Origin of the sequence: uncultured Algibacter sp. (genome assembly GCF_963976535.1) — a bacterium.
In the GTDB taxonomy this organism is placed as follows: Bacteria; Bacteroidota; Bacteroidia; order Flavobacteriales; family Flavobacteriaceae; genus Algibacter_B.
Window position 1 is genome coordinate 57,672 of sequence record NZ_CAXBLF010000006.1, and the last position, 43,407, is coordinate 101,078.

Below are 43,407 nucleotides of genomic sequence, written 5' to 3' on the forward strand. Positions count from 1 at the left end.
TCTGGCATAGATTCTAGACCCAATTGGTCGCCTAACGGCAAACAAATTACTTTTGTTAGAGATAGTGGATTAGATACACAAATAGTTTTACTAGATTTAGTTTCTAAAAAAGAAACCATATTAGTTGATACAGAAGCTCTAGATTTAGACCCAATTTTTTCTTCGTCTGGTAACTTTGTTTATTACTCATCTGCAAAAAATGGATCATTAGACCTTTGGAAAATAAATCTTTCTTCTTTAGAATCTAGTATCATTACTAAAGAAAAAAGTCTTGAAAGGCTGCCTATTCCAACAGTCCAAGAAAATAAAATCATATACTTAAAAAAAACAGGCTTCTCTTATGATTCCATAGAATTATTAGATATTGAAACAAATACATCCTCCTCTTTAGTTGAAGAAAACTTTATGTCGCAAGCTGCTTTTACACTTTCTACCGATAATAAAACTTTAGCTTATACGTGGCCCAATGGCAGTGATTATGAACTTCGTCTATTAAATATATTAATACCCAAAAGCAGAGTACTCCTTACTAAAAGCAAGGGTCTTCCTTTAGCTCCTAAGTTTAGTTATGATGGTAAGTGGGTTTATTATGCTGAAAACAATAAGAATGAAACTTCAGAAATAAAAAGAATAATGGTGACTGGTGGTTTACCTGAAACCTTAAAAGTAAAAAAATGGCTTTGGGGAACAGCGACTGGTAAACTAAAAATTATTAGTAAAGTAGATGGAAAAATGGAGGCTGTTAGATTAAACATTACTCATAAAAACGGCCACCCAATTATACCAAACAGTGGACTTATACACTCTGAAGGACAAAATGGAATTATATTTTTCTATTCAAAAGGAGAAATAGAAATAGAAGCTCCTATTGGTGAGTTAACTATAATGGCTACCCATGGTTTTGCTACAGAAAAGCATATTCAAAATGTTGAGATAAAAAAAGGACATATTAAAACTGAAATAAATTTGAATAAAATATGGGATGCTAATAAAAATGGTTGGTATTCTGGGGACAATCATTTTCATCTTAATTATGGCGGTACCAACCAATTAGACCCCGAAGATATTCTCGTAGACCTAAAAGCAGAAGACCTTGATATAGGCTATTCCTTAGTAGCAAATTTAGGAAATCGATTTCTGGAGCAAGACCTAATAAATTGGAAGCATGATGGAGTACCTGCCTTAAGATTTGGCCAAGAGGTGCGTTCACATTTTTTTGGTCATTTAAATTTAATTGGAATTAAAGAATTGTTTTGGCCATGGATATGGGGACCTAATTATGATATTTATGAAGATGATGATAGACTAAATGCGGAACCCCTCCGTTTTGCACGTAAACAAGGAGGGGTATCTGGGTATGTTCACCCAGTTTCCATAAAAGAACCATTTAAAGAAGGTGGTGCTAAATACATTCCAATTTCATTAATAGCAGATGCTGTTTTAAAAGAAGTAGACATTTTAGAATTAGGATGTCTATGGACAGATGAAATTGGGACTACTGCTGTATGGCACGAATTTCTAAATCTCGGTATTCCAATTGCATTATCAGCAGGTAGTGACATAATGAGCGACCTTTATAGAACAATGGCAATAGGGTCAACAAGGGTTTATGTAAAACCTAAAGGGTTATTAACAGAGCAAAGTTTCTTAGATGCCCTTAAGAATGGCAAGAGCTTTATTAGTAATGGCCCACAGATTATTTTTTCTGTAGATGGTAAAGAAGTAGGTGATATTGTAAAATCAACAAAAAAGAAGAGCAATTGGTCACTAAAAGTATATACACCTATACCCTATGAAAAAGTAGAAATATTTGTAAATGGAAAAGTGGTGTGGTCGAAAAAAGGTAAAGATGGACATGTTGAAACCTATAAAGGATCTTTTGATGTTCCAGATGGAGGTTGGGTAACAGCAAGAGTTTCTGGTGGTAAGACAGATTGGCCTATGATGGACAGCTATCCTTTTGCTGAAAGTTCGCCTATTTGGTTTAATAAAATTGGCAGTACATCAGCCAGTAGCAAAATTGAAGCAGCAAACAAATTACTTAAAGCATTTGAAGTATCTGAAGGACTTATGAAAACTAGTTATTCCAATAAAGAAATCCCTAACCTTACAGCCCATTTTTCTAAAGCAAGGAAAGAATTAATAAGACTAACCAAAGAATAATAAAATTACCCTAAATCCTGATGCTTAGAATACGTTTTCCATTTTTCAATACACTGTTGCATATCGTCCGGAATTTCGGTATCAAACTGCATAAATTTGCCTGTTGTTGGATGCTCGAAACCCAATGTTTTAGCATGTAAAGCTTGCCTTGGCAATACTTTAAAACAATTATCTACAAACTGCTTATATTTAGTAAAGGTTGTCCCTTTTAATATCTTTTCACCGCCGTAACGTGCGTCATTAAACAGCGTATGCCCAATGTGTTTCATGTGTACGCGTATTTGATGCGTGCGCCCAGTTTCTAGCTTACAAGACACTAAAGTAACATAGCCCAAACGCTCTAAAACCATGTAATGGGTAACGGCGGGTTTACCTTTTTCGGCATCATCGTCAAGAAATACGGTGTTTTGTAGTCGGTTTTTAGGGTGGCGCCCAATATTGCCTTCTACTGTGCCTTCATCTTCGTTCATATTCCCCCAAACAATAGCTACGTATTCGCGTTCGCTAGTTTTATTGGCGAATTGTGCAGACAAATGCGCCATGGCAATTTCGGTTTTAGCGACCACTAAAAGTCCGCTAGTATCTTTATCAATTCTATGCACCAGTCCTGGGCGTTCACTAGAGTTATTTGGTAGATTATCAAACCTATGAATTAATGCGTTTATTAAGGTTCCTGAATAATTTCCATGACCTGGATGTACAACCATTCCTGGTGGTTTATTGACCACCAAAAGATCGTCGTCTTCATAAATCACATCAATATCTATATCCTCGCCTACCAATAAGTTTTCAAAAGGCGGATGAGAAAATAGCACACGAATGCTATCAAAAGGTTTTACTTTATAATTTGATTTTACGGCAACATCATTTACAAAAATGCTTCCCTCTTTTGCTGCAGCTTGAATTTTGTTTCGTGTAGCGTTTTCAACAAAATTCATTAAATATTTATCAATACGTAAAGCTGCCTGTCCTTTATCAACTATAAATGCATGGTGTTCATAAAGATCGTTTTCGTCTGGTAATTGTGGTGTGTAGTTGTCCATTATTTAGGGTCTCTTACCATTACCTAGTACTAAATCTATCACAGAAGTTCTAGCTAATTTATCGCCTGCTTTAAGCGCTTTTCTTTTATGCGTTAACTTTAAAACCATGCCTTTTCCAATATTATCAACATAAGTTATTTTACCAACTTTAAACCCTAAGGCTTCTAGCATTGGCTTTACTTGTCTAAAAGTTTGGTCTATTAAACCTTCGGGTATATTCATTTTTCTATAACCTGAAGGGTTAAGCGTGATGTATATTTTTCTATTCTCCTTAACTTTAGAACCCGCTAAAGGTTCTTGCTCTATTACTGAAAACTTTGGATAATCTGGATTATAATTTGCAGAATCCTGAATTTTCATAACCAAATTATTGTCTTTTAATTCTAATTCTGCAACACTTATAGATTTACCTTTAAGTTCTGGAACGGTTTCAAAATCGCCATGATTAGTTGTTACGTTCAACCATTTTAACATGATAAAACACAGCACAACTAAAGCAAAAACTGCCAATACAAGTTGTTTCAAAAAGGTTTTACTGGTTAGAAATTTTATGATACTCATGGATCTATTTTTCATTTAGGCAAATATATAAAAACAGAACTGTTTTTTCTTTTGCAATATATATGATATTTTAGCCTATACCAATTTATATACAAAATGACTTTTCAAAGGCAAAGTTATTTTATTTTATAAAAACGCTGTGATTATATTTCATAGCATCGCTACGGAATTTATGAACAAGGCATTTATAAATTAAAAGAACGAGACGACAAATGTTATTTTGTATATAAATTGGTATGTACTAATAATAGATACGATTTATTGTTAGTTTTTGGTTGTAAGTTCACAGAATTAGTTTTTATGTTTAAATGTCACTTCGAGTATCCCTATTTTATTTCGGGATGTATCGAGAAGTTGGGCGTTACCCAAGGGTCGGGCTTTCGGCAGTCGCTCTCTGCGAGGAGCTTCAACAAATGCCTCAATCCCTAACGCGGTGCAGAACTATATTTAAACGTTATTGAACTAAGGCACAGGCTTATAGCTTTTAAAAGAAGATTCCCTCCTTCGAGGGAATGAAAAAAAAATAATTAATGAAAAAAAATATTGCTATCATTATGGGTGGGTATTCTAGCGAATACAAAATCTCATTAACAAGCGGGAATGTTGTTTTTGAAACACTTGACACTTCAAAATACATGCCTTACCGAATTCATATTTTTAAAGATAAGTGGGTTTATGTAGATGACGAAGACATGGAATTCCCGATTGATAAAAATGATTTCTCAATAAATGTAGACAGCTACAAAGTTACTTTTGATTGTGTTTTTAACGCTATTCATGGTTCTCCCGGAGAAGATGGGTTTATGCAAGGGTATTTCGAGTTATTGAATATCCCACACACCAGTTGTGATATGTATCAGGCGAGTTTAACGTTTAATAAACGAGACTGTTTAAGTGTATTAAAACCTCATGGCATAAAAACCGCAGAATCGTTTTACTTAAACCTAGGCGACACCATTAATGAAGATGCTATTATTGCTAAAGTAAGTTTACCTTGTTTTGTAAAAGCAAACAAAGCCGGAAGTAGTTTTGGCATAAGTAAAGTGCATAAAAAAGAAGATTTACAAAATGCTATTGATGTAGCTTTTAAAGAAGATGATGAAATTATTATTGAATCGTTTTTAGATGGCACTGAAGTATCTGTTGGTGTGATTACCTATAAAGGTGAAACCAAAGTGTTACCAATTACCGAAATTATTTCTGAAAATGATTTTTTTGATTATGAAGCTAAGTATTTAGGAAAATCTCAAGAAATAACACCTGCAAGATTAAACAAAACCCAAGAGGAAAAAGTAAATAGAGAAGCTAAAAAAGTATACGAAATTTTAAAAATGAAAGGCTTTAGTAGAAGTGAATTTATTTTTAAAGATGGTGAACCACATTTGTTAGAAATGAATGCTGTTCCTGGATTAACCAGAGAGAGCATTTTACCTCAACAGGCCGCTGCTGCTAATATTTCGTTAGCTGAATTGTTTGATAATGCTATTGAAGAGGCGTTGAAAAGCCTCCCTTAATCCCTCCGAAGGAGGGAAACTGTTGCGAGAATTAATTATAGAATTGTATATTTATATGTTAACTAAAAATAAAAATTCCCTTTCCTTTGGAAAGGGTTAGGGATAGGAATGAAACGAGCTTTATTTCCAGGGTCTTTTGATCCACTAACATTAGGACATTACGATATTATAAAGCGTGGCGTTACTTTATTTGATGAAATTATTGTTGCCATAGGCGTAAATGCCGATAAACAATATATGTTCTCTCTTGAAGAACGGAAAAAATTTATTGAAGATGCTTTTGCCGATGAACCTAAAGTAAAAGTGGTTATATACAAAGGCCTTACTGTTAACTTTTGTAAAGAAATTGGCGTAGAATTTATTTTGCGTGGACTAAGAAATCCTGCTGATTTTGAATTTGAAAAAGCTATTGCCCATACCAACAGAGACCTTGCACCTATTGAAACTGTGTTTCTTTTAACCTCGGCAGGCACGTCTTACATAGCGTCTTCTATTGTGCGTGATGTAATTAGAAATAATGGCGATTATACCAAGTTGGTTCCGGATAATGTGAGGGTAAAGTAGTTTTCAGTCACAGTTTGCAGTTTTTACACTTCAAAGTGAATGTTCTTAAATACACTAAAAACTTTAAGAATTTATAACTATCTCTTCTGGTTTAACGTATTGCTCATTTACAAATTTGTTATATCAATTTAGTTTGTTACTTGACTTTGTAAAAAAAATCAGCTAACTTAAGTCGTTATTAAAACGGATTCATATACACAAACACGGTTAGTCAGAATGAGAAATCAACAGAACAATGATAAAATTCTTTAGAAAAATTAGACAAAAGTTACTGACTGAAAATAAGTTTAGTAAATACTTACTTTATGCAGTCGGAGAAATTGTACTTGTAGTCATTGGAATTTTAATTGCACTACAGGTAAATACTTGGAATGAAAATACAAAAAGAAATACCGAGGAAATTGAATACCTCAAACGACTGAACAAGGACATAAAGGTTTCGATATAAAAGACAAAGTTTTATACTGACTTTATGATAAATACAGCAAATCTTTCAACTTCGGTAATTAAAAACTTGATAAATTGTAACATACCCGAAACTGACCAAAGGAAGTTTGTGAATGGAATCTATCATTTAGGCAAATTAGCACCTCCAGTATTAATAAAAGGTACAATAAATGAACTTCAATCAACAGGGAAATTACTATCGATAAGGAATATCGAAATAAGAGAACAACTAACCATTATGCTAGGAGTGTACGAAGAATTTAATGCCATTTACAGACAAGCAATCGATTTTGTATCACCTCATGTTAATTATATTGACGAAAAGGTAGGTTTCAAAATTGATTCACCAACCCGAGGTAATAGTGAATTATTTTGGGAAGATGCTTCCTTTAATCTTGATAGTCTTTGTAAGGACAACAAATTTATCGCAGCAGTTTCAGCAATTAGAAATTACACATATGACGTAGCAAACTGGAACGAGTTGACTTTGAAAGAATTCAAAATATTTCAAAAAGCAGTCCAGAATGAATTAAATATAAAGGAATAAAATCAATGGAAATAAATAACGAAAGGCTAACAACATTAAGGGTAAGTGTTTTACCCGCAGTAAGAGATAATAAAAAAGATATAGTTAGTGGATCAATAGAGCTAGTTTAACCACAACATACCATAGCCAAAACGATGGAATACATTCAGCTAAAAATCAAACCCATGAAAGCATCAATTCTTGTTTTACTCCTTATTTTTACTCCCTCAATAATAATATCCCAAGAAGCTTAGTTATCAACGCCAGAAAGTATTAATCAATTCAGAGAACAAGTTGAGTCTTTAAAACCTGGCACTTCCAAATTTGACTTAAATGTTTTAAATAAAACCATTCAATTAACTGGACGTGATTTAGAAATACGAATTTACAAACCGCAAAGCACGGTTTTAAAACCCACATTAATATATGTACATGGAGCTTGTTGGGTTGCAGGAAGTCTTGATAGTCATGATGAAATCTGTAGATATTTGTCAAAAAAAAGTGATGTTAACGTCATAGCAATAAATTATAGATTAGCTCCAGAACATAAATATCCAACTGCTCATAATGATGTTTATGATGCAATTGAATGGATTTGGAATCATGCAAGTGAACTCGGATTAAATAAAAAACAATTTGCAATTGCCGGCGAAAGTACAGGAGCTTACTTTACTGCGGCAACAACACTAAAATCAAGAGACACTAAAGATGGTCCAAAATTTTCTTTCCAACTACTTGTATATGCTGCTCTTGATGGAGGAGGTTCATCATGGACTGAATGTAAAGATTTGTATTTTAATAATAAGAAAGATATTAGAAGTCAATATGGCTCACCTCTTTGGTCTAAAAATCTTTCTAGACTGCCGACAACATTCAACATTTTAGGAGAATTTGAGATTTCCCGAGCTGAAGAAGAGCTATTTATGAGAAAATTGAAAGAAAATGGAATAACAACTAAAAGTTTCATTTACGAAGGTGTAACTCATGACGTAGTAAATTGGTTGTCCGTAAAAACTGAAACTCCTGCACACTTGAAAGCGATAGAATTTATAAAAGACGGGTTTAACATGGAATAAACTATGCCTAACACCGTAAAAATTAATTGCTAGTGCAAGCCTTTTTACGAAAATACTTATAGATTTTCTATTCGGTTTGTATTTACTAATTTAGTTGCTGAAACACGATACTAATCTAAAAACAAAAAATATGAAAACAGTTGGAATTATTGGAGGTTCAGGCTTCATTGGAAGTTATACCACAAAAAAATTTTTAGAAGAAGGATTTAAGGTTAGAGTGTCTGCTACCGATATTTCCAAAACTGAAAAATACAATCATTTGAAAGAATTACCGAATGCACGAAATCTTGAAATTCTTCCTTTAAAAGTTGAAAATAAAAATCAATTAAAAGAGTTTGTTTATGGTTGTGATATAGTCGTTCATGGAGGGACACCCTTTCAGTTAGATGTACAAGACCCAAAGACTGAATTGTTTGACCCAACTATTAAAGGAACTAAAAATTTTCTAGAAGTAATTAATAATACAACAAATATAGAGAAGGTAGTTTTCGTTGCTTCTGTTGGAGCATACAATACAAATTTCCCAATGCCTGCAGGCGGAAAATCCCCTGACGATACATTTGATGAAAATGACACTCCATTTACGAGCGAAGAAAGTCACCCCTATGCTCAAGCCAAATTTATTGCTAACCAAACTGTAGAAAAATTTATAGTGGAACACCCAAATGCGAATTTTGAAATCACAAGTGTTTCACCTACAGGGGTTATGGGAAAGTCCTTGTCCAATAGAGAGGATTCAACTTCTTCAGGATTACAATTCTTGTTCAAGAATAAAATAGCTCCCAATCCTTTTATTCAAATGTTGTATGACAATGACATTGAATTTGCATTAGTTGATGTTAAAGACGTGGCGTCTGGAATTTATAGTGCCTCAACTAAAAAAGGGCTACACGGTAAAAACTATTTATTAAGCAGCGAAAGTTGGAAAGTTTCAGATATTTCCGCGATGTTAAATAATGAAAAACCTTCTCGAAATGCTCGCATTATTTACAAAAACGAAGCTGCAAAGCAAGATTTAGGAATCGACTTTAATCCAGCAATTATTCCTTTAACTGAATTCAGTAAATCATAAAAAAACAAAGGCTAATAACTAAGCATATGGCTATATTTAAAGGCTTGGGTGTATTTGTGAAGTTCACCAAATCTTTTGGACTTGGTAATTATAAATTTAAAATAATTACAAAACAAAAAGCTTTGGCTGCGAGTACAGACGGAAACGAAAAGTTTCCTTGCCTGCCCTACTTGTCATAGCCTTACCGTTAAACGAACCTCTCCAAAAACAAACCAACTTTAAGTTTAAAAACCTAAGCTAGCAAATAAATGCGTTAGGGATTGAACGGTTCGACTGCGCTCACCGCAGGCTAATTGTTTGAGCTCGCCGACGAAGGAGGAAGCGAGTAGTGAAAGCCCGACCCTTGTGGTAACGCCCAAAATGTTGAATTAAAACTTATATTCTGAAAGCCCTTTGGTGAATGCCTCTGGGTTTTCGGCTAAGTGATAACGTGGATCGTCGATATCTTCAACAATAACTTCTCTGAATTTAGGACTTGATTTATATAGAAGTATTTTACAATCTTCGCTTAAATGTTTAAGCTTAATTTGCTTACCAGCTTCTTCATACTTATTTACCAAATTTGAAATAGCTTCTATTGCTGAATGATCGCTAATACGTGATTCTACAAAATCGATTTCAACATGCTCTGGATCATCTTTAATATCGAATTTCTCGTTAAAAGCGATGATCGAACCAAAAAATAAAGGCCCCCAGATTTCGTAAACTTTGGTACCATCTTCTCGTAAACGCTTGCGCGCACGAATACGTTTTGCATTTTCCCATGAAAACACCAAGGCGCTAATAATAACACCTGCAATTACAGCGATAGCCAAATCGAAAATAACGGTTAACGCAGATACTGCAATTAAAACAATAACGTCGCTAAAAGGGATTTTATTAAGAATTCTGAAACTACTCCAAGCAAACGTACCGATAACGACCATAAACATAACACCTACTAAAGCTGCTATTGGCACTTGCTCAATAAGTCCGGATGCAAAAAGAATAAATATTAATAGTAATACTGCAGCAACAATTCCTGAAAGCCTGCCTCTACCGCCACCTTTTATATTTATAAGTGATTGTCCAATCATAGCACAACCTCCCATACCGCCAAAAAATCCGGTAACAATATTGGCACCACCTTGTGCCATACATTCTCTGTTGGTGTTTCCTCTGGTTTCTGTAAGTTCATCTATTAAGTTTAGTGTCATTAAAGATTCTATTAAACCAATAGCTGCAAGAATTAATGCATAAGGACCAATAAATACTATAGTTTGCCAATTAAAAGGCACTTTGCTAAAAATATCCGCTTGAAATTGAGGTAATCCGCCTTTTAAGCCTTCGCCACCTCCATCACGAATAAAACTACCTACAGTAGCAACATCTAAATTTCCAAAAATCACAATTCCTGATACTACCAAAATAGCAATTAAAGCTTCGGGTAATTTCTTTGTAAGTTTAGGTAAACCGAACATAATTCCCATGGTAAGACCGACTAAACCAAGCATAATCCATAGTTTATCACCTGCAAACCAATCGCCATTTACATCTTTAAACATACCTAATTGTGATAAAAATATCACGATAGCTAGTCCGTTAACAAAGCCCATCATCACTGGATGAGGAATTAATCTAACAAACTTTCCTAGTTTTAAAACACCAGCTAACATTTGTATAACGCCCATTAAAATAACGGTGGCAAATAAATAGTATAATCCTAATTGCTCACTCGCTTCGCCCATCGCATTTCCTTCGGCAACCAAACTTACCATAACTACTGCCAAGGCACCTGTTGCTCCACTAATCATACCTGGGCGACCACCAAAAATAGAGGTTATTAAACCAACCATGAATGCTGCATACAACCCAACTAAAGGATCTACACCAGCAACAAACGCGAATGCTACAGCTTCCGGAACTAATGCTAAAGCAACGGTTATTCCGCTTAAAATATCATTTTTGACATTGGCTGCACGCTTTCTAATAAATTCAGTCATGGTTGTTTTTTTGAAGGTGCAAATTTAAGCTTAATATATTGGCGTGCAAGTAATACCAATTTAACTTCAAAATATCGCATAAAATTATGTTTCTTTTTCGCCCATATTTCAATATAAAATAGAAGCGTAAGTAAGGCTATGCTTATATTTTCTATTTCATTTGAACAAAAAATAATTCAAATTGCTAATACAACATTTTAAAATTAAATTGGTATTGGAAGTCTTATAATTTAGCTGTTAGAAAAACTATAACGTTTTAGGAAGTTATTAAGATAATTCTTTTTGTAACCAGACTAAGGCTGCTTCTTTTTCTTGAAATAATTTAATATTACGGTTAATATTACCGTTAATATTGAGTAGAGTTTCTGTAGACATTACTGCACCACTTGTTTGAGCAACTACGGCCATAGACTTTATTTCATCTAAATGTACAATGGTTTTTTGAGCATCAAACGTATAACTATAGGAATGTTTTTTATTGATTAATAAACCAAACGGTGCTTCGAGCTTTTTCAGCAAAAAATCATGATACTCATCAATCATAATTTTATCCATAAGAACACCTTCATTAACAATAACTTCAGCTAAATTATTCTGAAGAATATGTATAGTACCAAATGAAAGTTTATAACTACTCATAGCCTTGTTTTAAGAGATTTTTAAAACAACACTTCAAATTAATTAATCTTCTATAATAGAACTTACTTTACTAAGTTAATGATTTTTTTAACAATTAAGCCACTTAGAGGTTTATTTATAAACAAATTATAATTTTATAAAAAATCAAAATTACTTTATACCAATAACTTAATATTAGCATAAGAATTTTCAAGAGCCTCTTCAGATTCTTTTTTATTTAACCAAGCCACTTTTGTTATGCCTTCATTTTCCTGAGGGTGTAATTTTCCCGTGTAACTCGTTTTCATTTCAAACCAATAAGTGATTTTTATTTTGTAACGACCGTTACGTTTAAATATATGGTATGTAATATGCAATGGCTTTGTTATTTTTAAGCCTTTAACACCGGTTTCTTCTTCAACTTCTCGTATTGAAGTTTCTTCAATAGATTCTTTCCTCTCTGATTTTCCTTTAGGTAAATCCCATTTATCATTTCTATAAATAAATAATATTTCACCATTATCGTTATAAACTTTACCACCACCAGCAATAACATTTGGGAGTTTCTTTAAAAATTTTTTTAAAATTTTCTCTGAATTTTTATGAATTAGGCGGATTTCACTTAAAGAGGATCTATTAAGCCTTCTTATAACTTTTGCCATATTTACTGTGCTAAGTAAATAGTTTTTAAAGTTAGTTTCTTTCTCAACTATTGTAGTTAATATTATTGGTTTATCGCCAACAAAAACTTTATACATGGTAGGTCATAATTAACAATTTCAATATGGTAAAAATATCATTTTTACTAACAAACTATACATTGTTGAAAAAAATATTTTTATTCGCCACCAACCCTTAATATTAATTTAAATTTATGTGTAATTTTGTTCACATGATTTTTGACAAAGACACCGCTAAAAAAACCGCTGAAGTTTTATTACAAATTAACGCTATAAAACTTAAGCCTAACGCCCCTTTTACTTGGGCGTCAGGATGGAAATCGCCAATATATTGTGATAACCGAATCATACTATCATTTCCGCCAATTCGTAATTACATTCGCGAAACTATGGGTAAACACATTGAAAAGCAATATGGAAAACCTGATGTTATTGCTGGTGTTGCTACAGGAGCAATTGGCATAGGAATGTTAGTTGCTGAATATTTAGGCTTACCTTTTATTTATGTGAGGCCAGACGCCAAAGGCCATGGACGAAAAAACCAAATTGAAGGCTTTGTAGAAAGTGGACAAAACGTGGTAGTAGTTGAAGATTTAATAAGCACAGGAAAAAGTAGTTTGAACGCTGTTAAGGCTTTAAAAGAAGCTGGAATTAATGTAAAAGGTATGGTTGCCATATTCACGTATGGTTTTGATATAGCTGCAAAGAATTTCGAAAAAGAAAATATACATTTAAATACTTTAAGCAACTATGAAAATTTGCTTGAACAGGCTTTAGAAACTAACTATATTTCTGAAAAAGAATTAAAAACTTTATCGGAGTGGAATACCAATCCTAGTGAATGGAACGCTAATTGATATAAAAAGTTTGTTGTTTAGTTGTAAAGTCGTTTAGACCAACAACTAAACGGCTTAACAAATAACAACTTAACAATATTATGAATTTAGAATCTCCGAAAATTAGTGTTAGCAAATCTCCAGAAGATGTATTTAACTTTTTAGCTGACATCAAGAACTTTGAATATTTAATGCCTGAAAACATTAGCAAATTTGAAGTTTTAAGTGAAGACAAATTTCTTTTCGCTTTAAAAGGCATGCCAGAAATTGTTTTAAAAAAGAAAGAAGTTATACCTCCAAACAAAATTGTATTGGGTGCTGCTGGTGGAAAATTAGATTTTTCACTAATTGTAAATATCACTCAAGTGGATGCTACTACTAGTAAGGTGAAATTAGATTTTACAGGTGATTTCAATCCTATGATGGCCATGATGATTAAAGGCCCTATCAGTAAATTTATTGAAACACTGGTTACAAGTATTCCGAAGTCAATTTAAAACTCGTCTTGACCTTTTCTATTTCCTAAAAATCAAGATGAGTTCTAATACAAAAGCGTAATGGCTTTCAAATCGAATTCTTTTAAAACACTATCTTCTAATAATACTTGAAGATTTCCCGAATTAGAAACACTTTTTATAAAACCAGAAAACATAACGCCTTCAGCATCTTTGAATGTTGAAGGTTTATTTTTTCTAAATAGATGTGTTTCATATTCCTTTTTTAACTCGTTATACTTTTTATCCTTCAATAATAAAAAGTAATCTTTCAAATTATTTATTATAGCAATAGTCAATTCATTTAAATCATATTTCTGTCCTGAAATCGCTTTTAATGAAGATGCTTTGGGTAAATTTTCAAAAGCAATCTGGTTCACATTTAAACCAATTCCAATAATAGAGGCATTAATAGTATTTTGTTTTATGACATTTTCAATCAAAACACCGCATACTTTTTTGTCTGCTGACAAAATGTCGTTAGGCCATTTTACACTTAATCGAGGTATTGAAAGCGCGTCTAAAGTTCTTAAAAGCGACAAAGCTGCCACTATGCTTATATAAAAAGGTGCTTCAAATTGAAAGCCAGATAGCTCCTTAAAGACACTAAACGTAAGGTTTTTAGTTGCCTCTGAATCCCAAACAGTTCCCATTTGCCCTCTGCCTTGTGTTTGATTTTCTGCAATTACAGCGGTGTAATCATCAACAGATTCAGTAGCACAAAGCTTTTTTAAATAGCTATTTGTAGAGTCGATGGCATTAAGTTTGATTATACGCATATAGAAGTTATCAAAATACTCTAAAATCTTATGATTATTTTAAAGTATAAAGAACTAAAAAAATAATAACTTTGCATAAATTTAAATATAATTAATGGCGAAACAAAAAATAAGCGCAGACCAATTAATATCAGTAATAATCAGTGGGATTGAAGATGTTAAAGGTAAAGAAATAAACATTTTAGATTTAAGAGAAATTGAAAACACGGTTTGTGATTACTTTATTATTTGCGAAGGAACTTCAAATACGCAAGTAAACGCTATAGTTAATTCCATACAAAAAAAGGTAAGTAAAGAGCTTAAAGACAACCCTTGGCATACTGAAGGGGCTGATAATGCTGAATGGGTATTAATTGATTACGTAAATGTTGTAGTGCATGTGTTTCAAAAACATATTAGAGAGTATTATGATATTGAGAGCCTTTGGGGCGATGCAAAAACAACAGTTATAGAAACGAGTTACTAAAAAAATCAAATGGCAAACGAAAAGAAAAACATAAAAGATCAGACGCCTAAATTTAGTCCGTATTGGATTTATGGCATACTAATAGCCCTCTTTCTAGGGTATCAATTATTTAATGGCGGAACCTATCAAGACGCCAACAAAACGACACCTTCTGACTTTTTTCAATATTTAGAAGCGGGTGATGTAGAACGTGTTGACATTGTAAAAAACACGCGTGTAGCAAAGATATATTTAACAAAAGATGCTGAGGCAAAAGAGATCCATAAAGGTTCGAAACCTCAAACATTTATTCCATCAGCTACAAAATTACCTAATTATAGATTTGAATTTGGTGATCTTCAAAATTTTGAAAATCAATTAAATGAAAACACAAAAGATTTAGCCAACAAGCCTGTTGTTACGTTTGACACAGAAACGAACGATTGGGGAAATTTACTAATGGGTATTCTACCTTTTATTCTTTTAATAGGTGTTTGGATATTTATTATGCGCCGGATGTCTGGTGGTGCCGGCGGAGGTGCAGGCGGACAAATTTTCAATATAGGAAAATCAAAAGCAAAACTTTTTGACCAAAATACTGAAGTGAAAACGAGTTTTAAAGATGTTGCTGGTCTTGAAGGTGCAAAAGAAGAAGTTCAAGAAATTGTAGACTTCCTAAAGTTCCCAGAAAAGTACACCGCCCTTGGTGGTAAAATCCCAAAAGGCGCATTACTTATAGGACCTCCAGGAACAGGTAAAACATTATTAGCAAAAGCCGTAGCTGGTGAAGCAAAAGTGCCGTTCTTCTCATTATCAGGTTCAGATTTTGTTGAAATGTTTGTTGGTGTTGGTGCATCTCGTGTTAGAGATTTATTCAAACAAGCAAAAGAGAAATCACCTTCAATCATTTTTATAGATGAAATTGATGCTATTGGTCGTGCAAGAGGCAAAAACGCTATGTCTGGAAGTAATGATGAGCGCGAGAATACACTAAATCAGTTATTAACCGAAATGGATGGTTTTGGTACAAATACTAACGTTATTGTAATTGCTGCAACTAACAGAGCAGATATATTAGATAAAGCTTTAATGCGTGCTGGACGTTTTGATAGACAAATTTTTGTGGATTTACCAGATGTTCGTGAGCGTGAAGAAATTTTTGAAGTACACTTAAGGCCCCTTAAAAAGGCAAAGGATTTAGATATAGATTTCTTATCAAAACAAACACCAGGTTTTTCTGGTGCAGATATCGCTAATGTTTGTAATGAAGCTGCTTTAATAGCTGCTAGAAACGGTAAAAAAGCTGTTGATAAGCAAGATTTTCTTGATGCCGTAGATAGGATTATTGGTGGTCTTGAAAAGAAAAATAAAATTATAACACCAAACGAGAAACGTGCCGTAGCCTTTCATGAAGCTGGACATGCCGTTACAAGTTGGATGCTTGAACATGCCGCACCTCTGGTTAAAGTTACTATTGTGCCTCGTGGTCGTTCATTAGGTGCCGCATGGTATTTACCAGAAGAACGCTTAATTGTACGCCCAGAGCAAATGCTTGATGAGATGTGTGCTGCTTTAGGTGGTCGTGCAGCTGAGAAAGTGATTTTTGATAAAATTTCAACTGGTGCTTTAAGTGATTTAGAAAAAGTTACTAAACAAGCTCGTGCCATGGTTACCATATATGGTTTAAGCGATAAGATTGGAAACCTTACCTACTATGATTCTTCAGGACAAAGCGAATATGGGTTTACAAAGCCATATAGTGAACAAACCGCAGAATTAATTGATAAAGAAATCTCAAATATCATTGAAAAACAATATCAACGTGCTATTAAATTGTTGGAAGCAAATAAAGATAAGCTAACACAACTTGCAGAAGTATTGTTGGAGAAAGAGGTTATTTTTAAAGATAATCTTGAAAAAATATTTGGAAAGCGACCTTTTGAAAAAGAGCAAGCTCTGAATGCAAAAGAAGATATAAAAGACGAAGAAGAATAAGACCAAATACCACAATTTGTTAAGCATTTGGTAAAAATCTTAAATTAATCGTAAGGTTAATTTAAGATTTTTTATATTTGGAAAACCTCATTAAAATTTCAGTTAATAGCAATACATTAAATGAGTCTTTTTAGAAAAATTTTTGGTTCGAAATCTAAACGTTCGGGTGAAGAATTAAAATTTGATGACCGAGGCAAATATATGCCTGAGATAAAGCTACCAATAGACGAAAGGTTTACCATAAACTTTAAGGCTAATGGCGGTAAGTTTTTGTACTGCGAAAATTTAAATGAAATTTATAAGAATCTTGGACATATTATTGATGAAAATAGCTGGGAAGAAGAACAAGTTTTATTACTTGATTCAGAATTAGAAGCTAGGTTTAAAGATTCCCATTTACTGCCAACCAAAAAAATAAGTGAGTCTACATATTTTTTAACCACTTGTGAAAATTTGATTGCAAATGATGGTTCTTTATTAATTTCATCAAAGCAAATCTTTGAAAAAAAACTACCTGAGCTTCCTTTTAACTTTATCGTGTTTGCTACAACTAGTCAAATTGTTGATAATATAGGTGAAGGGTTACGTGGTATAAAATCTAAAAACAGACAAAGAATCCCAACAAACATTACCACTATAAAACACTTTAAATCTGGAGATGAAAAAGATTTTCTTAGTTACGGTAGTAGTGCCAAAAACTTATACCTATTACTTTTAGAAGATTTATAGCATGAAAGAAACGCTTGTACGATCACTTTCGGGCTTAATCTATGTCTCATTATTACTTGTTTCTCTATGCTTTGAACAAGCATTAATTGTTCTATTTTTCGTGTTTGGGCTAATTTGTATGGCCGAATTCAAAAAACTCATTCAGCTTAAAAGCCATATTCCTTATTTCATTTTTATTATACTATATGCCGTTTTCGGGTATTGGCAAACCGTTTTAAATACAAATACAGGTTTAAATGAAGCTACCCAAATACTTATGGTGCTTTCTATTTTTGTAGTGCTTTTTTTAATAAAAGATTTATTTTCAAGAAAAAGCATTCCACTTTTTAGCACCAAGCGTTTTTTACTTACCACATTTTATTTATCAAGTGCATTCGTATTTTTAATTTTAATAGCCAATTATTATGAAGACTATAATCCAAATATCTTATTAGGAGTATTTATATTAGTTTGGGTAAACGATTCTTTTGCTTATTTAGTTGGTAAAAATTTTGGTAAACAAAAACTTTTTGAAATAATTTCACCTAAAAAAACGGTAGAAGGGTTTCTTGGAGGTCTGTTCTTTTCATGCGTAGCAAGTTATTTTATCGCTACCTTTACTGAAACCTTAGATTTTACAAGTTGGCTAATTTTAAGTATTATTATTAGCGTATTTGGTACTTTAGGTGATTTAATTGAGTCTAAATTTAAAAGACAGGCAAAAGTTAAAGATAGTGGTATTATCATGCCTGGTCACGGTGGATTATTAGATAGATTAGATAGTATTATTTTTGCTGCACCATTTATATATTTATTTTTAAGAATTTTGAATTATGTTTCATAAAGAAGGTCATAAAATTATAGTCATTACACTTGTTATTATTGTAGCTTTTTTTTTATTAGTTGATAGTTATATTAACATCACTTGGTTGAGAACAATCATTATGACAGCTTTATTAGTGTTCCTAATTCTGATACTGCAATTTTTTAGAAACCCAAAACGACATACACAACTAAATGACAATCAAGTTATTTCGCCTGTAGATGGAAAGGTTGTGGTTATTGAAGAAGTATTTGAAAAAGAGTATTTTAAAGAAAAGCGTTTGCAAGTAAGTGTATTTATGTCGCCTTTAAATGTACATGTAACACGCTACCCAATTGGTGGAAATATTGTGTTCAGTAAATACCATCCAGGAAAATATTTAGTAGCATGGCATCCTAAAGCAAGTGAAGAAAATGAACGCACAACTGTTGTGGTTGAAAATAAAACATACGGTAAAGTATTACACAGACAAATTGCCGGTGCTTTAGCTAAACGAATTGTAAACTATGCAAAAGTTAACGATCAAGCTATTCAAGGTGGCGAATCTGGGTTTATAAAATTTGGATCTAGAGTTGATTTATTTTTACCGTTAGATACGAAAATAAAAGTCGAATTAAATCAAAAAGTTAGCGGTGGCGAAAGTGTTATTGCAGAAGTTAATGAGTGATAATGCATTAAACATAGAATTTAAAGAAGCGGTTGATAGAGTAAATGCTCATAGTGAGCCTTTTCCTGCTGACACCCTTTTAAAGCTTTATGCTTATTTCAAAAAGGCTACTAATAATTACGACAGCCCAAGTAGTAAAAAACCCATAATTAATGCTTTTAAAACCAATGCCTTATTCCAGGCTCAAGACCTTACAGAAAATCAAGCAAAACAAGCCTATATTGATTTGGTAAATAATTATTTTTTGTATAGAAAATAATTAATTGAGTTTTTATACTTCTTAGCAGTATTCAACTTTATCAGAAAAATTAAATCGTTTCACGTCGGATTTAAACAATTTTATATTCGTAAAGAACATTGTGCGCAAGCTTAAAAAATAAACTTAGTTTAAAAATCATTAATGTCCGGTTAAAGACGTGAGACCGCTACGCTACTAGATATAAGACAATAGACTAGATTGTAACTAACTGACAATCATAGTATTGAATATTTGAATGTTTTTCAAAAAAACGAAGATGCCGACATTCCAAAAATTCAAAAGAGCAAGGAAGCCTCTTAAAAAAGCGTTTAACACCCCATATTTGCTTGTAATCCCAGTGTATAAACTATTTTTACCGGACAATAATGTTTAAAAATAGAACAATGAAAAAACTAATTACACTTCTAATTTTTATTCAATCGTGCGGATTGGTATTCGGACAGGATAAAAATGATTTTACCGTGAATTTCAATCATTTGGCATTATCAGTAAAGGACGTTGATGAATCTGCTGAATTTTATAAAGATTTACTCAATCTGGAAGAGATAACTAACAGAACGATAATTAACGGAATTAGATGGTTGTCATTAGGCGAAGGAAAAGAATTGCATCTGATTTCAATTTTAAAAGATGAAATCGTGACGAACAAGAAGTTCACTTGGCATTGACAACATCCCACTTTGATATGCTTATCGCTAAACTTAAGGCTTTGAAAGTTGAATATTCTGATTGGCCTGGAAAATTGAATAAGATAAATGTTCGACCAGATGGAATTAAACAGGTTTTCTTCCAAGACCCAAATGGATATTGGATTGAAGTTAATAGCGTTGGACAATAAAAAATTTCTTGAAGCCGACTATCCCCGAGGCAAGCCATAGGGGTATCAGCCTGCCGGCTGGCAGGTTTCGCCAGTTTCATATTGGCGTTGTGGCCAAAAATTCCGCTCTGCAAAGTCTCCGCAAAGTTCCTGATTGCGAGGTTATCACTGCAAATATACCAGCTTTTTGGCGTTCTGTTAATTTGAGAGAATTTGTGAAGTAATCATATATACTTCATATCTATAATATGACTCATAAATTGTTATAATACTCAAAGTCAGTAGACTTTGCGCAGCATATAAAATGAAAAAAGGCATAAAAATTCAAATTTTTATGCCTTTTTCGTGAAGTTTTCAATCATTATTTTAAGTTAATCAAACTAGCCTTAATAGTCTCGATTTTAGCTAAAGCATCCGCTTCTTTTTTCTTTTCGCTAGCAACTACTTGTTCTGGTGCTCCTGCAACAAATCGGGCGTTCGATAGTTTCTTTTGTACCGATTTCAGAAAGCCTTCAGTGTAATTTAACTCTTCAGTAAGTTTTTTAATTTCAGCTTCAACATCTATAGCTCCAACCATAGGAATAAAATATTCATTAGATTTTACCCTAAAAGTTAAAGCACCTTCAATAGCTTCAAGCGTATCTTCTATAGTTTCAAGGTTTCCTAATTTAGCAATAACACCGTTGAAAGTCGTACTCGTTTTTTCATTGTTTATTACTGAAAAACTAACAGCATCTTTAAAAGCAATATTCTTTTGTTTCCTAATGTTTCTGATTCCAGAAATAACTTCCGAAGCAAATTCAAATTCACTAATTAAAGCACCATCTATAGCTTTAGTTTCTGGCCATTTAGAAATAATTAAAGCTTCATCGGGCGTTCTTTCAGAAATGTATTGCCAGATTTCTTCTGATAAAAATGGCATAAACGGATGTAAGATTTTAAGATTATTCTCAAAAGCTTCAATTACCGATTTATATGTTTTGGCATCAATGGGTTTTTGATAAGCCGGCTTAATGATTTCTAATAACCACGACGAAAAATCGTCCATGATTAATTTGTAAATAGACATTAAAGCATCACTTAGCCTGTATTTACTAAAATGATCTTCAATTTCTGCTAATACTTTTTGAAACTTAGCCTCATACCATTCTAAACCTACTTTTGCAGTTTCTGGTTGCGGAATAGTTTTATCAATTTCCCAACCTTGAACCAATCTAAAGGCATTCCAAATTTTATTTCCAAAACCTTTTCCTTGTTGACAAAGGGCTTCATCAAACATTAAATCGTTTCCTGCAGCAGAACTTAATAATAAACCTACACGAACACCATCTGCACCATATTCCTTAATAAGTTTTAAGGCATCCGGAGAATTCCCTAATGATTTACTCATCTTTCGGCGTTGCTTGTCGCGAACCAAACCTGTTAAATAAACATTTTCGAAAGGTTTTTCATCTTTGTACTCATACCCTGCAATAATCATACGTGCTACCCAAAAGAATAGAATATCTGGTCCTGTAACCAAATCGTTTGTTGGGTAATAGTATTTTATGTCGCTGTTTTCTGGATTTCGAATTCCATCAAAAACACTCATTGGCCATAACCAAGATGAGAACCAAGTATCTAATGCATCATTATCTTGTTTTAAGTCAGAAGCTTGAAGTTTGGAGTTTGAAGTTACAACTCTTGCCTTCTCTACGGCGTCCTCTAGAGTTTCAGCTACTACAAAATCTTCCTTTCCATCCCCATAAAAATAAGCAGGAATTTGTTGGCCCCACATGAGTTGACGCGATATGTTCCAATCGCGGATATTCTCCATCCAATGACGATAGGTACTCTCAAACTTTTTAGGAAACAATTTAATATCACCATCTTCTAAAACCGATTTAATGGCAGGTTTTACTAAATCTTCCATTTTAAGAAACCACTGGTCGCTTAAACGTGGTTCTATAACAGCTTTGGTTCTTTCCGACGTTCCTACTTTATTAGTATAGACTTCAGTTTTTACCAAAACACCGTTTTCTTCTAATTCTTTTACAATTTCCTTTCTAACAACAAAGCGGTCTTTACCTTCATAATGCAATCCGAAGCTATTTAAAGAGGCATCTTCATTAAATATATCAACAACATCCAATTTATGTTTGTCACCAAGATTCTTATCGTTTTCATCATGTGCAGGTGTTACTTTTAAACATCCTGTCCCAAACTCAACATCTACATATTCATCTTCAATTATAGGAATCACGCGATTACAAATTGGCACAATGGCTTTCTTCCCACGCAAGTGTAAAAAACGCTCATCGTTAGGATTGATACAGATTGCTGTATCTCCAAAAATAGTTTCAGGTCGGGTTGTGGCGATAGTTAAGTATTCCTCCCCTAAATCCTCCCCTAGCCCCTCCGAAGGAGGGGAATTCGTATCGGCTCCCTCTCCTTCGGAGAGGGCTGGGGCGAGGATTTTATACTTTATATAGTATAGATTTCCTTGGCGTTCTTCATGAATTACTTCTTCATCAGATAGTGTTGTTTTTGCTTCAGGATCCCAGTTTACCATTCTATAACCACGGTAAATCAAGCCTTTTTTATATAAATCAACAAAAACTTTAATTACGGCTTCACTCATGTCATCATCCATAGTGAATTTGGTTCTTTCCCAATCACAAGAACAACCCAGTTTTTTCAACTGTTCTAAGATAACACCACCGTATTCATGGGTCCAATCCCAGGCATGCTTTAAAAATTCATCACGAGATAAATCATTTTTATCTATGCCTTGCTCTTTTAATTTAGCAACTACCTTAGCTTCAGTAGCAATAGATGCATGGTCTGTACCCGGTACCCAACAAGCATTTTTACCTAATAAACGGGCTCGACGTATTAAAACATCCTGAATGGTATTATTAAGCATGTGCCCCATGTGTAGCACCCCAGTTACGTTTGGTGGTGGAATAACTATGGTGTAAGGCTCTCTTTCATCGGGTTCTGAATGAAAATAATTATGTTTCATCCAGTAGTCGTACCACTTACTTTCTACCTGATATGCATCATATTTTGATGGAATTTGCATGCTTTGGAATAGTTTTTGAATAATGATTTGCAAAAGTACTTATATTTCTTTTTCTATGATAATGCCCGTGACGAAAAGTTTACATTTAGTTTGAATTCTTGAAATGCGAATTACGCTTGACAATTATATGAAATATAAACCATCAGACGAAAGATATAAGCCGTTATTGATAAGTCATTAAATATCTGTATTTAACGGTTTTAAGCAAAATCATAGAAAAGACATACTTGCTTTTGAACGAGTTGAATATGTTAATATGTCTGCATTACGTCTATTATTTTTGCAGGTTGTAGAAAAAGTAACTATGTTTGACTTAGTTTATGAACGAATTTTAACAATAAACCTTTAATTTTGAGAGGCCATTTAAAAAGAAAACAAGAACAACAAAAAATAGAATCATGAAACAATTAATTACTATTTTATTTATCGGATTAATCAGTTTTGGTATTAACGCTCAAGCAAAAATTGAGTTTAAATCTGAAACTATTGATTATGGAACAATTGAAAAAGGTTCTAACGGTGTACGAGTATTTGAATTTACAAATACCGGAGATGAGCCATTAATTATATCAAAAGTATCTTCTACTTGTGGCTGTACAATTCCTAAAAAACCGAAAGACCCTATATTACCTGGACAAACAGGTGTGATTGAGGTAAAGTATGATACGAATAGAGTGAACCCAATTAGAAAAACAATTACTGTGCTTTCCAATGCTGAAACACCAACTATAGCTTTAAAAATTAAAGGATTAGTTATAGATCCAAGTAAAGTAAGCGTACTAGACAAAAAAGAGAAAAGTGTAATGCAACAATAAGTTTGCTTAAACTGATAAATATTAAAAGGCTTGAACAGATGTTCAAGCCTTTTTTATTAAAACAACTTTTTTAATTTAAAGTTAAAAATTAAAGCATCACCTCCTCTATCTACTCGCATCCTTATTTTTTTACCATCGTCATCATAAAACATCTGTATGATTTGATTGAGCCTGAGTTGATAAGTTTGCTTACCATTTATACTTATTAATATATCACCTATTTTTAAACCTGCTTGTTCTGCAGGTGAATCTTTTCTTAATTCAACTATGGCATAAGCTGGTTTTAACGAAATTTGGTATTGATTATCTAAAATGATATTGTTATTGCTACTTTGAGTTGTACTGTTTTGTTTTATATTACTTTTATTTAATTCTCTTAATATTCTCATACCATCATGCGCTAGTTCTATGCCACTTTTATTGTAATTAAATTCATCATTAAAAAGATTATTTTTTTTAAGTGTAATTATTGCTCTCTGATAATCAAAAATAACATTAAAACGTTTTAAAATATTACCAGATAAACTACCATTACGGTTCTTATGTTTTCTTGCATATGATATAAATGTTGAATCTGGATATGAAACATTAACATTGTCGAGTACAAAGTTTTTTAAAGCAAAATTTTCGACTTTTGAACGTTTCCCATACACACTTCCACTTAAGCCATGACCAAGAAAATCATAAAAATATTTATCACTAGATTTAATTCCTAAAGAATCATCTTCAAATAACCACAAAGCATCACTACCTCCAGAATCTATTAATAATTTAACAGGAATTATTCTTTTATTCGTCCATACTTCAGCATTTATATAAGGCTTACTATTATAAAACTCTAAATTTAGTCTTTCACATTTTTTACATTTTTTATATGTATACTTTTTGGGCTGAGTTAGTCTTAAAAACTTATTAGAATAGTTTATTTCTACTACGAAGTCTTTGAACAAATCGTAACCTATTATACCATGAACTGGAAACCCTAATCTGGGAGCAAAATTTAAATTAACATCATAAACTGCGTATAAATCTTGATTTAAGTTAATAGCATCTCCAATTTTAATAATGTTCCTTTTAGATTTTAACGCATCTACAGATTCTCCCTCACCCAAACCTCTTAAGGAAATTGTTTCTGTATTTTTTATTTTTAAAGTATCTGATACATTTAAAAAATTAAAAATAATAGGTTTACTAACCCCTGTATCTAACAAAAAAGAGAGGGTTACGCCATTTATTTCAACGGGGATTACTATTATATTATTAATTAGTTTAAATTTAATTTTATCAGATTGCTTATTGTTCTGAATAATAAATTTTCCTTGAGAAAAACTAAAATTATATAAACAAAAAAATAGTATTATGACTAAAATTCGTTTTTTCATTAAGAAGTATATATGATTGAATTTACGAATCTTTAAATTAGTTTATTGAATAAGAGCATATTTTTAAAAAAAATTTAAGATAATTTCCTCAACTTTGTATTCTAAATAGTTTTAAATGCCATCTATATCTAAAAAAGGGCAATTAATGCCTCAGTCTCCAATACGTAAATTAGTACCGTTTGCAGAACACGCTGTGAAAAATGGTAAGTCTATTTACTATTTAAATATCGGGCAACCAGATATTAAAACGCCAGAAATTGCTTTACAGGCAGTTAAAGACAGTAATATCGATGTTCTTGCTTATTCAAGGTCTGAAGGTTCTGAAACTTATAGACAAAAAATTTCTGTTTACTATAAAAAACATGATATTGATGTATCTCATGAGGACATTATTGTAACTACTGGTGGCAGTGAAGCTTTACTATTTGCTTTTGGAAGCATTATGGATGTGGATGATGAAATAATTATTCCAGAACCTTTTTATGCTAATTATAATGGGTTTTCAACAGCGTCAGGTGTTAAGGTGGTACCGGTAATTTCTAAAATTGAAGATAATTTTGCATTGCCACCAATTGAAGCATTTGAAAAGCTAATAACACCAAAAACAAAAGCAATTTTAATTTGTAATCCTGGAAATCCAACAGGATATTTATACGCCAAAGAAGAAATACAAAAACTAGCTGCCATTGTTAAAAAGTATGATTTGTTCTTAATTGCAGATGAAGTTTACAGAGAGTTTACTTACGATGGTAACACACACTATTCCGTAATGCAAGAAGAAGGTTTAGACGAATATGCCATTATGATAGATTCTGTATCTAAACGTTACAGTATGTGTGGTGCAAGAATTGGTTGTTTAGTTTCTAAAAATAAATCGGTTATTCAAACAGCGCTAAAATTTGCACAGGCACGTTTAAGTCCTCCTACATTAGCTCAAATAGCAAGTGAAGCCGCTTTAGAAACTCCGCAAAGTTATTTTGATGATGTTATTGAAGAATATGTTGAACGCAGAAACACATTAATTTCTGAATTGCAAAAAATTGATGGTGTAAAAGTTGCAAAACCTAAAGGCGCTTTTTATTGTATTGTTGAATTGCCAGTAAAAAATTCTGATAATTTTGCGCAATGGCTTTTAGAGCATTTTGAAGTTGATAATGAAACGATTATGGTAGCTCCAGCTGCTGGCTTCTACTCTACTCCAGGTGTAGGTTTAAACCAAATTAGAATAGCTTACGTACTTAATAAAGAACGTTTAATAAAATCTGTGCATATTTTAAAAGAAGCCTTAAAAGTTTATAAAGACTAGTGCATATTCAAGAAAACATATCCCTAAAACCCTACAATACTTTTGGTATTGATGTTACTGCCAAACATTTTGTTTCGGCTAGTAATATTGATGATTTAAAGCAAATTCTATCTTTAAAAGAACACCCCAACAAACTTATATTAGGTGGTGGTAGTAACATGTTACTGACTAAAGATTTTAACGGGCTTGTAGTTCATATAAACCTTAAAGGCATAGAAATTATTTCTGAAAATGATAATACCGTTATCGTTAAAGCCAATGCAGGCGAAAACTGGCATGAATTTGTGCTTTGGTGTATTAATAATGGTTTTGGTGGTATTGAAAATTTATCTTTAATTCCAGGGAATGTAGGCACTGCTCCTATCCAAAATATTGGTGCTTATGGTGTTGAGTTAAAAGATGTTTTTGAATCTTGTGAGGCCTTATCATTAGAAACAAAGTCATTGCGATCATTTTCTAAATCAGAATGCAATTTTGGTTATAGAAATTCTATTTTTAAACAAGAAGCTAAGGGTCAGTTTATAATTACTAACGTTAATTTTAAACTGTCAAAACAAAATTACAACCTTAGTATTAATTATGGAGCTATTACTTCTCAATTAGAATTGATGAAGGCTAACAATCCAACGATTCAAGATATTTCAAAAGCGGTTATTAGCATCAGAGAAAGCAAATTACCAAACCCAAAAGAGATTGGAAATAGCGGAAGTTTTTTTAAAAATCCCGTGATTTCAAAAACACTTTTTAATACACTTCTTGAAAATTTTAAAGACATCCCAAGCTATCCTATTTCAGAAGACAAAGTAAAAGTGCCTGCAGGTTGGCTTATTGAAAAAGCAGGATTTAAAGGCAAACGATTTGATGATTATGGTGTACATAAAAACCAAGCCTTGGTTCTTGTTAACTTTGGTGGCGCCAAAGGTTCTGACATATTAAAACTTTCTAAATTAATTCAAAAAACGGTTGAGCGAATTTTTGGTATATTTATTGAAGCTGAGGTAAATATCTTATAGTTTAAAAGAAATTTCTAACTTTGGTAAAAACAATCGCCGTCTAAACACCTATATTAAAACTAGTCATCTTGATTTCACCTATAGAAAAGCAAATAGTAACTTTATTACAGAATAGCGACAAGAAAGCTATTAGTTTGCTTTATGAAAACTATGCAGATGCATTGTTTGGAGTTATTAAAAAGATTATTTCAGACGATGATACAGCTCAAGATGTACTCCAGGAAAGTTTCGTGAAAATTTGGAGGTATGCTAAAAAATATGACTCAAGTAAAGCTAAATTATTTACATGGCTTTATAGAATTGCATATAATACAGCTATTGATAAAGTGCGGTCTCAAAAGAATAAAAAGAATAATGAAGTCCAAATGGAGACTTCATCCGTATATAAAGTAACATCCAACGAACTAAATCAGGATGTTTTAGATATAAAAAAGCATCTATGTAGCTTAGATGAGAAATATCAAATAGTGATTAATGCGCTCTTTTTCGAGGGCATGACGCAGCAAGAAGCTAGCGACGAATTAGATATTCCGTTAGGAACAATAAAATCAAGATTAAAAATTGGATTACGTGAATTGAAAAAAATTTACGACCCTCAATAAACAAAGTCATGAATGAGAAAATAACTACTTTTTTAAATTCTGGCCTATTAGACAAATATCTATTAGGTGAAACTACTTCTGCTGAAGCAGAAATAGCGGAGTCTTTTATTGCAAGATACCCAGAAATAGAGAATACCTACAACATCATGCAACACAACCTTGAAGTGGTTGTAAAAGCTAATGCTGTTGAAGCACCAAAAAGTATTTTAAATAATATTTTAGATGAACTTGACAACACACCTGTTGTTAAATTAAACATTGTAAAGAAATATAAGAAATGGTATAAATTTAGTGTCGCTGCTAGTGTTGCTGCGCTAATTTTCGCTAGCAGTTCTATGTATTTTTATGATCAAAATCAAAAATTACATAGCGAAACTTTAGTTGTCGATGACGAGATTAATGATTTACGTGGTGACATTGCAAAAAACAACGAAATGCTAGACAGCGTAATGAGGCAACTTTTAAAGCTTAATAACCCTGAAACTGAAAAGTACATTATAAAAGGAAATGAGCGTGCTAAAGATTTAAAAACGGTAGCATACATTAATCCTAGCGAAAAAACATCAATGATTGATGTCGTTTCGTTACCAGAATTACCCGAAGAACAATGCTACCAAATTTGGGCAGAATTGCAAGGTAAGATGGTTAACTTAGGTATTTTAGACAAAGCTGACAGACAGCTTAGAAGCATCCCTTATATGGAAGATGCACTTGCATTAAGTATTACCATTGAGCCTAAAGGCGGAAATACTATTGCATCAATGCAAAATTCTGTAGCACAAATTAAGCTACAATAAGATTAATAGCAATAATAGAAAAGCCTCAATTTACTAAGTAAATTGAGGCTTTTCTATTTTATAATCTTTGACTAATCTTAATAAAACAATGCTTTGTGAAGGATTCTGGCAACTAGTAAGACTAGCAATCGGTGCAACCAAAAACAATCAAAGTTGCCCCGTCAATTCACCTTCTATAAATAGCGTTTGGTTTCTTCCAAAATTTAATAACAAAAATCATATCTTTGCATAAATAATTATAAACTCTCATGAAACTTTTATTAATAACCATAGTACTTTTAGGATTAGGTATAGCAGGAATTGCTATTAAAATTTGGGGAAAAAAAGACGGAAAATTTGCCGGAACTTGTGCAAGTCAAAACCCAATGCTTAATAAAGAAGGTGAGGCTTGTGGTTTTTGCGGAAAAACTCCAGATCAATTTACTGATTGTAAAGAACCTCAACATTCATAGCACTGTATGGGTTTTCTTGATTTTGCATTCTACGGATTTGTAGCTGTAGTCATTATTCAAGTTGTTTTTTATGTATTTTTATTTGGAAAATTTGCTTTTTCAAAGCAAAAAAAAGTGCCTCCAAAAAATATTGCTATTTCTGTTATTATTTGTGCCAAAAACGAAGCCGAAAATTTAAAAAGATTCCTCCCATCAATTATTGAGCAAGATTATCCAAATTTTGAAATTGTTCTGATTAATGATTCCTCAAAAGATGATACTTTAGAGGTTATTCATCATTTTTCAAAATTACACGATAATTTAAAGGTTGTAAATGTTAAAAGTATTGAAGCCTTTTGGGGAAACAAAAAATATGCCCTAACACTTGGTATAAAAGCTTCAAAAAACGACTTTCTTTTGTTTACCGATGCTGATTGTAAACCTGTATCCAAGTATTGGATAAAAGAAATGAGCGCCCATTTTAGTAATACAAAATCTATTGTTTTAGGTTATGGTGCCTATTCAAAAATTAAAAATTCCATCTTAAACAAATTGGTTCGTTTTGAAACTCTTATAACCGCTATAAATTATTTTTCATTTGCCAAATCGAGCTTACCATATATGGGAGTTGGACGAAATCTGGCTTATACCAAAAAAGAATTTTTTGATGCTAATGGTTTTATTAACCATATAAAATTACGCTCAGGAGATGATGATTTATTTGTAAATCAAATAGCTACTCAAAATAACACGACTATATGTTTTTCAAAAGACAGCTTCACAGAGTCTATTCCAAAAACTACATTTAAGGGATGGTTTAAGCAAAAAAGACGCCACGTTTCAACAGCAAAACATTATAAAATGAAGCATAAAGTGCTGCTAACACTTTTATACATTTCAAATGCATTGTTTTGGTTATTTGCAATAATACTTTTTGTATCATTATTCAAATGGCAAATGGTATTAGGTTTATTCATATTTCGAATTGTTTTACAGTACACAATATTAGGGGTTTCGTCAAAAAAGCTGGGTGAAACAGATTTATTAGTTTCCCTTCCTTTCCTTGAAATTTTTCTAATTATTACACAATTAACTATCTTTATAAACAATCTTATCTCAAAACCTATCCATTGGAAATAGAGGAAGCGATTACGCGTGCAAAAAAAAACGACCAAAAAGCATTTAATTATTTATTAGATCTTTTCTGGGATAATGTTTATGGTTTTCAGTTAAAACGTACTCGTAATGAAAATGATGCGGAAGATATCACTATTCAAACATTCTCTAAAGCATTTGATAAAATTGAAACCTATGATGAACAGTACACGTTCAAAACTTGGCTAATTACCATTTCAAAAAACATTCATATTGATTTATTGCGCAAAGAAAAAAATTCAATTATTCAAGTCATTTCAAAAGATGACCGAGATGTATTTCAGGTTTTAGATGAGTCGCCTTCTCCTGAAGACAAGTTGATTACAGAACAACATTTAGCCAAACTACTTCGAGATATTAAAAAATTAAAACCGCATTATCAAGAGGTTATAAACTTACGCTATTTTCAAGAACTTAGTTATAAAGAAATTTCCAAAGAATTAAAAGAGCCTATAAATAACGTTAAAGTAAAATTACTTCGTGCTAAAAAATTATTAGCTGAAATTATTAGAGAAAAGTAAATGATTACTAAACTTAAAAATCTAGGCCCGGGATTGTTATTTGCTGGTGCAGCTATAGGCGTTTCACATTTAGTACAATCTACACGGGCGGGAGCAGATTTTGGTTTAGGTTTAATTTGGGCATTGCTTTTAGTAAACTTATTTAAATATCCTTTTTTTCAATTCGGGCCTCGTTATGCCACTGCCACAGGAGAAAGTTTATTGGAAGGTTATTTAAAACTAGGAAAAGGAGTTTTAACAGTTTATTTCATAATCAGTTTAGCAACTATATTTACTATTCAAACAGCGGTTACTATTGTTACGGCAGGTCTAGCTTCTTCGCTGTTTGGAGATTTTATTAGTATAAAGATATGGACAGTGATTATTCTGGTTATTTGCTTAAGTCTATTAATTTTTGGCAAGTATAAGCTATTAGATAGGTTGATGAAAATAATTATCATCACACTTACTATGAGCACTTTAGTAGCTGTAAGTATGGCTTTATTTAATAATACTAGCGCCCTTTCCTTTAAACAGGTACTACCTAAAAATGGTCTAGAAATCGCCTTTTTAATTGCTTTTATGGGCTGGATGCCCGCACCCTTAGATATTGCTGTATGGCAATCTTTATGGTCTATTGAAAAAAATAAAGATACCAAATCATACACTACTAAATCAGCTCTTTTCGATTTTAATGTAGGTTATATTGGAACCCTGATTTTAGGTATTGGATTTGTACTTTTAGGAACTTTGGTCATGTTTAACAGTGGAGAAACTTTTAGCAACAAAGCCGGTGTTTTTTCTGGGCAATTAATCAAAATGTACACCACCAGTCTTGGAGATTGGGCATATATTATAATTGGTATTACTGCATTCACTACCATGTTTAGCACAACTTTAACCACTTTAGATGCATCCCCAAGAGCCATGGCAAAAACGACACAATTACTTTTTAAAAAAGCCATAAAGTTCAATTATACATTTTGGATTTTGGTACTTACTTTAGGTACTATCTGCATCTTTTTTTTGTTAGAGTCAGAAATGGGTTTACTAATTAAAATAGCCACAATTTTATCATTTATTACAGCTCCTTTTTATGCTATTATCAATTATAAATTAATTTCCAGTAAGCATACGCCTAAGGAATGGCAACCATCAAAGGCATTACATATTCTGAGTATTTTAGGAATTGTTTTTTTGATAGGGTTTAGTGTTTGGTATCTTACTACGCTTTAGGGTTATTACACAGAGATTCGCAAAGTTTTCACGGAGATTCACAGAGCGTTTTGTCCTTATTTTGAAATTCTCGTTCTTTAAACCAAGATCCAAATGCTTATTATTATATGAGATTTCTCTGAGTGATTCTTTGGTTCTCCGTGTATCTCTGTGTAATCTTCTAGGGTATAAAGTCTATAAATGGAGTTCTGCGCTGCGTTAGGGATTGAACGGCATGTTTGAGCTCCCCGACGCAGGAGGGAGCGAGTAGTGAAAGCCCGACCCTTGTGGTAACGCCCAAAAATTTTAAAAAAATCAGTATAAATTTACTTCTTTAAGTGTATTTCTGTGTCGCTTTCTAGGGCACTATTTAAAAGAATACTTTGTATCTTTGCACTCTATATTTTAGAGATATGAACACCAAAACTGCTTCAAATATATTACCCGAACGTACACTCAAACCAAAATGGCTTCGTGTTAAACTTCCAACGGGAAAAAAATACACAGAACTTAGAGGTTTAGTTGACAAATACAATCTAAATACTATTTGCACTTCAGGAAGTTGCCCTAATATGGGAGAGTGTTGGGGAGAAGGCACTGCAACTTTTATGATTCTTGGTAATGTTTGTACACGCTCTTGCGGCTTTTGTGGTGTAAAAACTGGGCGACCAGAAACGGTGGATTGGGATGAGCCAGAAAAAGTAGGGCGATCTATAAAAATTATGCAAATTAAACATGCGGTTTTAACGAGTGTTGATAGAGATGATTTAAAAGACATGGGAAGCATTATGTGGGCTGAAACTATTAAAGCTGTTAGAAGAATGAATCCTGAAACAACTCTTGAGACGCTTATTCCAGATTTCCAAGGCATTGAAAAACATATAGATAGAATTATTAATGTGGCGCCTGAAGTGGTATCACACAATATTGAAACCGTACGTCGTTTAACTCGCGAAGTTAGAATTCAAGCGCAATACGACAGAAGCATGGGGGTTTTAAAATATTTAAAACAACAAGGGCAACGACGCACAAAATCGGGCATTATGCTCGGTTTAGGAGAAACCAGAGAAGAAGTAATCGCTACGCTCCATGATCTTAAAGAAAATGATGTAGATGTTGTTACTATTGGACAATACCTTCAACCCAGTAAAAAACACTTACCTGTTAAACAATTTATAAATCCAGATCAATTTAAAGAATATGAAGACATTGGTTTAGAATTAGGATTTCGTCATGTAGAAAGTAGTGCCTTAGTAAGGTCTTCTTATAAAGCACAAAAACATATAAATTAATAATGATCAATGTTGCTATCAATGGTTTTGGTAGAATAGGCAGACGTGTTTTTAGATTACTTCAAAACCATAAAAATATACAAGTTGTTGCTATCAATGATTTAGCAGATGCTAAAACTTTGAGTCATTTACTCAAATATGATAGTGTACATGGAATTTTCAATGGTGAAATATCGCATAGCGAAAATGAAATTATTACTAACAAAAGAAGTATTCCGCTTTTAAATGAAAAACATCTAAAAGATATAAACTGGAAACCTTTTAATGTTGATTTTGTTATTGAATCTACTGGAAAATTCAAATTATCCTCAGAATTGCAACATCATATAAATAATGGAGCAAAACAAGTTATTTTAAGCGTTCCGGCTCTTGAAGATAATATTAAAACAATAGTTTTAGGTGTTAATGAAAATAGTATTGATGGAACAGAAACCATAATTTCTAACGCATCATGTACTACTAATAATGCGGCACCAATGATTAATATCATTAATAAACTTTGTGGCATTAATCAAGCATATATTACTACGGTGCACTCCTATACTACCGACCAAAGTTTACATGACCAGCCTCATCGGGATTTACGAAGGTCTAGAGCGGCAAGTCAATCTATAGTCCCAACAACTACTGGAGCAGCAAAAGCACTTACTAAAATTTTCCCAGAACTTTCTGATGTTATTGGAGGTTGTGGTATTAGAGTTCCTGTTATAAACGGCTCTTTAACTGATATTACTTTGAATGTAAAAAAAACGGTTTCGATAGAAGATATCAATAATGCATTTAAAGAAGCTTCAAGGAGTAATTATAAAGGTATTTTAGAATACACTGAAGACCCAATTGTTTCTATAGATATTGTTGGAAACCCGCATTCTTGTATTTTCGATTCGCAAATGACATCTGTAATTGGAAATATGGTAAAAATCATAGGATGGTATGATAACGAAACAGGCTATTCTCAAAGAATAATTGACTTATTGTGTTATTTATCGGAAAAAAAGTGTCTTTTATCGATAAAATAATTATATTTGTCCGCAACATTTACTAAAAATGCTCCAAATTAAAAGCTACATATTAATTGTTTTTATGCTAATCAGTATCACGGCTTTTGCTCAGGAAGCTATTGATGAAGATCCTGAAATAGTACAAAATAACATAAACTATCGTATTGCTCAATCGCAAACCGAGTTAGAAAACTACAATTATTATAAAGCTAAAAAAAATCTTGACGAAGCGTTAGATTTAGCTGAAAAAGCAAGTAACAAAAAAAGTCTTGGTATTATTTATGCTATAAAAGGAAGATTAGAGCTTATAATTGAAGAAGAAGACAAAGCCATAAAATCTTTAAATAAAGCAATAGAAATTCAACGTATTATAAACGACAATGTTAACTTAGGTAGCTCTTACAAAACGTTTGGAGATATTTATTTAGCTAAAGAAGATTTTTATTCAGCACTAGATTCTTATACCGCAGCTAAATCAAAATTTGAGGAAGAAGATTTAAATGAAGAATTAGCTGAAACATTACTATCTGAAGGCAAAACTTATAACGCGTTAAAAAATTACAAAAAGGCCAGAGATGTTGTCGAGCAATCTTTAGCCATTGCAAAAAAATATGATTATTTAAAAATACAAAGTGATGCATTAATTAATCATGCAAGAATTTATAATAAACTAGGAAACAAAGAAAAAGCATTAGAGGTTGCGCTTAGTAGTTTACAAATTGCAAGAACTAATAGTTTTACAAATATTCTTAATGAAGGATATGCTGTTGTTAGTGACTTATACAATAGTTTAGAAGAACATAAGCTATCTAGAGATTATTTGAATGCTCACCTAAAACTTTCTGATTCAGTGCGAGGTTTAACTCGAATTAATTCTTCAAGAAATCAAGAAACTCAATTTCGATTAAATGAAGAAATAGAAAAAAACAAAGAGGTAGTTCAAAAGTTAGAAAAAGCTGAAGACGATAAAAACTTGAATACATTAATATCAATTTTGAGTGTGGCGCTAATTACCATTTTATCACTTTTAACCTTATCGCTTTACAAAAACAATAATATTAGGTTGAAAACTAATAATATGCTTCATAAAAAGAATGGAGAGCTTATTATTGCGAAAGAGAAAGCAGAATTAGCATCGAAAACTAAAGCAAATTTCTTATCAACAGTAACACACGAGTTACGTACACCGCTATATGCGGTAACAGGTTTAAGTAATATGCTATTAGATGAAAACCCAAAACCAGAGCAAGTTCAGCATTTAAAATCGCTTAAGTTTTCAGGAGATTACCTTTTAACATTTATTAATGATATTCTTCAAATAAATAAAATTGAAGCCAATAAAGTTGATGTTGAACCAGAGTCTTTCAACTTAAAAAAGAAAATAAACAATATTGTTTTAGCACTTAATAATTCAGCTCAAGATAATAATGTCAAAATTCACTTTGAATTTGATAAAGAATTACCACAAAACTTTATTGCTGACCAGTTGAAGATTTCGCAAATCCTTATTAATTTAATTGGTAACTCCATTAAATTCACTAAAGACGGAGATATTTGGATTCGTGTTTATAAAATTGAAGAAGAAGGTAAAACATACACTTTACGCTTTGAGATTGAAGATAATGGTATTGGAATTAGCCAAGAGAAACAAGACCACATGTTTGAAAGTTTCTCTCAAGGGTCTATTCAAATTAACCGTAAATATGGCGGTACAGGTTTAGGACTATCGATTGTAAAAGGATTAATAGATATCTTAAAAGGAAAAATTTACGTGAAAAGTGAATTAGAAAAAGGTACTACATTCTATTTTGAAATACCTTTAGAACATACAAATATAAAAGAAGCTGAGGAAAAAACAATCGCTTATTTTGATGGTAATGCTAGTGATTTAGATTTATCTAAAGTTAAAATTCTAGTAGTTGAAGACAACAAAATCAATCAAATGATTACCAAAAAGATTTTAACTAAAATGGATCTTAAGTGCGATATTATTGATAATGGTGAAGACGCTGTTGAAATGATAAAAAACAATAACTACAATATTATATTGATGGATATTCACATGCCAGGAATAAGTGGCATTGAAGCTACTAAGATTGTGAGATCGTTTGATAAAGAACTGACTATTTTCGCACTTACTGCGGTTACTATTGAAGATAAAATGCATGAGTTTGAAGAGGCTGGTTTTACAGATATTATTCCAAAGCCATTCAAGCAGGAAGAGTTTGAGAAAAAACTTTATAATGCATTAGCTGGTAAAAGTAAAGCCTCTTAAACTAGTACTTAACGAAATCTTTTATAAGTTGATTCATTTTCGACGCTTCATCAATGCTTACTGTAATAGGTAAATAAAAAAGTTTACCCTTTAATGATTCGTATTGTTTCAACCTCATAAAGTCTTTTTCAGTAGTAACGATTAACTCCTTTTTATTTAAAGTAGATATATCTTCTTCTGTAAAATCATGATGATCTTTAAAATTTAAATGTTCAAAATTTAAGTTTTTACCCTTCAAAAAATCAACCAATAACGTTGAATTAGCTATTCCTGTAACTAAAGTAAACGGTTCTAATTTATCAATTGCTTTAGATTCTTTAGCAGAAAACAAACTATCAGAATACCTTATAGAACTAAAAAAAACATGTTGATGCTTTTCTGGCTTAATTTGTATTATAAAGTCCCTTTTTTCGCTTGTACTTAAAGTTATCGGGCACTTAGTAACAACAATAATATTGGCGCGTTTAGCTCCAATTCTAGGCTCTCTTAAATTGCCTGTTGGCAAAACCATATCATTAAAATAAGGGTTAGCGTAAGTAGTCAATAAAATATTAAAGCCTGCTTTTACTTTTCTATGTTGCAATGCATCATCCAATAGAATAACTTCCGGATTTTCTTGCAGCAAATTTTGAATACCGTTGCGCCTATCTGCATCCACGGCCACTAAAATTTCATTGTTAAATTTAGAATAGAACTGAAAAGGTTCATCTCCAATAGATTCAGCATTAGAGTTTTTATTAGCCAACTGAAAACCTCTTGTTTTTCGTTTATAACCTCGACTTAAAGTGGCCACTTTATAATCATCCTTTAAAAGATTGATTAAGTATTCTATCATGGGTGTTTTTCCAGTACCACCAGCACTCAAGTTACCAACACAAATTACAGGAAAATCATAAGAAACAGATTTTTTAACATCAAAATCATATAATTTATTTCGCAACCAGGTTACTAAATAATAAATTGGAACTATTGGTAATAATATTTTTCTTAAAAGCTTCACAGCAACGAAATCAATTTTATTTAATAATTATCAAGTGTGAAATATAATAATTATTAAATCAATGAAGATTACACAAGACCTTTAAAAATATATTTTAGTTACTTGTGAAAGTAATTATTTTATCTTTGAATTTAAACACAAATAAATATGATTGTACAAGACGTCATAAATCATTTAGAAGAACTTGCTCCATTAGCTTACGCTGAAGATTTTGATAATGTTGGTTTGTTAGTGGGCAATAAAACTCAAAAAGTTACAGGTATTTTGGTTACTCTAGACACTCTTGAAGCTGTTGTTGATGAAGCTATTGAAGAAAACTGCAACCTCATAGTAAGCTTCCACCCTATCATTTTTAAAGGTTTAAAAAAGCTTACTGGCAAAAATTATGTAGAGCGTGTGGTTATGAAAGCCATTAAACACGACATTGCTATTTTTAGCATCCACACCGCGCTTGACAATGCTTTACAAGGTGTAAATGATATGATTTGCAATCAACTGGAATTAACAAACAAGCGTATTTTAATTCCGCAAAGCGAAACTATAAAAAAATTAACCACGTATGTACCAAAAAATGAAGCAGAAGAATTACGAACCGCATTGTTTAATGCTGGAGCTGGAGATATAGGAAATTATTCAGATTGCAGTTTTAACGTAGAAGGTTATGGCACCTATAACGGCAATGAAGAATCAAACCCTACGAAGGGTAAAAAGGGCAAAACCCATACTGAGGAAGAAACAAAAATTACAGTAACCTATGCTAAACATTTAGAATCGCAAATTCTTAAAACACTTCTAAAAACCCATGCTTACGAAGAAGTCGCTTATGAAGTGACTACCCTAGAAAACAAAAACCAAAATATAGGTATGGGCATGATAGGAGAATTTGTTAACCCCATGGACGAAGCTAGCTTTTTAAACCACCTAAAAACTAAAATGAATACAGAATGTATCAGACACTCTTTATTTTTAAATAAAAAAATAAAAAAAGTTGCTGTTTTAGGAGGTTCGGGTAGTTTTGCTATTCAAGCTGCTAAAGCTTCTGGTGCCGATGCTTTTGTAACTGCCGATTTAAAATATCACGACTTTTTTACTTCTGAAAATAACATCCTTTTAGCAGATATTGGGCATTATGAAAGTGAGCAATTCACAAAAATCCTTTTAGTAGCATATCTTACAAAAAAAATTACTAATTTTGCAATCATTTTATCAAAGATAAATACCAATCCTGTTAAGTATTTTTAAAATATGGCTAAAAAGAAAGAAGTAACTGTTGAAAATCGTTTAAGAGCTTTATACGATTTACAACTCATCGATTCTCGTATTGATGAAATTAGAAATGTTCGAGGAGAACTTCCTTTAGAAGTTCGTGATTTAGAAGATGAAGTTGCTGGATTAAACATCAGATTAGAAAAACTTGTTTCTAATCTAGAAGTAATAGATAACGATATTACTAGCAAAAAGAATTTGATTGAAGAATCAAAAGCTTTAATGAAAAAGTATGCTGAGCAACAAAAAAATGTTAGAAATAACAGAGAATTTAATTCACTAACTAAAGAAGTTGAATTTCAAGAATTAGAAATTGAATTAGCAGACAAGCATATTAAAGAATTTAAAGTTCAAATTGAGCAGAAAAAAGAAGTGGTTGCAGAAACCAAAGAGCGTTTAAAAGAACGTGAAACACATTTAAAACACAAAAAGAGTGAATTAGATGCTATTTTGGCTGAAACTGAAAAAGAAGAACAAGCTTTAATAGTAAAATCTGATGAATATAAAAAGCAAATTGAAGCCCGTTTGGTTGCTGCTTATACCAGAATTAGAACAAATGTAAAAAATGGCTTAGCCGTTGTACCTATTGAAAGAGGTGCTGCTGGTGGTTCTTTCTTTACTATTCCACCGCAAGTTCAAGTTGAAATTGCCTCTCGCAAAAAAGTAATTACTGATGAGCATAGTGGTAGAATTTTAGTTGATGCTGCTTTAGCAGATGAACAAAAAACTAAAATGGAAAAAATGTTTTCTAAACTATAATATATTTTAAAACATAAATTTAAGAGCCTTCATTCTTTGAAGGCTTTTTTTTATGCCTAATAATTTGGACGTTACCCTATCGGGTCAGGCTTTCCGCTACAAGTCCTCGCTTCGTACCTCGCTGTGGGCTTTCCACTGCAATCCTTAACGCGGGGTCAGTCCGCCAGTTTACAATAATAAATCCGCAGACAGTTAGCATACTTGAAAATTGAGTCCTATATAATCAGCTAAACAAATAATTTGTTTTTACTTAGTAAATAGTGTCTGGACGTAAACACAGCAAAATTAAATTTGTTTCTTTTTGCGCCCTATCAGTTTATTTTTAATCGCTTGATACTAAGGTGTCAACTCATAAAAACTAAACAAAAATGACATCAAAAATAAGTCAAATTATAAAAATCGTCTGTTTCCGTCCAGACACTAAATAGATATTAAAGAGCTTTGTTAAAACCCACCCCTTAGCCCCCTCCAAGGAGGGGAAACTCATACGCTACAGTTTCCCTCCTAATAAGGAGGGATTAAGGGAGGTGTATTTTTAAAATAACTTAGTAACCCAAATCTTCAAAAAACAAAAACCACAGCAAAAAATCAAATCCCAAATCAATTCAGAGAATTGAACGCCAAGGCGCAGAATAGATGAAGAAAAGCTCCGAGAGTAGGAGGACAAAGTTCGACGCGGAGTTTTCAAATCGGTTTTCATCTCGACAAAAATCGGGATGAACAAAAATACTTTAAGGTTTCGTACTTTTATACGTCTACTATAAAAAATACAAGTTATGAAAAGAATAATCCCAATATTAGTAATAGTCCTATTTTTCAGTTGCCAAAATTCAGCACAAACAAAAAAAGAACAAGAAACCGTCGTAAATTTAGAACCCATTGAAGTTCCATTAGAAAACGGAAAAGCCAGAGCCTATTTTGCAAGCGGTTGTTTTTGGTGTGTTGAAGCCATTTATGAAAGCATAAAAGGTGTAGACGAATCTATTTCAGGATATTCTGGCGGACATACAAAAAACCCAACTTACGAGTCAAGTAATACCGGCAGAACAGGGCATGCTGAAGCCGTAGAGATAATTTACGACCCAAAAGAAGTTAGTTTTGAAACTTTAGTTGATGTCTATTTTACTTCACAAAACGTTACGCAGGTAAACGGACAAGGAAACGATAGAGGTTCGCAATACCGTTCTATTATTTTTTACCAAAATGATGAACAGAAACAAATTATTTTAAAGAAGAAAGCAGCTTTAGCAAAAAAACTGGATGCTAAAATAGCTGCAGAAGTTTATCCGTTTCAAAAATTCTGGATTGCTGAAGATTATCATCAAGATTACGAAAAACTGCATCCTAATAACAGTTATATAAGAAATGTTTCTATCCCACGATTCAATCGATTTAAGGCAAAATTTCCTAAAGAGTTTTTGAAAGAAAAAAATCATTAAAAATACTAAGATCACTTTTCAGACCCTTCAGGTTTTAAAAACCTGAAGGGTCTTTTTTATTAGTTACGCTATTTAATACTTGACTTTGTAAAAAATTTCAACTAACTTCGTTTAACAATCGATAAAGTTCATTGAAACGGAACTTTATCTTTGCAGACGTTGTGGCTAATTTGAATCAACCCATGAAATTATTTAGAAAAATTCGACATAAGTTGATTTTAGACAATAAAAAAACTCAGTACCTGAAGTATGCTTTAGGAGAAATCTTTCTGGTTGTCATTGGAATTTTGATTGCGATACAGATAAATAATTGGAACCAGTCGATTAAAGATAATGATTCGTTAAATGAATATTTAACTAAAATTAAAACACATACGGCGGAAGATATAGAACAATTAGTACAACTATCAAAAGGAAGAAAACAGATTGCAGACCTCTGCAAGAAAGCACGAAATAGCATTTTGCAAAAGACTGAAAATGAAAACCTTTTTTTATTCAAGATAGCTGGTTCTGCCTTTGCTGATTTCTATTTCAAACCCAATTCAGGTGGTTATGAATCATTGAAAAACTCTTCCTATTATGGTAAAATAAATAATACAAAACTCGATTCGCTTTTAGCTAAATACCACGGCTTAGTGGAAATTATTGCAGAAAACGAAAAGAGTTATAATCAGTATACCGTTCATCAAGAAAATTACCTAGATACTCAATTCGACAGGTCAGTTATTTTAGCTTCTGCATTTATGCCATTAGATTCATTAGCAAACAAAGCTACACCCCAGTCTGAATATGATCAAGCATTCATTGAATACACCACAAAACCAGCCTACCGAAATGTTATTAGTTTGGCAGCTTGGCAATTCGATACTATGATTGAACAATATCAAGAATTAACAGAACTAGGGCATCTTATAATAGTAGAAATAGATCGGACAACCACAGACTAAATAATATGATAAAAAATAAAAAAGCAAAGTGGATTGTACGCATTTTATTGTTCATTGGAACAGCAATATCATTATACTTCGTTCCGTGGATTTTGGTAAAAGCTTGGATTTTACCTTTTCCTAATACTATTCAAGAACAAGTAGATGAAGCTATCGGATATGGATTTGATGGAGTGATTGTTTACGTAGACCAAACAGGGAAACCACCAGCATATTATGCAGGCGGTTGGAAAGACAGAGAAAAGAAAATACCAGCCGACCCAAAATCTCTCTTCAAGATTGCCAGTATTAGCAAACTTTATACGGCAGTAGCAGCTACTAAATTGGTAAAGGAAAAGCGTTTGTCTTTTGATAAAACGCTCACTGACTACCTCCCAGAGCTCAAAGGTAGAATTGAAAATGCTGAAAAAATCACATTGAAGATGATGATTCAACACCGTTCTGGTATTCCAAATTTCACTGATAATCCAGCTTATTGGGAAAATGAACAGCAAAATGGCAAAAATGCCTTAGATTTTGCCCTCGACCTTCCAGCCAGTTTTAAACCTGATAAAGGATATGAATATTCAAACACAAATTATTTGCTGCTGCGTAGGATTATGGATGATGTCTTAGGGTATAGCCACAATAATTATATCAAAGAGAAAATATTGATTCCCTTAGATCTGAAAAACACCTTTTTTTCAATTACCGAAGTCGATTTAGATGATGTTATGAGTGGATATTATGTGGGTTATGAGGAAGATTTTAAAGCTCGTGAATACGGAATGTTGGCCACAGCAGAAGATGTGGGTATATTCCTTCGAGCACTGAACGATGGTTCGGTATTTGACGAAGGAGAACAAGAAATCTATCCTTATGAATATAATCATGGAGGTTTGGTAGTTGGTTATCAAAGCCTTGCGGAATACCATAAAGATATTGATGCAGTAGTCGTTCAATTTATTAATACAACAGATTTTGAAGGTTATGAATGGAATTTATCGGAAATTATAATTAACCGAATTGTAAAAATCATTAGAAAGAAAGTCGAGTAGGTAAAGGGGAATTGCACCCCTAAACCTCTCACAGAACCGTAC

General features: G+C 32.5%; 43 protein-coding genes (1 of these 43 cut by a window edge). 34 read left to right on the forward strand and 9 right to left on the reverse strand.

What is annotated here, in order from left to right; translation table 11 throughout:
* Window positions 1-2,163 carry the 3' portion of a CehA/McbA family metallohydrolase gene (locus AAC024_RS03465; RefSeq protein WP_339893790.1) on the forward strand. Its footprint begins 255 nt before the window's first position, so 2,163 of the gene's 2,418 nt are visible here — the last part of the coding sequence; the start codon falls outside the window, past its left edge; the stop codon is at window positions 2,161-2,163.
* Between the two features lie 5 nt (window positions 2,164-2,168).
* Here the strand turns inward: AAC024_RS03465 and AAC024_RS03470 are convergent, their stop codons facing one another.
* Complete coding sequence (locus tag AAC024_RS03470; RefSeq protein WP_339893791.1) at window positions 2,169-3,206, reverse strand: RluA family pseudouridine synthase; 1,038 nt, start codon at window positions 3,204-3,206, stop codon at window positions 2,169-2,171.
* A 3-nt stretch (window positions 3,207-3,209) separates the two neighbouring features.
* Entirely contained in the window at window positions 3,210-3,767 is a 558-nt protein-coding gene (locus tag AAC024_RS03475; protein WP_339893792.1) for a PASTA domain-containing protein, read from the reverse strand.
* Between the two features lie 530 nt (window positions 3,768-4,297).
* Between AAC024_RS03475 and AAC024_RS03480 the strand changes: the two genes are divergently transcribed.
* From AAC024_RS03480 to AAC024_RS03505, 6 genes are all read left to right on the forward strand, one after another.
* On the forward strand, window positions 4,298-5,281 hold the full coding sequence (locus AAC024_RS03480) for a D-alanine--D-alanine ligase (protein ID WP_339893793.1): 984 nt from the start codon (window positions 4,298-4,300) through the stop codon (window positions 5,279-5,281).
* Window positions 5,282-5,389: 108 nt separating this feature from the next.
* Window positions 5,390-5,845 (forward strand): pantetheine-phosphate adenylyltransferase, encoded by a 456-nt coding sequence (coaD, locus tag AAC024_RS03485; RefSeq protein ID WP_339893794.1) that lies wholly within the window; start codon window positions 5,390-5,392, stop codon window positions 5,843-5,845.
* A gap of 235 nt (window positions 5,846-6,080) precedes the next feature.
* On the forward strand, window positions 6,081-6,293 hold the full coding sequence (locus AAC024_RS03490) for a DUF6090 family protein (protein ID WP_339893795.1): 213 nt from the start codon (window positions 6,081-6,083) through the stop codon (window positions 6,291-6,293).
* 24 nt (window positions 6,294-6,317) lie between these two features.
* Window positions 6,318-6,839 (forward strand): hypothetical protein, encoded by a 522-nt coding sequence (locus tag AAC024_RS03495; protein ID WP_339893796.1) that lies wholly within the window; start codon window positions 6,318-6,320, stop codon window positions 6,837-6,839.
* Window positions 6,840-7,201: 362 nt separating this feature from the next.
* Window positions 7,202-7,894 carry an alpha/beta hydrolase gene (locus AAC024_RS03500; RefSeq protein ID WP_339893836.1) on the forward strand — a complete coding sequence of 231 codons (693 nt, stop codon included), beginning with the start codon at window positions 7,202-7,204 and terminating at the stop codon, window positions 7,892-7,894.
* Between the two features lie 130 nt (window positions 7,895-8,024).
* A complete protein-coding gene (locus AAC024_RS03505) occupies window positions 8,025-8,966 on the forward strand; it encodes an NAD-dependent epimerase/dehydratase family protein (protein ID WP_339893797.1) in 942 nt (313 codons plus the stop codon).
* A 368-nt stretch (window positions 8,967-9,334) separates the two neighbouring features.
* Here the strand turns inward: AAC024_RS03505 and AAC024_RS03510 are convergent, their stop codons facing one another.
* From AAC024_RS03510 to AAC024_RS03520, 3 genes are all read right to left on the reverse strand, one after another.
* The gene (locus AAC024_RS03510) at window positions 9,335-10,948 is read right to left on the reverse strand and encodes a SulP family inorganic anion transporter (protein ID WP_339893798.1); all 1,614 of its coding nucleotides are present in this window, start codon (window positions 10,946-10,948) and stop codon (window positions 9,335-9,337) included.
* A 267-nt stretch (window positions 10,949-11,215) separates the two neighbouring features.
* Window positions 11,216-11,587 carry a hypothetical protein gene (locus tag AAC024_RS03515; protein ID WP_339893799.1) on the reverse strand — a complete coding sequence of 124 codons (372 nt, stop codon included), beginning with the start codon at window positions 11,585-11,587 and terminating at the stop codon, window positions 11,216-11,218.
* Window positions 11,588-11,742: 155 nt separating this feature from the next.
* Window positions 11,743-12,324: an NUDIX domain-containing protein gene (locus AAC024_RS03520; protein ID WP_339893800.1), complete on the reverse strand. Its 582-nt coding sequence runs from the start codon at window positions 12,322-12,324 to the stop codon at window positions 11,743-11,745.
* Window positions 12,325-12,458: 134 nt separating this feature from the next.
* On the opposite strand from AAC024_RS03520, the gene pyrE reads away from it, so the two are divergent.
* Both pyrE and AAC024_RS03530 read left to right on the forward strand, forming a co-directional pair.
* A complete protein-coding gene (gene pyrE, locus AAC024_RS03525) occupies window positions 12,459-13,103 on the forward strand; it encodes an orotate phosphoribosyltransferase (protein ID WP_339893801.1) in 645 nt (214 codons plus the stop codon).
* An 80-nt stretch (window positions 13,104-13,183) separates the two neighbouring features.
* The gene (locus AAC024_RS03530; protein ID WP_339893802.1) at window positions 13,184-13,579 is read left to right on the forward strand and encodes an SRPBCC family protein; all 396 of its coding nucleotides are present in this window, start codon (window positions 13,184-13,186) and stop codon (window positions 13,577-13,579) included.
* Between the two features lie 44 nt (window positions 13,580-13,623).
* Here AAC024_RS03530 and AAC024_RS03535 read toward each other — a convergent pair whose 3' ends face one another.
* A complete protein-coding gene (locus AAC024_RS03535; RefSeq protein ID WP_339893803.1) occupies window positions 13,624-14,355 on the reverse strand; it encodes a biotin--[acetyl-CoA-carboxylase] ligase in 732 nt (243 codons plus the stop codon).
* Between the two features lie 94 nt (window positions 14,356-14,449).
* Here AAC024_RS03535 and rsfS point away from each other — a divergent pair, with 94 nt between their 5' ends.
* The 8 genes from rsfS (at window position 14,450) to AAC024_RS03575 (ending at window position 20,090) form a co-directional block, all read left to right on the forward strand.
* A complete protein-coding gene (rsfS, locus tag AAC024_RS03540) occupies window positions 14,450-14,821 on the forward strand; it encodes a ribosome silencing factor (protein ID WP_339893804.1) in 372 nt (123 codons plus the stop codon).
* Between the two features lie 9 nt (window positions 14,822-14,830).
* Entirely contained in the window at window positions 14,831-16,795 is a 1,965-nt protein-coding gene (ftsH, locus tag AAC024_RS03545) for an ATP-dependent zinc metalloprotease FtsH (protein ID WP_339893805.1), read from the forward strand.
* A 120-nt stretch (window positions 16,796-16,915) separates the two neighbouring features.
* Window positions 16,916-17,524 carry an LUD domain-containing protein gene (locus tag AAC024_RS03550; protein ID WP_339893806.1) on the forward strand — a complete coding sequence of 203 codons (609 nt, stop codon included), beginning with the start codon at window positions 16,916-16,918 and terminating at the stop codon, window positions 17,522-17,524.
* Between the two features lies 1 nt (window position 17,525).
* The gene (locus tag AAC024_RS03555; RefSeq protein WP_339893807.1) at window positions 17,526-18,347 is read left to right on the forward strand and encodes a phosphatidate cytidylyltransferase; all 822 of its coding nucleotides are present in this window, start codon (window positions 17,526-17,528) and stop codon (window positions 18,345-18,347) included.
* Entirely contained in the window at window positions 18,337-18,993 is a 657-nt protein-coding gene (locus AAC024_RS03560; protein ID WP_339893808.1) for a phosphatidylserine decarboxylase family protein, read from the forward strand. The genes AAC024_RS03555 and AAC024_RS03560 overlap by 11 nt, the downstream gene beginning before the upstream one ends.
* The gene (locus AAC024_RS03565) at window positions 18,986-19,252 is read left to right on the forward strand and encodes an acyl-CoA-binding protein (RefSeq protein ID WP_339893809.1); all 267 of its coding nucleotides are present in this window, start codon (window positions 18,986-18,988) and stop codon (window positions 19,250-19,252) included. The genes AAC024_RS03560 and AAC024_RS03565 overlap by 8 nt, the downstream gene beginning before the upstream one ends.
* A gap of 383 nt (window positions 19,253-19,635) precedes the next feature.
* Entirely contained in the window at window positions 19,636-19,920 is a 285-nt protein-coding gene (locus tag AAC024_RS03570) for a VOC family protein (RefSeq protein ID WP_339893810.1), read from the forward strand.
* A gap of 17 nt (window positions 19,921-19,937) precedes the next feature.
* Window positions 19,938-20,090 carry a hypothetical protein gene (locus tag AAC024_RS03575; protein WP_339893811.1) on the forward strand — a complete coding sequence of 51 codons (153 nt, stop codon included), beginning with the start codon at window positions 19,938-19,940 and terminating at the stop codon, window positions 20,088-20,090.
* Between the two features lie 340 nt (window positions 20,091-20,430).
* Here AAC024_RS03575 and AAC024_RS03580 read toward each other — a convergent pair whose 3' ends face one another.
* On the reverse strand, window positions 20,431-23,133 hold the full coding sequence (locus AAC024_RS03580) for a valine--tRNA ligase (protein WP_339893812.1): 2,703 nt from the start codon (window positions 23,131-23,133) through the stop codon (window positions 20,431-20,433).
* Window positions 23,134-23,531: 398 nt separating this feature from the next.
* Here AAC024_RS03580 and AAC024_RS03585 point away from each other — a divergent pair, with 398 nt between their 5' ends.
* Window positions 23,532-23,948 carry a DUF1573 domain-containing protein gene (locus AAC024_RS03585; RefSeq protein ID WP_339893814.1) on the forward strand — a complete coding sequence of 139 codons (417 nt, stop codon included), beginning with the start codon at window positions 23,532-23,534 and terminating at the stop codon, window positions 23,946-23,948.
* Window positions 23,949-24,004: 56 nt separating this feature from the next.
* On the opposite strand, the gene AAC024_RS03590 is transcribed toward AAC024_RS03585, so the two are convergent.
* Window positions 24,005-25,330 carry an aspartyl protease family protein gene (locus tag AAC024_RS03590; protein WP_339893816.1) on the reverse strand — a complete coding sequence of 442 codons (1,326 nt, stop codon included), beginning with the start codon at window positions 25,328-25,330 and terminating at the stop codon, window positions 24,005-24,007.
* Between the two features lie 115 nt (window positions 25,331-25,445).
* Here AAC024_RS03590 and AAC024_RS03595 point away from each other — a divergent pair, with 115 nt between their 5' ends.
* The 11 genes from AAC024_RS03595 to AAC024_RS03645 all read left to right on the forward strand — a co-directional run bounded on the left by AAC024_RS03595 (window position 25,446) and on the right by AAC024_RS03645 (window position 36,917).
* Window positions 25,446-26,636, forward strand: a complete 1,191-nt coding sequence (locus tag AAC024_RS03595) for a pyridoxal phosphate-dependent aminotransferase (RefSeq protein WP_339893817.1) — start codon at window positions 25,446-25,448, stop codon at window positions 26,634-26,636.
* Window positions 26,636-27,649, forward strand: coding sequence for a UDP-N-acetylmuramate dehydrogenase (gene murB, locus AAC024_RS03600; protein ID WP_339893818.1), 1,014 nt, complete (start codon window positions 26,636-26,638; stop codon window positions 27,647-27,649). Before AAC024_RS03595 ends, murB begins: the two co-directional genes overlap by 1 nt.
* Before the next feature lie 68 nt (window positions 27,650-27,717).
* Window positions 27,718-28,251: an RNA polymerase sigma factor gene (locus tag AAC024_RS03605; RefSeq protein WP_339893819.1), complete on the forward strand. Its 534-nt coding sequence runs from the start codon at window positions 27,718-27,720 to the stop codon at window positions 28,249-28,251.
* Between the two features lie 8 nt (window positions 28,252-28,259).
* A complete protein-coding gene (locus AAC024_RS03610) occupies window positions 28,260-29,048 on the forward strand; it encodes an anti-sigma factor (protein WP_339893820.1) in 789 nt (262 codons plus the stop codon).
* Window positions 29,049-29,296: 248 nt separating this feature from the next.
* Complete coding sequence (locus AAC024_RS03615; RefSeq protein ID WP_339893822.1) at window positions 29,297-29,500, forward strand: membrane or secreted protein; 204 nt, start codon at window positions 29,297-29,299, stop codon at window positions 29,498-29,500.
* Between the two features lie 6 nt (window positions 29,501-29,506).
* The gene (locus tag AAC024_RS03620; protein ID WP_339893823.1) at window positions 29,507-30,619 is read left to right on the forward strand and encodes a glycosyltransferase; all 1,113 of its coding nucleotides are present in this window, start codon (window positions 29,507-29,509) and stop codon (window positions 30,617-30,619) included.
* Complete coding sequence (locus AAC024_RS03625; protein WP_339893824.1) at window positions 30,610-31,155, forward strand: sigma-70 family RNA polymerase sigma factor; 546 nt, start codon at window positions 30,610-30,612, stop codon at window positions 31,153-31,155. Before AAC024_RS03620 ends, AAC024_RS03625 begins: the two co-directional genes overlap by 10 nt.
* The gene (locus AAC024_RS03630; protein ID WP_339893825.1) at window positions 31,156-32,370 is read left to right on the forward strand and encodes an Nramp family divalent metal transporter; all 1,215 of its coding nucleotides are present in this window, start codon (window positions 31,156-31,158) and stop codon (window positions 32,368-32,370) included.
* A gap of 392 nt (window positions 32,371-32,762) precedes the next feature.
* On the forward strand, window positions 32,763-33,641 hold the full coding sequence (gene lipA / locus AAC024_RS03635) for a lipoyl synthase (RefSeq protein ID WP_339893826.1): 879 nt from the start codon (window positions 32,763-32,765) through the stop codon (window positions 33,639-33,641).
* A 2-nt stretch (window positions 33,642-33,643) separates the two neighbouring features.
* On the forward strand, window positions 33,644-34,660 hold the full coding sequence (gene gap / locus AAC024_RS03640) for a type I glyceraldehyde-3-phosphate dehydrogenase (protein ID WP_339893827.1): 1,017 nt from the start codon (window positions 33,644-33,646) through the stop codon (window positions 34,658-34,660).
* A 28-nt stretch (window positions 34,661-34,688) separates the two neighbouring features.
* On the forward strand, window positions 34,689-36,917 hold the full coding sequence (locus AAC024_RS03645; RefSeq protein ID WP_339893828.1) for an ATP-binding protein: 2,229 nt from the start codon (window positions 34,689-34,691) through the stop codon (window positions 36,915-36,917).
* Window position 36,918: 1 nt separating this feature from the next.
* Here the strand turns inward: AAC024_RS03645 and lpxK are convergent, their stop codons facing one another.
* Window positions 36,919-37,917 (reverse strand): tetraacyldisaccharide 4'-kinase, encoded by a 999-nt coding sequence (gene lpxK / locus AAC024_RS03650; RefSeq protein WP_339893829.1) that lies wholly within the window; start codon window positions 37,915-37,917, stop codon window positions 36,919-36,921.
* A gap of 147 nt (window positions 37,918-38,064) precedes the next feature.
* On the opposite strand from lpxK, the gene AAC024_RS03655 reads away from it, so the two are divergent.
* From AAC024_RS03655 to AAC024_RS03675, 5 genes are all read left to right on the forward strand, one after another.
* Complete coding sequence (locus tag AAC024_RS03655) at window positions 38,065-39,159, forward strand: Nif3-like dinuclear metal center hexameric protein (RefSeq protein WP_339893830.1); 1,095 nt, start codon at window positions 38,065-38,067, stop codon at window positions 39,157-39,159.
* 3 nt (window positions 39,160-39,162) lie between these two features.
* On the forward strand, window positions 39,163-39,942 hold the full coding sequence (locus tag AAC024_RS03660; RefSeq protein ID WP_339893831.1) for a C4-type zinc ribbon domain-containing protein: 780 nt from the start codon (window positions 39,163-39,165) through the stop codon (window positions 39,940-39,942).
* Between the two features lie 776 nt (window positions 39,943-40,718).
* On the forward strand, window positions 40,719-41,381 hold the full coding sequence (msrA, locus tag AAC024_RS03665) for a peptide-methionine (S)-S-oxide reductase MsrA (protein WP_339893832.1): 663 nt from the start codon (window positions 40,719-40,721) through the stop codon (window positions 41,379-41,381).
* A 182-nt stretch (window positions 41,382-41,563) separates the two neighbouring features.
* Entirely contained in the window at window positions 41,564-42,328 is a 765-nt protein-coding gene (locus AAC024_RS03670; RefSeq protein WP_339893833.1) for a DUF6090 family protein, read from the forward strand.
* Between the two features lie 5 nt (window positions 42,329-42,333).
* Window positions 42,334-43,365 (forward strand): serine hydrolase domain-containing protein, encoded by a 1,032-nt coding sequence (locus tag AAC024_RS03675; RefSeq protein WP_339893834.1) that lies wholly within the window; start codon window positions 42,334-42,336, stop codon window positions 43,363-43,365.
* Window positions 43,366-43,407: the final 42 nt, after the last annotated feature.

What these genes read in the sequence shown, in the direction of transcription:
- AAC024_RS03470 (WP_339893791.1), bottom strand. Translation starts at nt 3,206, where the DNA reads ATGGACAACTACACACCACAATTACCAGACGAAAACGATCTTTATGAA.
- AAC024_RS03475 (WP_339893792.1), bottom strand. Translation starts at nt 3,767, where the DNA reads ATGAGTATCATAAAATTTCTAACCAGTAAAACCTTTTTGAAACAACTT.
- AAC024_RS03480 (WP_339893793.1), top strand. Translation starts at nt 4,298, where the DNA reads ATGAAAAAAAATATTGCTATCATTATGGGTGGGTATTCTAGCGAATAC.
- coaD (WP_339893794.1), top strand. Translation starts at nt 5,390, where the DNA reads ATGAAACGAGCTTTATTTCCAGGGTCTTTTGATCCACTAACATTAGGA.
- AAC024_RS03490 (WP_339893795.1), top strand. Translation starts at nt 6,081, where the DNA reads ATGATAAAATTCTTTAGAAAAATTAGACAAAAGTTACTGACTGAAAAT.
- AAC024_RS03495 (WP_339893796.1), top strand. Translation starts at nt 6,318, where the DNA reads ATGATAAATACAGCAAATCTTTCAACTTCGGTAATTAAAAACTTGATA.
- AAC024_RS03505 (WP_339893797.1), top strand. Translation starts at nt 8,025, where the DNA reads ATGAAAACAGTTGGAATTATTGGAGGTTCAGGCTTCATTGGAAGTTAT.
- AAC024_RS03510 (WP_339893798.1), bottom strand. Translation starts at nt 10,948, where the DNA reads ATGACTGAATTTATTAGAAAGCGTGCAGCCAATGTCAAAAATGATATT.
- AAC024_RS03515 (WP_339893799.1), bottom strand. Translation starts at nt 11,587, where the DNA reads ATGAGTAGTTATAAACTTTCATTTGGTACTATACATATTCTTCAGAAT.
- AAC024_RS03520 (WP_339893800.1), bottom strand. Translation starts at nt 12,324, where the DNA reads ATGTATAAAGTTTTTGTTGGCGATAAACCAATAATATTAACTACAATA.
- pyrE (WP_339893801.1), top strand. Translation starts at nt 12,459, where the DNA reads ATGATTTTTGACAAAGACACCGCTAAAAAAACCGCTGAAGTTTTATTA.
- AAC024_RS03530 (WP_339893802.1), top strand. Translation starts at nt 13,184, where the DNA reads ATGAATTTAGAATCTCCGAAAATTAGTGTTAGCAAATCTCCAGAAGAT.
- AAC024_RS03535 (WP_339893803.1), bottom strand. Translation starts at nt 14,355, where the DNA reads ATGCGTATAATCAAACTTAATGCCATCGACTCTACAAATAGCTATTTA.
- rsfS (WP_339893804.1), top strand. Translation starts at nt 14,450, where the DNA reads ATGGCGAAACAAAAAATAAGCGCAGACCAATTAATATCAGTAATAATC.
- ftsH (WP_339893805.1), top strand. Translation starts at nt 14,831, where the DNA reads ATGGCAAACGAAAAGAAAAACATAAAAGATCAGACGCCTAAATTTAGT.
- AAC024_RS03550 (WP_339893806.1), top strand. Translation starts at nt 16,916, where the DNA reads ATGAGTCTTTTTAGAAAAATTTTTGGTTCGAAATCTAAACGTTCGGGT.
- AAC024_RS03555 (WP_339893807.1), top strand. Translation starts at nt 17,526, where the DNA reads ATGAAAGAAACGCTTGTACGATCACTTTCGGGCTTAATCTATGTCTCA.
- AAC024_RS03560 (WP_339893808.1), top strand. Translation starts at nt 18,337, where the DNA reads ATGTTTCATAAAGAAGGTCATAAAATTATAGTCATTACACTTGTTATT.
- AAC024_RS03565 (WP_339893809.1), top strand. Translation starts at nt 18,986, where the DNA reads ATGAGTGATAATGCATTAAACATAGAATTTAAAGAAGCGGTTGATAGA.
- AAC024_RS03570 (WP_339893810.1), top strand. Translation starts at nt 19,636, where the DNA reads ATGAAAAAACTAATTACACTTCTAATTTTTATTCAATCGTGCGGATTG.
- AAC024_RS03575 (WP_339893811.1), top strand. Translation starts at nt 19,938, where the DNA reads ATGCTTATCGCTAAACTTAAGGCTTTGAAAGTTGAATATTCTGATTGG.
- AAC024_RS03580 (WP_339893812.1), bottom strand. Translation starts at nt 23,133, where the DNA reads ATGCAAATTCCATCAAAATATGATGCATATCAGGTAGAAAGTAAGTGG.
- AAC024_RS03585 (WP_339893814.1), top strand. Translation starts at nt 23,532, where the DNA reads ATGAAACAATTAATTACTATTTTATTTATCGGATTAATCAGTTTTGGT.
- AAC024_RS03590 (WP_339893816.1), bottom strand. Translation starts at nt 25,330, where the DNA reads ATGAAAAAACGAATTTTAGTCATAATACTATTTTTTTGTTTATATAAT.
- AAC024_RS03595 (WP_339893817.1), top strand. Translation starts at nt 25,446, where the DNA reads ATGCCATCTATATCTAAAAAAGGGCAATTAATGCCTCAGTCTCCAATA.
- AAC024_RS03610 (WP_339893820.1), top strand. Translation starts at nt 28,260, where the DNA reads ATGAATGAGAAAATAACTACTTTTTTAAATTCTGGCCTATTAGACAAA.
- AAC024_RS03615 (WP_339893822.1), top strand. Translation starts at nt 29,297, where the DNA reads ATGAAACTTTTATTAATAACCATAGTACTTTTAGGATTAGGTATAGCA.
- AAC024_RS03620 (WP_339893823.1), top strand. Translation starts at nt 29,507, where the DNA reads ATGGGTTTTCTTGATTTTGCATTCTACGGATTTGTAGCTGTAGTCATT.
- AAC024_RS03630 (WP_339893825.1), top strand. Translation starts at nt 31,156, where the DNA reads ATGATTACTAAACTTAAAAATCTAGGCCCGGGATTGTTATTTGCTGGT.
- lipA (WP_339893826.1), top strand. Translation starts at nt 32,763, where the DNA reads ATGAACACCAAAACTGCTTCAAATATATTACCCGAACGTACACTCAAA.
- gap (WP_339893827.1), top strand. Translation starts at nt 33,644, where the DNA reads ATGATCAATGTTGCTATCAATGGTTTTGGTAGAATAGGCAGACGTGTT.
- AAC024_RS03645 (WP_339893828.1), top strand. Translation starts at nt 34,689, where the DNA reads ATGCTCCAAATTAAAAGCTACATATTAATTGTTTTTATGCTAATCAGT.
- AAC024_RS03655 (WP_339893830.1), top strand. Translation starts at nt 38,065, where the DNA reads ATGATTGTACAAGACGTCATAAATCATTTAGAAGAACTTGCTCCATTA.
- AAC024_RS03660 (WP_339893831.1), top strand. Translation starts at nt 39,163, where the DNA reads ATGGCTAAAAAGAAAGAAGTAACTGTTGAAAATCGTTTAAGAGCTTTA.
- msrA (WP_339893832.1), top strand. Translation starts at nt 40,719, where the DNA reads ATGAAAAGAATAATCCCAATATTAGTAATAGTCCTATTTTTCAGTTGC.
- AAC024_RS03670 (WP_339893833.1), top strand. Translation starts at nt 41,564, where the DNA reads ATGAAATTATTTAGAAAAATTCGACATAAGTTGATTTTAGACAATAAA.
- AAC024_RS03675 (WP_339893834.1), top strand. Translation starts at nt 42,334, where the DNA reads ATGATAAAAAATAAAAAAGCAAAGTGGATTGTACGCATTTTATTGTTC.